This window comes from Paraburkholderia sp. (genome assembly GCF_049581445.1).
GTDB lineage: Bacteria > Pseudomonadota > Gammaproteobacteria > Burkholderiales > Burkholderiaceae > Paraburkholderia.
This window is the reverse complement of the sequence record NZ_JBAURZ010000056.1, coordinates 1-42,161: the sequence shown is the minus strand read 5'-3', so window position 1 is coordinate 42,161 and position 42,161 is coordinate 1. Positions and strand designations below refer to the sequence as shown.

General features: G+C 60.9%; 41 protein-coding genes and 1 tRNA gene. 11 read left to right on the top strand and 31 right to left on the bottom strand.

The features are described 5' to 3' along the window. Window positions 1–396: 396 nt before the first annotated feature. The 4 genes from WCA85_RS04155 to WCA85_RS04140 all read left to right on the top strand — a co-directional run bounded on the left by WCA85_RS04155 (window position 397) and on the right by WCA85_RS04140 (window position 4,491). Window positions 397–1,611, top strand: a complete 1,215-nt coding sequence (locus tag WCA85_RS04155) for a DUF2863 family protein (protein ID WP_424061904.1) — start codon at window positions 397–399, stop codon at window positions 1,609–1,611. Between the two features lie 391 nt (window positions 1,612–2,002). Continuing rightward, window positions 2,003–2,857 carry a LuxR C-terminal-related transcriptional regulator gene (locus WCA85_RS04150; RefSeq protein WP_424061903.1) on the top strand — a complete coding sequence of 285 codons (855 nt, stop codon included), beginning with the start codon at window positions 2,003–2,005 and terminating at the stop codon, window positions 2,855–2,857. Between the two features lie 91 nt (window positions 2,858–2,948). Continuing rightward, window positions 2,949–3,623 carry an energy-coupling factor ABC transporter permease gene (locus WCA85_RS04145; protein ID WP_424061902.1) on the top strand — a complete coding sequence of 225 codons (675 nt, stop codon included), beginning with the start codon at window positions 2,949–2,951 and terminating at the stop codon, window positions 3,621–3,623. A 211-nt stretch (window positions 3,624–3,834) separates the two neighbouring features. Then, on the top strand, window positions 3,835–4,491 hold the full coding sequence (locus tag WCA85_RS04140) for a BspC domain-containing protein (RefSeq protein ID WP_424061901.1): 657 nt from the start codon (window positions 3,835–3,837) through the stop codon (window positions 4,489–4,491). A gap of 92 nt (window positions 4,492–4,583) precedes the next feature. Here WCA85_RS04140 and WCA85_RS04135 read toward each other — a convergent pair whose 3' ends face one another. Both WCA85_RS04135 and yaaA read right to left on the bottom strand, forming a co-directional pair. Continuing rightward, a complete protein-coding gene (locus tag WCA85_RS04135) occupies window positions 4,584–5,738 on the bottom strand; it encodes a M14 family metallopeptidase (RefSeq protein WP_424061900.1) in 1,155 nt (384 codons plus the stop codon). A 44-nt stretch (window positions 5,739–5,782) separates the two neighbouring features. Next, complete coding sequence (gene yaaA / locus WCA85_RS04130; protein ID WP_424061899.1) at window positions 5,783–6,565, bottom strand: peroxide stress protein YaaA; 783 nt, start codon at window positions 6,563–6,565, stop codon at window positions 5,783–5,785. A 56-nt stretch (window positions 6,566–6,621) separates the two neighbouring features. Between yaaA and WCA85_RS04125 the strand changes: the two genes are divergently transcribed. Beyond that, window positions 6,622–7,116, top strand: coding sequence for a putative toxin-antitoxin system toxin component, PIN family (locus tag WCA85_RS04125; RefSeq protein ID WP_424061898.1), 495 nt, complete (start codon window positions 6,622–6,624; stop codon window positions 7,114–7,116). A gap of 79 nt (window positions 7,117–7,195) precedes the next feature. Further along, on the top strand, window positions 7,196–8,368 hold the full coding sequence (locus WCA85_RS04120; RefSeq protein WP_424061897.1) for a pyridoxal phosphate-dependent aminotransferase: 1,173 nt from the start codon (window positions 7,196–7,198) through the stop codon (window positions 8,366–8,368). Window positions 8,369–8,495: 127 nt separating this feature from the next. Here the strand turns inward: WCA85_RS04120 and WCA85_RS04115 are convergent, their stop codons facing one another. Then, the gene (locus WCA85_RS04115) at window positions 8,496–9,143 is read right to left on the bottom strand and encodes a glutathione S-transferase (protein WP_424061896.1); all 648 of its coding nucleotides are present in this window, start codon (window positions 9,141–9,143) and stop codon (window positions 8,496–8,498) included. A 125-nt stretch (window positions 9,144–9,268) separates the two neighbouring features. On the opposite strand from WCA85_RS04115, the gene WCA85_RS04110 reads away from it, so the two are divergent. Genes WCA85_RS04110 through WCA85_RS04090 form a run of 5 tightly spaced genes read left to right on the top strand, consistent with a single transcriptional unit; the run spans window position 9,269 to window position 14,789 of the window. Beyond that, window positions 9,269–10,825: a 3-hydroxyacyl-CoA dehydrogenase gene (locus WCA85_RS04110; RefSeq protein ID WP_424061895.1), complete on the top strand. Its 1,557-nt coding sequence runs from the start codon at window positions 9,269–9,271 to the stop codon at window positions 10,823–10,825. Further along, a complete protein-coding gene (locus tag WCA85_RS04105) occupies window positions 10,822–11,610 on the top strand; it encodes an oxepin-CoA hydrolase, alternative type (protein ID WP_424061894.1) in 789 nt (262 codons plus the stop codon). Before WCA85_RS04110 ends, WCA85_RS04105 begins: the two co-directional genes overlap by 4 nt. A gap of 39 nt (window positions 11,611–11,649) precedes the next feature. Next, complete coding sequence (locus tag WCA85_RS04100) at window positions 11,650–12,369, top strand: histidine phosphatase family protein (RefSeq protein WP_424061893.1); 720 nt, start codon at window positions 11,650–11,652, stop codon at window positions 12,367–12,369. A gap of 23 nt (window positions 12,370–12,392) precedes the next feature. After that, the gene (locus WCA85_RS04095) at window positions 12,393–13,499 is read left to right on the top strand and encodes a phosphotransferase (protein WP_424061892.1); all 1,107 of its coding nucleotides are present in this window, start codon (window positions 12,393–12,395) and stop codon (window positions 13,497–13,499) included. Between the two features lie 30 nt (window positions 13,500–13,529). Continuing rightward, window positions 13,530–14,789 carry an acyl-CoA dehydrogenase family protein gene (locus WCA85_RS04090; protein WP_424061891.1) on the top strand — a complete coding sequence of 420 codons (1,260 nt, stop codon included), beginning with the start codon at window positions 13,530–13,532 and terminating at the stop codon, window positions 14,787–14,789. A 58-nt stretch (window positions 14,790–14,847) separates the two neighbouring features. On the opposite strand, the gene WCA85_RS04085 is transcribed toward WCA85_RS04090, so the two are convergent. From WCA85_RS04085 to WCA85_RS03950, 28 genes are all read right to left on the bottom strand, one after another. Then, window positions 14,848–15,312, bottom strand: a complete 465-nt coding sequence (locus tag WCA85_RS04085) for a MaoC family dehydratase (RefSeq protein ID WP_424061890.1) — start codon at window positions 15,310–15,312, stop codon at window positions 14,848–14,850. Further along, entirely contained in the window at window positions 15,309–15,767 is a 459-nt protein-coding gene (locus tag WCA85_RS04080; protein ID WP_424061889.1) for a MaoC family dehydratase, read from the bottom strand. The genes WCA85_RS04085 and WCA85_RS04080 overlap by 4 nt, the downstream gene beginning before the upstream one ends. Before the next feature lie 33 nt (window positions 15,768–15,800). Beyond that, the gene (locus WCA85_RS04075; RefSeq protein WP_424061888.1) at window positions 15,801–16,955 is read right to left on the bottom strand and encodes an acyl-CoA dehydrogenase family protein; all 1,155 of its coding nucleotides are present in this window, start codon (window positions 16,953–16,955) and stop codon (window positions 15,801–15,803) included. Window positions 16,956–16,965: 10 nt separating this feature from the next. Then, window positions 16,966–18,162, bottom strand: coding sequence for an acyl-CoA dehydrogenase family protein (locus WCA85_RS04070; protein ID WP_424061887.1), 1,197 nt, complete (start codon window positions 18,160–18,162; stop codon window positions 16,966–16,968). Window positions 18,163–18,211: 49 nt separating this feature from the next. Beyond that, a complete protein-coding gene (locus WCA85_RS04065) occupies window positions 18,212–18,637 on the bottom strand; it encodes a DUF1178 family protein (protein WP_424061886.1) in 426 nt (141 codons plus the stop codon). Between the two features lie 282 nt (window positions 18,638–18,919). Next, window positions 18,920–19,510, bottom strand: coding sequence for an NUDIX domain-containing protein (locus tag WCA85_RS04060; protein WP_424061885.1), 591 nt, complete (start codon window positions 19,508–19,510; stop codon window positions 18,920–18,922). Window positions 19,511–19,551: 41 nt separating this feature from the next. After that, window positions 19,552–19,848: a DUF2818 family protein gene (locus tag WCA85_RS04055; protein WP_424061884.1), complete on the bottom strand. Its 297-nt coding sequence runs from the start codon at window positions 19,846–19,848 to the stop codon at window positions 19,552–19,554. Then, window positions 19,848–21,320, bottom strand: a complete 1,473-nt coding sequence (nuoN, locus tag WCA85_RS04050) for an NADH-quinone oxidoreductase subunit NuoN (protein WP_424061883.1) — start codon at window positions 21,318–21,320, stop codon at window positions 19,848–19,850. The genes WCA85_RS04055 and nuoN overlap by 1 nt, the downstream gene beginning before the upstream one ends. Window positions 21,321–21,345: 25 nt before the next feature. Beyond that, complete coding sequence (locus WCA85_RS04045; protein WP_424061882.1) at window positions 21,346–22,836, bottom strand: NADH-quinone oxidoreductase subunit M; 1,491 nt, start codon at window positions 22,834–22,836, stop codon at window positions 21,346–21,348. A 24-nt stretch (window positions 22,837–22,860) separates the two neighbouring features. Beyond that, complete coding sequence (gene nuoL, locus WCA85_RS04040) at window positions 22,861–24,927, bottom strand: NADH-quinone oxidoreductase subunit L (protein ID WP_424061881.1); 2,067 nt, start codon at window positions 24,925–24,927, stop codon at window positions 22,861–22,863. A gap of 17 nt (window positions 24,928–24,944) precedes the next feature. Further along, entirely contained in the window at window positions 24,945–25,250 is a 306-nt protein-coding gene (gene nuoK, locus WCA85_RS04035) for an NADH-quinone oxidoreductase subunit NuoK (RefSeq protein WP_013339863.1), read from the bottom strand. Between the two features lie 20 nt (window positions 25,251–25,270). Then, window positions 25,271–25,972 (bottom strand): NADH-quinone oxidoreductase subunit J, encoded by a 702-nt coding sequence (locus tag WCA85_RS04030; protein WP_424061880.1) that lies wholly within the window; start codon window positions 25,970–25,972, stop codon window positions 25,271–25,273. 131 nt (window positions 25,973–26,103) lie between these two features. Next, a complete protein-coding gene (gene nuoI / locus WCA85_RS04025; protein WP_007588142.1) occupies window positions 26,104–26,592 on the bottom strand; it encodes an NADH-quinone oxidoreductase subunit NuoI in 489 nt (162 codons plus the stop codon). Between the two features lie 15 nt (window positions 26,593–26,607). Next, entirely contained in the window at window positions 26,608–27,672 is a 1,065-nt protein-coding gene (nuoH, locus tag WCA85_RS04020; protein ID WP_424061879.1) for an NADH-quinone oxidoreductase subunit NuoH, read from the bottom strand. Further along, on the bottom strand, window positions 27,673–30,006 hold the full coding sequence (gene nuoG, locus WCA85_RS04015; RefSeq protein WP_424061878.1) for an NADH-quinone oxidoreductase subunit NuoG: 2,334 nt from the start codon (window positions 30,004–30,006) through the stop codon (window positions 27,673–27,675). It abuts the gene before it with no gap. Between the two features lie 96 nt (window positions 30,007–30,102). Beyond that, window positions 30,103–31,431, bottom strand: coding sequence for an NADH-quinone oxidoreductase subunit NuoF (gene nuoF / locus WCA85_RS04010; protein ID WP_424061877.1), 1,329 nt, complete (start codon window positions 31,429–31,431; stop codon window positions 30,103–30,105). After that, entirely contained in the window at window positions 31,428–31,913 is a 486-nt protein-coding gene (gene nuoE / locus WCA85_RS04005; RefSeq protein ID WP_424061876.1) for an NADH-quinone oxidoreductase subunit NuoE, read from the bottom strand. The genes nuoF and nuoE overlap by 4 nt, the downstream gene beginning before the upstream one ends. Window positions 31,914–32,047: 134 nt before the next feature. Beyond that, entirely contained in the window at window positions 32,048–33,301 is a 1,254-nt protein-coding gene (locus WCA85_RS04000) for an NADH-quinone oxidoreductase subunit D (RefSeq protein WP_424061875.1), read from the bottom strand. Window positions 33,302–33,310: 9 nt separating this feature from the next. Then, window positions 33,311–33,913 carry an NADH-quinone oxidoreductase subunit C gene (locus WCA85_RS03995; protein WP_424061874.1) on the bottom strand — a complete coding sequence of 201 codons (603 nt, stop codon included), beginning with the start codon at window positions 33,911–33,913 and terminating at the stop codon, window positions 33,311–33,313. Between the two features lie 20 nt (window positions 33,914–33,933). Next, window positions 33,934–34,413, bottom strand: coding sequence for a NuoB/complex I 20 kDa subunit family protein (locus WCA85_RS03990; RefSeq protein ID WP_006052903.1), 480 nt, complete (start codon window positions 34,411–34,413; stop codon window positions 33,934–33,936). Between the two features lie 63 nt (window positions 34,414–34,476). Next, the gene (locus tag WCA85_RS03985) at window positions 34,477–34,836 is read right to left on the bottom strand and encodes an NADH-quinone oxidoreductase subunit A (RefSeq protein ID WP_117338196.1); all 360 of its coding nucleotides are present in this window, start codon (window positions 34,834–34,836) and stop codon (window positions 34,477–34,479) included. A 160-nt stretch (window positions 34,837–34,996) separates the two neighbouring features. Next, window positions 34,997–35,081 (bottom strand) — tRNA-Leu (locus tag WCA85_RS03980). A 113-nt stretch (window positions 35,082–35,194) separates the two neighbouring features. After that, window positions 35,195–35,572: a preprotein translocase subunit SecG gene (gene secG / locus WCA85_RS03975; protein ID WP_424061873.1), complete on the bottom strand. Its 378-nt coding sequence runs from the start codon at window positions 35,570–35,572 to the stop codon at window positions 35,195–35,197. Between the two features lie 81 nt (window positions 35,573–35,653). Next, window positions 35,654–36,427 carry a triose-phosphate isomerase gene (gene tpiA / locus WCA85_RS03970; RefSeq protein WP_424061872.1) on the bottom strand — a complete coding sequence of 258 codons (774 nt, stop codon included), beginning with the start codon at window positions 36,425–36,427 and terminating at the stop codon, window positions 35,654–35,656. Between the two features lie 161 nt (window positions 36,428–36,588). Then, on the bottom strand, window positions 36,589–37,605 hold the full coding sequence (locus WCA85_RS03965; RefSeq protein ID WP_424061871.1) for an NAD(P)H-quinone oxidoreductase: 1,017 nt from the start codon (window positions 37,603–37,605) through the stop codon (window positions 36,589–36,591). A gap of 142 nt (window positions 37,606–37,747) precedes the next feature. After that, on the bottom strand, window positions 37,748–39,895 hold the full coding sequence (gene pnp, locus WCA85_RS03960) for a polyribonucleotide nucleotidyltransferase (RefSeq protein ID WP_424061870.1): 2,148 nt from the start codon (window positions 39,893–39,895) through the stop codon (window positions 37,748–37,750). 306 nt (window positions 39,896–40,201) lie between these two features. Next, window positions 40,202–40,474: a 30S ribosomal protein S15 gene (gene rpsO, locus WCA85_RS03955; RefSeq protein WP_117338206.1), complete on the bottom strand. Its 273-nt coding sequence runs from the start codon at window positions 40,472–40,474 to the stop codon at window positions 40,202–40,204. A 120-nt stretch (window positions 40,475–40,594) separates the two neighbouring features. After that, on the bottom strand, window positions 40,595–41,890 hold the full coding sequence (locus tag WCA85_RS03950) for a branched-chain amino acid ABC transporter substrate-binding protein (RefSeq protein ID WP_424061905.1): 1,296 nt from the start codon (window positions 41,888–41,890) through the stop codon (window positions 40,595–40,597). Window positions 41,891–42,161: the final 271 nt, after the last annotated feature.

Below are 42,161 nucleotides of genomic sequence, written 5' to 3'. Positions count from 1 at the left end.
CCTACCCGGCACCGCTTCGTTCTGCGTCGCTGCATCAGCAGCAGAGAAACGAGATTATGAAGAACTTTCGCTACGTCGTCAACAGGTTTTTTTAACTTCCTGAACCCGCCCGACCCGCTCAAACCCTTGCCATTGCTGGCTCTCCCGCCCCCCGCACCTCGTTGCCGAAGCGCGAAAGACCGAGATTCTAGCGAGCCATTCCATGCCTTGCAAGCGTTATCTGGAATAAATTTCAAAGCCCCTTTTCGACCGTCCTCGCTCGTCGATTGGGGCCATCTCGTCGCGCAATGAACAGCAAGCCGCACGCTGTCTGGCCGCACGACAATCTCGTTCAAATCATGTCGCGGGCGAGAAAAGACTAGAATGTACGGTTCTGTGCACCCAATTTCTGGATTTATGCGCTCGCGAATCGCCAAACGCCTCCCCCCCGACGCCGACAAGCTTGTCGGTCTCTCGCTCGCGCTATTCGCGTCGGGCAGTCGCACCGAAGACCGCTTCTGGGAGGCCAAGCTTGATGCGCTGCTGGCCAAGATCGTCCGCAACGCCAACCAGACCACGCTGGACGCCGCGCTCGATCATCTGCAGCAAAATCACCCGGATGCCTACGGCGCGCTCGCCGACATGGCAGAAACGCACAGCGAATCCTTTATCGTAGAGCACGAAGGCGTGCCATATGAAGCATTGCTGATCGCCGCGCCGGTGCTCGCGTGGACCCGCTATGCGATTCCGTCTGGCCCGCTCAAGAGCGACGCGGCCGACGCACTGCGCGTCCATCTGCAGGCTCACGTGCTTGCAGCCGGCACGCGTGTGGGCATGGCACCATTCCTGTACAGCATCGACCAGTTGCCGCGCCATCATGTCGAGACCTGGCGCATCGCGCAGCAACTCACGCAAGCTGCGTTGAGCGGCGGCAGCGCGAAAATCAATTTCGGCGAACTGCCGGAGACCTCGCCCATCCTGGCTGACCCGCGCTTCCTATTGGCCGTGGTCGCCGCACCGGTCAGCGAACCGGTGTTCCGCTGGCAGGAAGAAGAGCATGGCAATCGGATCGAACGCGGCCAATGCCTCGAACAATGGGCGACGCAGGGCGGCGCCAATCTTTCGCTGGCGTTGCCCGGCTGCGAATTCGAATGCCTGCTGCCCGACGCCTACTATTCGGCCTGCCGCGACGCCGACGAGCGCGTGCGCCCACACACGGTGCGCACCGCCGTGCGCTACCTGTTCGATACGATCAGTGCGGCGCCGGCCGATCTGCGGGCGGTTGTAGCGGGATTCGGCGAGCGCCGGATCGACGAATATCGCGTCGGCTTCACGCGCCGCGGCAGCAACGACGTGATCTACGGTGTTGTGTGGCCACTCTATGGCCGTGAAAACGGCGAAGCGGGGATTGACGAAGAACCGCAAGAAGCCGCCGCTTCCGACGGCCCGCTCGAGGAGATTGTCGCGCTGCTGAAGGAAACCGGAGTGTCCGACATCCGCCGTCATGCGGGCCGCTTCGAGCCGGAATATTGCGACGACTGCGGCGTGCCGCTCTACGCGGACCCGCTAGGCGAGATCGTGCATGCGGAGATGCCGGAGGACGCAGAACCCGCGCAGCCCCATTTCCACTGACGCGCACACCGTTTGCCGCTACCCGCTCGGTCACGAGTGGGGTAGATGATGCATCGGGTCCCCCAGAACGAAACGGCCCGACCGGCTAAAGCTGGTCGGGCCGTTCGCATTCTTGCGACGCATTTTCGGGACGCACGCATAGACAGAACCACAACCACGAGCCCTCAGGCAATAGCGACGGTTCGTTGTTGCTCAATCATTTGTTGCAGATCAACGAGCTGTCATTCAGGCTGACTACAGGTGCAAGTGTCTCTCATCCTATGCCATCCGGCCAGGCCGTCAGGATGCAAGGAATTTGTCATCATGAGGCCAATGGCGCATCGCACTGCGACCGGCTGAACCCAGTCCGCGAGCATCGCGCCATCAAGACCGATTCATCTGGAGGCATGGCATGCGATTCTCTGTTCTCAATTCGGACGCGGAACGACGCGACGGACTCAAGGCACTGTTGCGGCAAATCGACCGCACGGCGCGTTTCGACGAAGCACAGGACTGGCGTCAGGTCAGTCGCACGGTACGGCGCCAGCAGCCCGATCTGCTCGCCATCGACTGGCAGGACTGGATGGCCGTCAACGAAGTACGCCGATTACTGGAAGACGATCCGAACTTGCGCATCGCCGTGCTGAGCGACGATACCTCGCCAGGCTTCGTACGCAGTTTGCTGGACAAGGGCGTACTCGGCGTCATCCAAAGATCCACCGACCCGCGCCAGATCGTGCGGGCACTGGAAATTGTGCTGCTTGGCGGCCATTATGTGCCGGCGGGCGCCCTCGCCCTCACGCTACCGCCAGCGCCCGAACCCGTGCCGCGCGAACCCGCGGCAGCCACCAAGCCGCCACCTCGTCGTGCCCGACTCGCGAGCGGCCTGTCGCCGCGTCAAGAGCAGATCATGCGCTGCGTGCATATGGGCAGCACCAACAAGATGATCGCTCGCACACTTGGCATCAGCGAGGGCACCGTCAAGATTCATCTGGCCAGCATTTTCCAGCAACTCGGCGCTCCCAACCGGGCCGCCGCCGTGGCGCTCTACAACGGGTGGCTCTCCGCTAACCTCGAGGTCTTGCGCAGCGACCACGAAGCCACCCCTCGTCCTGTCATGGGACAGCCTGGAGCGGTCCCGCTACGCCGCCGCACCCAGCCAGCATTCAAGTACCCGTTGCCGGCTAACGACACCACCGAAGCCCTGCCAATGGCAGCCGAACCCACCGTTCCATTTGGAGATCCGGGCTCCGGCGAATCAAGCTGAGGCGACTCGCGGTCCTGCCAGCGATGCTTCATTGGCCGCTGGCACGGAATCCGCTCACACCTTTTTTCGCCTAACGAGTAATATTAGATTTATGGGTTTCCTCTACACACCGCTTCCGCTCTGGGTCGCTGCCGGTGGCTGGGTCGCCACCGCGCTGCTGCTCGCGCTCGCGCTGTGGAAAAATCCGTTCAAGCGCCTCCAGGATGCGACCCTTCAGCACGTCTGGCTGGCCATCATCGTCGCCGTTTCAGTGCTGTGGGCCAGCAACGCGTGGCTCGACGACGGCACCGTGATGCATCTGCTCGGTGCAACACTGGTCGTCACACTGTTCGACTGGGCACTGGCGCTCGTAGCCATGGCCGCAGTAACCGGCCTTGCAGCGGTCGTCTTCGATGCCTCCTGGCAAGGCATCGCGCTCACCTTCCTCATCTACGGTGCGTTGCCGGTCGGGATCTCCGCCCTGCTGCAGCGAGCCTGCATTGCATGGCTGCCACGCAACCTCTTCATGTTCATCTTTGGGCAAGGGTTCGTGTCGCCCGCTATCGCGGTTGCATTGACAGCGGGCGCCGCGCTAGGCACCCACGTCGCGATTGCTGGTGGATCAATGGCGGTCGTGCCCGTCGGCTACGCCTTCAGTATCTTTCTGCTTGCGACAGGCGAAGCCTGGTTCACCGGTATGTCCACCGCGCTGATCGCTGTCTATCGGCCCGCCTGGGTTACGACCTACGACGTACGACGCTACCGGCTAGGCGGTCCGCGCATCTGAGAAGATGCACTGACGTCACGGGCCACTCATCGCTGCGTTTCGTACAAAGCAGTGGACCAATGTCGCGCGCAGTGGCAATCCGTGGCTGCCGCATCGCCCCGTTCTGAGGAGCGGTACCACGACAAGCCAAAATATTTGTGTCAGGATTGAACTCCCACCGGTCGTCGGGCATCTTACGTGCCTGATGTCTCAATAGCGCCTACCGAACTAGATGGATCGCACCAACGTACCGCGCCGATTGCTGCGGGTGGTCGGCAAATTAGCGGCATGTGCAGCGAGTGTCTCGCTCATGTGTACCGCAACCGCATTCGCCGATCAGCTCGAACAGCACAACGAACTCGTCGATAAATTCGTCAATGAAATGCACGCCGATCCGCTTGTCGCGGATTGCGCCGCGCATGGGAATTTTGTCGCCAGCACCTCAACCGCTTTCGATCACGTCGAATTTCCACCCAGCTCCTTCGATACCGCGCATTCGTCGGTCACACCGTGGAACGATTCGTTCGACGAAGGCAAGCAGCGTGTCAAGGTCGACAACATTGTCACCGTCGAAGGGCTCGGTGTGCGCCAGGACAGCAGTGGTGACCCCGCCGACCTGAAATTCCGCTGCGGCTACGTCGGCAACCAGATGCTCGCGTTCAGCTGGAACGACCCGGTGCCGCCAGCCAGGCCGCGAGCCGAGCCGGGGTCTGGCAAGCACAAAGGCACGAAGGGCAAACACTCCAGCGGCAACAAATCTTCGACGAAAAAATCATCAGGTAAAAGTTCGAAGAAGGCGAGCTCGAGCAAGTCTGCATCCACGAAATCGAGCAGCAAAAAGAATGTCCGCCAACAAGCAGCATTAATAAGCCAGCGCGTCATCGCATAGGCTTGTAGCGAACACAAAAAAGCGAGGCGCACGCTCATCACGTGTGCCTCGCTTTGTTATTGCGACTCTCTCTTACGGGTGGACAAGAGGCGTCAGGCGAACGTCTCGACGTGTCGCAGAATGGCCTGCAGCATCGCGGCGCCCAACGAAGCGCTGCGCTCGCCATTCCAACCCACCCGCTCGTCCGGCAGATTCGCGTTGTCCTTGAACGGCATTTCCAGCGTCAGAGAGAGGCAACCGAACTCATTGCCGATGTACTTGGACGCGAGCTTCAGCGCATCCTCGCGGTACTTGCTCGCCGCATAGCCGTATTTGTCCTGGAAGTCAGGGCTTGCCTGCTTGAACGCTTCGATAAAAGCCTTCTGTTCCTGTCCTTGCCGCTCGGTGAAACCCGGCAACATTTCCGAGCCCGCCACGAACACATACGGCAGTGCCTCATCGCCGTGGATATCGAAGAACAGATCGCAACCGGTCGCGTGAATCGCGTCGCGAACGAGCAGCACTTCCGGGCTACGCGCGGCGTCCGGCTCCATCCATTCGCGATTCAGATTCGCGCCCGTCGCGTTGGTGCGCAGATTGCCGTGCACGCTGCCGTCGGGGTTCATGTTCGGCACGATATAAAACACCGCGTGCTCGTAAAGCTTGCGTGCCACCGGGTCGCCCGCCCAATCGCCCCAGCCGGCCAGCCGCTTGACCATGCCTTCGACAAACCACTCGGCCATGGTTTCGCCCGGATGCTGGCGCGCGATGATCCAGATTTTTTTCTTCGGGGTATCACTGGTCTGCGGCGTGCCCAGCGTCAGCAACGACATGGGACGACCCTCGACCGTCTGACCCAATTCGGTCAGCGTCGCCTGTGGCATTTGCTGGACCGCGCCGAGGAACTCCGAGTGACGCTCTTCGCCGTACGGCTCGAAGTACGCGTAGTAAATGCGGTCGAAGTCAGGCGTGTGGTCGATCGTCATTACCCGGCCGTCGTACGAAGTCGGCACGCGAAACCAGTTGACGCGGTCGTAGCTCGCCGCCGCCTGGTAATCGCGCCAGCCTTCCGCGAATGCGCACTCGGCGGCGTTCTCGAAGGTCATCACGCAACGTTCGCCCTGTGCGCCCGACAGGCGGAAGTAGAACCATTGCGCAAAGTCGGCCTTGCTGTCGCGCCGCACGCGCAGACGGATGTTATCGGCCTCTTCGCAGGACAGAACTTCAATCGCGCCTGCGTCGAAGTTACTCGTGATCGAAAGTGTCATGATGATTTTCCAGGCATCAGTTGCCAGTTGTCGCCGTCGCGGCCTTAGTCCGCAATGCGGCGACGAAATACGTAAGTCGAATCGTTCGATGCGTCAGCGTCGAATGCATAGCCTTCGGCATCGAAGCCTTGCAACGCTTCGGGTGTGTCGAGCCGGTTCTCGACCACATAGCGCGCCATCAGCCCGCGCGCGCGTTTCGCGTGGAAGCTGATGATTTTGTAGCGGCCGCCCTTCCAGTCTTCGAATACGGGCGTGATCACCGGCGCGTCGAGCAGCTTCGGCCTCACTGACTTGAAGTATTCGCCTGACGCGCAATTGACCAGCACCCGCGCCGCGCCCGCGTTCTTCTTCAACTGTGCATTCAGGGCATGGGTGATGCGCTCGCCCCAGAAGGCGTACAAATCCTTGCCGCGCGCGTTGGCAAAGCGCGTTCCCATTTCGAGCCGGTATGGCTGCAGCAGATCGAGCGGCCGCAGCAGCCCGTAGAGCCCCGACAGCACCCGCACATGCTTTTGCGCGTAGTCGAGATCGGCCGAGGACAGGGTCTTTGCGTCGAACCCTTCATACACGTCGCCATTAAACGCCAGCACGGCCTGCTTGGCGTTGTGCGTGCCGAATTCCGGCGACCACTCGGCGTACCGTTCAAAGTTCAGTTGCGCGAGCGGATCGGAAATGCTCATCAGCGTGGCGATCTGCTGCGGCGACAACCGGCGCAAACCGCCGATCAATTCAGAGGCGTCGTCGACAAAATCGGGGATCGTGTGCTTTTTGACGTGCGGAGGGGTTTCGTAGTCGAGCGATTTCGCCGGCGACAGAACGATTATCATAGAGGCTTGCAGGCACGCCGTGCCTGGCATTAATGACGAAAGCCAGATTGTAACGAATGCCCGCCTCCCCTGCCGCCCGCGCCCTGCGCGTCGTCCTCGATTCGAATGTATGGATCGACATTCTCGTGTTTGACGATCCGCACACCCGGCCGATTCGCGCCGCCCTTGAAAGCGGCGCGCTCGAAGCGCTGATTGACGCCCGCTGTCTGGCCGAACTGACCTGGGTGCTCGATTACCCGCAATTTGCCAAACGCGAAGTGGACAAGCCGGCTGTTCTGGCCACGCTCACCCGTCTGACGCAACTCGTCGAACCCGCGCCCACCCCGCTTGAAGATGCAGATGCGCGGCCGCTGCCGAAATGCAAAGACCGCGACGACCAGAAGTTTCTCGAACTGGCGCACACGGCGGGCGCCGACTGGCTGGTCTCGAAGGATCGCGCCGTACTGAAACTGGCGCGCCGTATCGCCCGCGATTTCGCTTTCCAGATTGCGCAACCGGCGCCGTTTGTCAGCGCCTGCGCCCTTGAGACCAATGAGCCCGCGGCGGCCTGACGCGCACGCCGCGCCCCAATTCCCTACAATCGACACTCAGCCCGTCACGACGGCCACCGTATCTGCACCAGACCGCGCCATGAATGCACCGCACGACACGCCTATGAATCCGTCGTTTCCGTCCCGTCTGCCGAACGTCGGCACCACCATTTTCACCGTGATGAGCGCGCTCGCCGCGGAAAAAGGCGCGGTCAACCTCGGCCAGGGTTTTCCGGACTTCAACTGCGACCCGCGTATCGTCGATTCGGTGGCCCAGGCCATGCGCGACGGGCACAACCAGTACCCGCCCATGGCTGGCGTCGCGCCGCTGCGCGAGGCGATCTCCGACAAGATCGCCGCTCTTTACGGCCACCGCTACGACGCCAACAGCGAGATCACCGTGACCGCGGGCGCGACCCAGGCGCTGCTGACGGCGATTCTGTGCGCGGTACATCCAGGCGATGAAGTCATCGTGGTCGAACCGACTTACGACAGCTATCTGCCGTCCATTGAACTGGCGGGCGGCAAGCCGGTGTTCGTGACGCTGGACGCGCCCGATTACGCGATCCCATTCGACAAGCTGGCCGCCGCGATCACGCCGAAAACCCGCCTGCTGCTGATCAATACGCCGCACAATCCAACCGGCACGGTGTGGCGCGCCGAGGACATGCGCAAGCTCGAAGCGATCGTACGTGGCACCAATGTGCTGATCCTGTCCGATGAAGTCTACGAACACATGGTGTACGACGGCGCGCCGCACGAGAGCGTCGCGCGTTATCCCGAACTCGCCCAGCGCAGCTTCGTGGTGTCGAGTTTTGGCAAGACCTATCACGTGACGGGCTGGAAGGTCGGCTACGTCGCTGCGCCCGCTGCCCTGATGGACGAATTCCGCAAGGTGCATCAGTTCAACGTGTTCACGGTGAACACGCCGATGCAGATCGGTCTGGCCGACTACATGCGCGATCCGAAGCCGTATCTGGAATTGCCCGCGTTCTATCAGAAGAAGCGCGATTTCTTCCGCGCCGGTCTCTCGAATAGCCGCTTCAAGCTGCTGCCCTGCACCGGTACCTACTTCCAGTGCGTCGACTACTCGGCCATCAGCGACCTGCCGGAGGCGGATTTCGCACAGTGGCTGACGAGCGAGATCGGTGTTGCTGCTATTCCAGTGTCGGCGTTCTATCATGAGCCGCATGAATCGGGCGTGGTGCGGTTCTGCTTCGCCAAGCAGGAAAGCACCCTCGCCACCGCGCTCGACCGGCTGGCGCGTCTCTAGGATGATGCGCGCGATGCTGCGAACGAACCCCTCACGTTCTTCGCCATCGCGTCGCGCAGCGCAGTGGGTGAGCGCGTCTCGGCCCGACGGCGCACCCTGCCCACGCAACCCAGGCCACGCACCCTCGTCACGCCGGTCTGGACGCTGCCACATAGGCCTTGCGGTCAGCCGTCACCCGCTGCGCCGCAGGCCGCTCGCCGACCGTCTTCACGTAACGTTTCCAGTCCACGCCCGCCTCGAGCAGGAAATCCCGTCCGTAGATGATCTGGGTGGTCATCCCCACGAGCGGCAGGTTCACGAACGCTGCCATGTCCGCCGCACCAAACGTCGCGCCACGCACATAAGGATCGAACTTCGCCAGCCGTTTGAAACCGGCGATATGCCGCGTCAGCAGTTTTTCGACACGGCCTTTAGTCGCATCGGTGACCTTGCCGCCAAAGAAGGCCTCTTTGTACAGATCGCGCACCACCAGTTCCAGATGCAGATCGAGAAACGTGATCAATTCGCGTTCCTTCGCAGCCTCCCAAGCATCAGCCGGGAAAATGCCTTTCTCGGGAAAACGCGCGTGCAAATACTCAATGATCGGCTGCGACTCGCACAGATCGCCGTGCTCAGTCTGGATGTACGGCACCTTGCCAAGCGGCGAGTGGACAAGCATCGCCTCTTGCTGGCTTGTCATTACAGGCACTTCCTCGAACGGAATGCCGTGTTCGAGCAGCACGAACTTGACCTTGTTGTAGTAGTTGGACAGTGCAAAACCGCACAGCTTGATCATCCGTTGTCTCCCTCGGACGGTTGTTGGAAGCGCCCGCCGCACTGATGCGAGCGACGTTTCAATCAATCATCCAGTAAATTGCACGATCGTGCTATTCTAAAAAAACCATGGAGTCGAGTAACCCAATGACCTCTCGCAATGACAGCATCGAGACTATCGGCATTGTTGGAACAGGCGCAATGGGCCGTGGCATCGCGCAGATTGCGGCGCTTGCCGGCCTGAGCGTCCGTTTATACGACACCAATCCGGCCGCCGTTGGCGCAGCGCGCGACTACCTCGCTGACACTTTCGCCAAACTCACCGCCAAAGGCAAGCTCGAGCAGGCGCGCTCGCTTGCGGCGCTAGCCTGCGTGAGCGGCGCGCAAGCGATCAGCGATCTCGCCGGCTGCGATCTCGTGATTGAAGCCATCGTCGAGAAACTCGATGTCAAGCGCGCCCTCTTCCGTGAGCTCGAGACCATCGTCAGCGGACGCTGTCTGCTGGCATCGAATACGTCGTCGCTTTCGATTACCGCCATCGCGGCAGGCTGTACGAACCCGGAGCGCGTGGTCGGCTATCACTTCTTTAACCCGGTACCGTTGATGAAAGTCGTCGAGGTGATCGACGGTCTGCGCAGCGATCCGGCCGCGGGCGACGCGCTAATGGATCTCGCGCGTCGCATGGGCCACACTCCCGTGCGCGCGAAGGACATGCCGGGCTTCATCGTCAATCACGCCGGCCGTGGCATGAATACCGAGGGCCTGCGGGTGGCGGGCGAAGGTGTGGCGGGGTTCGTCGAGATCGACCGCATCATGCGTGAGCAGGCCGGGTTTCGCCTCGGGCCGTTCGAACTGCTCGACCTCACCGCGCTCGACGTGTCGCATCCGGTGATGGAATCAATCTATCACCAGTTCTATGAGGAGCCGCGCTTTACGCCCTCGCCGATTACCGGCACGCGTCTGGCGGGTGGGCTGCTTGGCCGCAAGACCGGCGAAGGTTTTTATCGCTACGACGATGGCAAACAGCAGGTCAGCGCCGAAGCGCCGGCGCCGACGGTACTGCCCAAACGGGTATGGATCAGTCAACGCTATCCCGAAGCGCGCGAAGCCTTGCTGCAACTGGTTGCCAAGGCCGGCGTCCCGCTTGATGAAGGCACTACACCGGCAGCCGATTCGCTGCTGATCGTCACGCCGTTCGGCCACGACGCAACCACGGCAGCTGTCGACGAAGGGCTCGACGCAAGCCGCGTGGTCGCAGTCGACACACTGTTCCCGCTGGTCGCCGCGCAGCGCCGCACGCTGATGACGACGCCAGCTACCACGCGAGCCGCACGCGACGCCGCACACGCATTGCTCGCCGACGACGGCGTCCCCGTCACCGTGATCCGCGACTCGACTGGCTTCGTCGCGCAGCGTGTGGTGGCAACCATCGTCAATATTGGCTGCGAGATTGCGCAGAAGCAGATTGCCACGCCTGAAGATATTGATCTCGCCGTTACGCTGGGTCTCGGTTATCCGAGGGGCCCGCTTGCACTAGGTGACGCCCTCGGCGCGAATACCATCCTGACCATCTTGCGCAACATGTCGAGCGTGCTCGGCGACCCGCGTTATCGTCCGTCGCCATGGCTTGCGCGGCGTGCGCAACTGGGCCTCTCGCTCACCCAGCGCGATGCCGCTGACGCTCAAACGGAGAACCAGCAATGAGCGCCGAACTCCTTACCTCGCGCCCCGCTGAAAGCGAAGCCACACTCGTGCTCACGCTCTCCAATCCGGGCGCGCGCAATGCGTTGCATCCCGATATGTATGCGGCGGGCATCGAAGCGCTCGACAGCGCGGAGCGCGATCCATCGATCCGCGCCATCGTTCTGGCGGGTGCGGACGACTTCTTCTGCGCGGGCGGCAATCTGAACCGGCTGTTAGAGAATCGCGCGAAAGACCCCTCGGTGCAGGCGCAAAGCATCGACCTGCTCGCCGAATGGATCGCAGCGCTGCGTGCTTCGTCAAAGCCGGTGATTGCGGCAGTCGAAGGGGCTGCCGCGGGCGCGGGATTTTCGCTCGCGCTTGCCTGCGACCTGCTTGTCGCCGCCGACGACGCGAAGTTCGTGATGTCCTACGCCCGCGTCGGCCTCACACCCGATGGCGGCGGTTCATGGTTCCTCGCGCAGGCATTGCCGCGTCAACTGGCCACTGAAGTTTTGCTGGAAGGCAAACCGATCGGCGCCGCACGCCTTCACGAACTCGGTGTCGTGAACCGGCTCACGAAGCCGCATGCCGCGCGCGACAGCGCGATTGCGTGGGCCGAAGAGCTCGGCAAAATCTCGCCGAATTCGATTGCCCGCATCAAGAACCTGGTCGGCGCAGCCGGCACACAAACGCTCGCTGATCACCTGGTCGCGGAGCGCGACAATTTCGTCGCGTCGTTGCATCACCGGGATGGGCTGGAAGGCATCACCGCGTTCCTCGAAAAGCGCGCCCCGGTCTACAAATGAGCCGACCTTTGTGTGAGTGAATCAGTGAGCGAATCCGTCATGTCTGAATTCCAATTGCCGAAGCGGCGGCGCATTTACCTGATGCGACATGGCGACGTGACGTATTTCGACGCCACGGGTCGCGCCATCGATCCGGAAACGGTGCCGCTGAATGCCGCTGGCCGCGAACAGGCCAGCGCCGCCGGCCGCGTTTTCGCTGAACAGCAGATCGGTTTTGACCGCGTGATCGTCAGCGGTTTGCCGCGCACGGTCGAAACCGCCCAGCGCGTGCTGACCGAAACAGGCCAGCACATCGAACTGGAGATCGAACCCGCGCTGCAGGAAATTCGTGGCGGAAAACTGACCAACATCCCGCCTGCCGATATCGAAGCCGCGTTCCTCAGCGTGTTCGACGGTATCGTGCCCGAAAGCACGCGGTTTCTAGATGGCGAAACCATCGGCGCGCTGTTCGACCGCGTGTTGCCGGCCGTTGCCGCGCTGCGTGAAGACAGTTCGTGGGACACCGTGTTGCTCGTGCTGCACGGCGGCGTGAACCGCGCCATTCTTTCGCACGCCATTACTGCGGGTGGCCGCACGTTTTTCGGGCATCTGTCGCAGGCAACCGGTTGCATCAACGCGTTAGATGTGGGCGCGGCGCCGCGCGACTGGGTGCTGCGAACGCTCAACTACTCGCCGCCATCGCCGCTGCACCGCGATGTGCGCAATACCACGATGGAAATGCTCTACGCGCAATTCATTCAATACAAGCGCCCGGCATAGCCAACACTGCACTGGAGGAGACAATGGGCGAAGTCACCCAGACTGGCGGACCTGAACACAATCCGGACTACTCGGCATTCGAAGGCACCCGGCCGGTCACCGAGCGTCAACGTTTCGACACTGACGCGCTGGCCGCATGGCTATCCCAGCACGTCGACGGTTTTGCTGGGCCGCTCACCCTCGAGCAATTCGCCGGCGGCCAGTCGAATCCGACTTTCAAGCTGATCACGCCGTCGCGCACCTATGTGATGCGCGCGAAGCCCGGACCTTCGGCGAAACTGCTGCCGTCCGCACATGCCGTCGAGCGCGAATACCGCGTGATGCATGCGCTCGCCGATACCGACGTGCCCGTCGCAAAGATGCTAGCGCTGTGCGAGGACGAAAGCGTGATCGGCCGCGCCTTCTACGTGATGGAATTCGTCGAAGGCCGCGTTCTATGGGATCAGTCGCTGCCCGGCATGACACCGGCCGAACGCACCGCCATCTACGACGAAATGAATCGCGTGATCGCGGCGCTGCATAGCGTGGATGTCACAGCCGTCGGTCTTGTTGACTATGGCAAGCCCGGCAACTACTTCGCGCGGCAGATCGGCCGCTGGAGCAAGCAGTACGTCGCCTCCGAAACCGAACCGATCGACTCGATGCATCGCCTGATCGAATGGTTGCCGCAGCACATGCCAGCTGAAACGAACGAGCGCGTCTCGATCGTCCACGGCGACTACCGGCTCGACAACCTGATCTTTCATCCACACGAACCGCGCGTGCTTGCCGTGCTCGACTGGGAACTGTCGACGCTGGGCGATCCGCTCGCTGACTTCGCCTATCACTGCATGGCGTGGCACGTCGATCCGGCGCAGTTTCGCGGGATCGCAGGACTCGACTGGGCCGCGCTCGGCATCCCCGACGAAGCGCAATACGTCAAACGCTATTGCGAGCGCACCGGCCTCGAGATTCACGGCGACTGGAACTTCTATCTGGCCTACAACATGTTCCGGATTGCCGCGATTCTGCAAGGCATCATGAAACGCGTCGTCGACGGCACGGCGGCAAGCGCGCAAGCGCTCGACGCAGGCCGGCGCGCAAAGCCCATGGCGGAACTCGCCTGGCGCTACGCGCAAAAAGTGCGCTAACCGACACCCCTGTTATCCACGAGGTCATACATGAATTTCGATTACACCCCGAAGGTTCAGGCGCTGCGCGAGAAATTGCTCGCCTTCTTCGATGCTCACATCTACCCCAAAGAACGTGCCTTCGCCGATGAAATCGCCCGCAACCGCCAGAACGGCAATGCGTGGTTGCCGACCGAACTGATCGAGCAACTGAAGGAAAAAGCACGCGAAGCTGGTCTGTGGAATCTGTTCTTGCCCGACTCGGAACGTGGTGCCGGGTTGACCAACCTCGAATATGCACCGTTGTGCGAAATCATGGGACGGGTGCCCTGGGCGCCGGAGGTGTTCAACTGCAACGCGCCCGACACCGGCAACATGGAAACCATTGAGCGCTATGGCAGCCCGGGCAACAAGCGCCAATGGCTCGAACCGCTCCTGCGCGGCCAGATCCGTTCTGCATTCCTGATGACTGAGCCGGAGGTGGCGTCGTCGGATGCCACCAATATCCAGACCAGAATCGTGCGCGACGGCGACGACTATGTGATCAACGGCCGCAAGTGGTGGTCCTCAGGCGCAGGCGACCCGCGCTGCGCGGTGTACATCGTGATGGGCAAGACCGATCCCGATGCACCGCGCCATGCGCAGCAATCGATGATCCTCGTTCCCGCCGACGCGACCGGCATCACCGTGCACCGCCCGCTCACCGTGTTCGGCTACGACGACGCACCGCACGGCCATATGGAGATCTCGCTAGAGAACGTTCGCGTGCCGGCGTCAAACATGCTGCTCGGTGAAGGGCGCGGTTTCGAGATCGCACAAGGACGCCTCGGACCGGGCCGGATTCACCATTGCATGCGGCTGATCGGACTTGCCGAACGCGCGCTCGAACTGATGTCGAAGCGTTCGCTGCAACGTGTGGCGTTCGGCAAACCGGTGGCGGCGCAAGGCGTCACGCTGGAGCGTATCGCCGAGGCCCGCTGCATGATCGAACAGGCGCGCCTGCTCACGCTCAAAACCGCTTACATGATGGACACGGTGGGCAACAAGGGCGCGCGGGGCGAGATTGCGATGATCAAGGTCGTCGCGCCGAATATGGCGTGCCAGGTGATCGACTGGGCCATCCAGGCGCACGGCGCGGCTGGGCTCAGCGAAGACTTCCCGCTCGCGTATGCCTATACGTCGGCGCGCACGCTGCGCTTTGCTGATGGCCCGGACGAAGTGCACCGGAATGCGATCGCCAAGCTTGAACTGGCCAAGCATATGGATGCGGGTGCGGCGGCGCGAGTGGAAACGCCGATTACGCGGTCGTGATTTGAACTTGCGTGGGGATGTGGCCGCGTAGGCGCTTTACGCGGCCACGAAGCATGAACTAGAAATAGTGCCGCGTGATGAATTCCGCCACGCATACCGGCCGCTCACTACCCTGCCGTTCCAGCGTGACGTTCCACATCACCTGCACGCCCGCATCATCCACGTCGTTCACGCTCGCCACTGCGAAACTGGCGCGTACCAGCGAATCAACCGGCAACGGTGACGTGAATCGCACCCGGTTCAGCCCATAATTGACGCCCATTCGCTGCTTGAGCTTCACAGTCTGCTCCAGCAGGCTCGGGATCAGCGACAGGGTCAGAAAACCATGCGCAATCGGGCCACCAAATGGCGATTCACGCCGCGCCCGATCCGGGTCCACGTGGATCCACTGATGGTCCCCCGTAGCCTTAGCGAACTCGTTGACGCGCGCCTGATCCACGGTGAACCATTCACTGACGAGCGGCATGCCGCCCACCAGCGAACGCAAGCCGTGGACATCAAGCCCTACCGCATCGCGCTTCATGCGGGCGCCCCAGGATTGCGCAAACCAAACAGCCCCTTCGAGCGCACGGTGATCACCGTCTCGCCATGCTGGTTGATGCCCTCCCACTGCGTCTCGACGATGCCGCGATCCGGCTTGCTCGCCGACACGCGTTTGTCGAGAACCGCATTGCGCATGCGGATCGTGTCGCCCACGCGCACGGGCTTCAACCAGCGAATCTCATCGATCCCCGGCGAGCCCATCGACGTCGAGTCTTTGAACGCGTTGCGCACCAGCAGCCCCATCATCACCGAACAGGTATGCCAGCCACTCGCAATCATTCCACCGAACGGCGAAGCAGCGGCTGCCGCGTCGTCGACGTGAAACGGTTGTGGATCGAACTTCTCGGCAAATTCCACGATCTCTTCACGCGTGAACGTATGTTCGCCGCATTCGATGACCGAGCCGACTTCCATATCTTCGAAACTCAAACCCATCGCACACCTCTCTCGTTCTGATCAGACAGCGGTTCAAACTTCGACACTAGCGAACCCAGGCAGCGCCGCGAAACGCGCCAGGTGGTGATCGACGTCGCCTAGCGTGGTTTCAATGATAGCCAGTCGCTTGAACAGATGAGCCGCTGCGACTTCGTTGGTCACGCCCATGCCGCCGTGCAACTGCACCGCCTGCTGACCGACAAAGCGCGCCGCCTGCCCCACCCGTACCTTCGCTGCGGAGACCGCGCGGCGACGTTCGTCGGCATCAGTGCTGGCGTATCGCACAGCGGCCAGATAGGTTGCCGAACGCGCCTGCTCGGCGTGAATCAACATCTCCACCATACGGTGCTGCAAAGCCTGGAAACGGGCGATTGGCTGGCCGAACTGCTGGCGTGTCTTCGCGTAGTCGACTGTGGCGTGATTGAGCGCATCGAGCGCACCCACCGCCTCGGCACATAGCAGCAGCGTGCCATAGTCGGCGATATGCTCGAGCGTCGCCGCACCCGTCTCGTCACCACCGAGGCGCCGCGCCGGCGTGCCTTCAAACGACAGGGTCGCGGCGCGCTGGCCGTCGATCGTGCGATAGTCCGTCACCTGCACGCCTGCTGCATCGCGCGCCACGACGAACAACGCAATCTCGCCGTTCAGACGCGCGGGCACGATCCAGTAATGCGCCTGCGCACCATGCAGCACGACCGATTTCGTGCCGCTCAGTGCGTACTGCCCGCCTTGCCGCGTCGCTGCGGTTTCGACCGAAAACAGATCGTAGCGAGCATGCGGTTCATGAAACGCCACCGCCAGCTTGATCTCGCCTTGCGCCGCGCGTTCGAGCAACGCGGCGTCTTCATCCAGGCCCGAACCTGCGGAACCTGACGCACCTGCCAAACGTACCAGCCGCAACGCCTCAATGCCAACCGCAGTCGCCCAATACGGTTCCACCACCAGCGCGCGACCCAGTTCCTGCATCACGACCAGCAGATCCACAGGCGTGCCGTTGAAACCACCCTGATCTTCCGGCACCGGCAATGCCGTCAATCCCAGTTCCGTGAAGGCATTCCAGTGCGTGTCCGACACGCCCGCATCCGAATACACGATCGCCTGACGCGCCTCGAAACCGTAGTTCTTGTCCAGATAGCGGCGCAATGCATCGGCGAATTGCTGTTGTTCGTCGGTAAAAGTGAAGTCCATGCGCCGCTCCTCAGAGTCCGAGAATCATCTGCGCGATGATGTTCTTTTGAATTTCGTTTGAGCCACCGTAGATCGACGTCTTGCGGTAGTTGAAGTAGTACGCAGCGAGCGGCGCAGCGTCATCATCGCCGGCAATGCTGTGGGCACGCTCGCCTTCGAGGAAGGCCACGTCAAACGGCGCGGCGAGCGGGCCGACCGCTTCCATCATCAGCTCAGTCAGACCCTGCTGAATCTCCGTCCCCTTGATCTTCAACATGGATGCTTCAGGCCCGGGGCCGCGTCCGCCGCTCTCGCTCGCCACGACGCGCTGCACCGTGACTTCGAGCGCCATCAGTTCAATCTCCAGGCTCGCCACCTTGGCGCCGAAAACCGGATCAAGCAGGAGCGGTTTGCCGTTCTTCTTCTGCTCAAGCGCGAGGCGTTTGAGGAACACCAGTTCGCGCTTTGATGCGCCGACGCGCGCAATACCGGTGCGCTCGTGACCCAGCAAGTACTTGGCATAGGTCCAGCCGCGATTTTCTTCGCCGACCAGATTCTCCACCGGCACCTTCACGTCCTCTAAGAACACTTCGTTGACTTCGTGATCTTCGTCAAGCGTGATGATGGGGCGGACGGTGATACCGGGCGTCTTCATGTCGATCAGCAGGAACGAGATGCCCTCCTGCTTTTTCGCGCCGCTGTCGGTACGCACAAGACAAAACATCATGTCGGCGTACTGGCCGAGCGTCGTCCAAGTCTTCTGGCCATTGACCACGTAGTGATCGCCGACGCGCTCAGCGCGTGTACGCAACGACGCCAGATCCGAACCCGAGCCCGGCTCGGAGTAGCCCTGGCACCACCAGTCAGTGCCATCCAGAATGCGCGGCAAATAGTGGCGCTTTTGCGCCTCACTGCCGTATTTCATCAGCACGGGCGCGACCATCGAGACGCCGAACGGCAGCACCGAGGGTGCGCCGATACGGGCACATTCTTCGTCCCAGATATGGCGTTGGGTTGCGTTCCAGCCCGGGCCGCCGTATTCGGTTGGCCAAGCGACCACTGACCAGCCGCGCGTGCCAAGCAGCTTGTGCCAGTTCGCGAAGTCTTCGCGATTCAGACGCTTGTGGTTGAGTACCTTGTCACCGAGCTCTTGCGGCAGATTCGCTTCGAGCCAGGCGCGGATGTCGGCGCGGCACGCGTCGTCAGCGGGGGAATAGTCAAGATTCATGCGCAGTGTCTCCTGGCCGGGGTCGACCCGCCGCCAGTGAGCCACTGCGTTATTGCAGCGGTTCCTTCAGAGCGGCCGGGATCGGCAACGGCATCACTTCAATGCCTTCTTCGACCAAGGCTTTCGCGTCTTCCGGTGTCGTAACACCGCGAATGTTGCGCGCAGGCGCTTCGTTGTAGTGAATGCGCCGTGCTTCCTCGGCGAAGCGGTCGCCCACGTTCTCAGTCTTTTCCAGTACCTCGCGCAGCGCACGCATCACGCGCGCCTGCATTTCCCCATTGCCCGCAGGGGCTTGCACCTCAGACGCACCGGACAGATTGAGCCGGGGCGCCGACGGCAGACGGCTGACTTCGGTCGCGCTGCAGATCGGGCATGCCACGAGCTGGCGGGACAATTGCGACTCAAAGTCTTCGGCTGAAGCAAACCAGCCTTCAAACCGATGGCCGTGCGGACACTGTAAATCGAGGACCTTCATGTGGAATCAGGGCTTGCGTATGAGTTTAGCGCAAAATAGAAATTTGTGAACGGTCGTTCGTAAATTTTGATTTTGGGTGATTTCGAAGCGCTTTTCTTGTCCGGGAACAATCGAGCCTGCGTTCGCGATTCTAACCCGTTGCGCTGATGCCCGCCGACGCGCCATAAAGCGGAGTGGACTTCTTCGTTTGTTTGGTCCTCACCCAGCGCTAACCGCCGCTGCAATGCAAACGGCAGCCTTGGAGGCTGCCGCTGGTAGTTTGCTACGCAGTCGTCGCTTGTCTTACGCAGGTTCCGGCTCCGCCGCCGGCCACGCGCCCGACAATATCTTCTCCAACCAGAACGTGCCGATGATGGTTTTGACATCGGTGATCTTGCCGGTACGCACCCACTCCGAAACCTCCGGAACGCTCGCCGTAAACAGCTCCAGAAACTCGCCGTCGTCGAGCTTGCGCTCGCCTGCGGTCAAACCGCGCGCCAAATAGATGTCGATAAACTCGGTCGAGTACGAAATGATCGGGTGAATGCGCGTCACGTAGACATACTCGCGCGCCGTATAACCCGTTTCCTCGTGCAGTTCGCGCTTGGCACACGCGAGCGCCCCTTCGTTTGGATCCAGTTTGCCGGCGGGATACTCGTACATGACCTTGCCCATCGGATAACGATACTGGCACTCCAGCAGCACCCGCCCATCATCGAACAGCGGAATTACCATCACGGCGCCCGGATGCTTGACGTATTCGCGTGTCGCACTCTTGCCGTCCGGTAGACGAACCGTGTCGCACTTAACCGTCAAGAATGGGCCCTGATGGAGCGTTTTGCTCTCGATGCAGGTCTCGGTGAGCGCAGCGTCGTGATCGGGAAGTTCAGCCATGTGCGACCTCAGGACAGCGTGGGGCGCGACGGCTTGAGCCGTCAGCGCCGTTTGACGAGATACTGGAAGGTGAAACCGGGAAACGCAAACACGAGAAACAGGCTAAACGTGACTGCGTAGAACTGCCAGCCTTGCTCGAAGCGGTTGCCCGCCCGCGCCTCCAGCATGAAGCCGAGCGCGCCGACCACAAAATACAGCACGATCAGCTCGGCAATCCGTAGCCACGCGCTCTTCCTTTCCGCCTTCAATGGAGCGACGGCGAAGAGGCGTTGATTCAGGAACGGCAGGTTGGCGCACACGAGCGCCAACAACACGATAAACCACCCCGCTGCCGACATCAGAACGGCAGCGTATGGGTGATCGCTTGCAGACAAGCACTCAACAGATGGCCCGGGACGATACCGAGCACCAGCACGGCGACGCCGTTGATCGCGAGTAGCGCACGGTTGGTCGTGTCCGCCTTGATCGGGTTGGTGTCGAGCGGATCGTCAAAGTACATCAGCTTGACGATACGCAAGTAGTAGAACGCGCCGAACAGCGAGGTAATCACGGCCAGCACGGCCAGCCAGGTGAGGCCTGCGTTCATCGTCGCTTCCAGCACAGCAAGCTTGGCGTAGAAGCCAACTGCCGGCGGGACGCCTGCGAGTGAGAACATCATGATCATCATCACAAACGCGAACACCGGGCTGCGCTGATTCAGACCCTTGAAGTCGTCGAGCGTCTCCGCTTCGAAGTCGCGGCGAGCCAGCAACATCACGATGCCGAAGGTGCCGAGCGTCGTCACCAGATAGATGATGCTGTAGAACATCGCCGAACCGTAAGCGTTCGCCGCCGTAGCCGTCTTGCCGTCCACCACGCCGGCCAGCAGGCCGAGCAGCACGAAGCCCATGTTGGAGATGGCCGAGTACGCCAGCATCCGCTTGACGTTACGTTGCACGATACCCGTGATGTTGCCGACGATCAGCGACAGCGCCGCAAGAATCACCAGCATCTCCTGCCAATCCACCGCCAGCGGCAGCAGGCCCATCACCAGGAAACGCAGGCCCCACGCGAAGGCCGCAACCTTCGGACCACCGCCCGTCAACAGCGTCATGGCGGTTGGTGCGCCCTGATAGACGTCCGGCACCCACATATGGAACGGCACCGCGCCCATCTTGAACGCCACACCCGCCACAATGAAGATCACGCCGAACAGCAGCACCACGTCGTTGATGCGACCCGATGCAACTGCCTTGAACACTTCATTGAGATCCAGCGAGCCCGTCGCACCGTAGAGCATCGAAATACCGTACAGCAGGAACCCCGACGCCATTGCACCCAGCACGTAGTACTTCATCGCCGCTTCGTTCGACTGGGCCGCATCACGACGCAGTGCGATCACCGCGTACAACGACAGCGACATCAATTCCAGACCGAGGTACAGCGTCAGGAAGTTGTTGCCGGAGATCATCACCAATTGGCCGAGCAGCGAGAACATCCCGAGCAGGAAGAAGTCGCCGCGGAACAGGTCGCGGTCTTCGAGGTACCTGCGCGAGTAGACGATCGACACGGCATAACCGAGCGACACCACCGCCTTCATCATGCTGGCAAACGGGTCGACCACGTACATGTGCGCAAAGAAGTAGTGCACTTGCGGGTCGAAAGCGTTCACGGCAAACCAGACGCCGGCAACCAGCGACGAGAGCAGCGCGATGAGATACGTCGTGCGTCGACCAGCCTGGCCGAAAAACGTGTCGTTGAGCCACGCGACAACTACGGCGAGCATCAACAGGCCGTCGGGCAACAGGGCAGTCATAGGGGCGTTTTGCATGGTCTTTATATTCCTCCGCTCTGCGTTACTGTGGCAACGGCAGTTTCGATTGCGCAACGTGGGAGAGGAGGTTTTCCACGGATACGTGCATCACATCAGTAAAAGGCTTGGGATACAGGCCCATGAAAAGCGTCAGTGCGGCCAGCACGAGCAACATGAAGAACTCGCGATTGTTGATATCGAGCAGTTTCTTCACGTGGTCGTTTGCCACCGCGCCGAAGTACACGCGTTTGTACATCCACAGCGTGTAGGCCGCGCCGAGAATCAGCGTGACCGCGGCACCGACTGCAATCCAGAAGTTGAACTGGACGGCAGCCAGAATCACCATGAATTCGCCGACGAACCCGGAGGTACCCGGGAGGCCGCAATTGGCCATCGCAAACAGCATCACCAGCGCCGCGAACTTCGGCATCACATTGACGACACCGCCGTAATCGGAGATCTGGCGCGAGTGCATACGGTCGTACAGCACGCCGATACACAGGAACATCGCGCCTGAGACGAAACCGTGCGAAATCATCTGCACGATCGCGCCTTCGGCGCCAAGCTGGTTGAAGATAAAGAAGCCGAGCGTCACGAAACCCATGTGCGCGATCGACGAATACGCGACCAGCTTCTTCATGTCGACCTGGACCATCGCGACCAGACCGATATAGATCACCGCGATCAGCGACAGCGTAATGACAACTGGCGCCAGGAAGTGGCTTGCGTCCGGCGTCACCGGCAGCGAAAAGCGCAGGAAACCATACGCACCCAGCTTCAGCATGATGGCCGCCAGTACGACCGAGCCGCCCGTCGGTGCTTCCACGTGCGCGTCAGGCAACCAGGTGTGGACCGGCCACATTGGCACCTTCACCGCAAACGCAAGGAAGAACGCTATAAACAGCAATATCTGCGGCGTCATGCCGATCTTCGCCACCTGCCACGTTGCCAGATCGAAGGTGCCCGTCTGCGTGTAGAGGTACAGCAGCGCGACCAGCATCAGCAGCGAGCCCATCAGCGTGTACAGGAAGAACTTGAACGCGGCATACACCCGGTTCGGACCACCCCACACACCGATGATGATGTACATCGGGATCAGCGTCGCTTCGAAGAACACATAAAACAGCATCCCGTCGGCCGCGCTGAACACGCCGACCATGATGCCCGACAGGATCAGGAACGAAGCGAAGTATTGCGCCACGTTCTTGGTAATGACCTGCCACCCGGCGATCACCACGATCACCGTAATCAATGCCGTCAGCACCACGAACCACATGGAGATGCCGTCGACACCAAGGTGGTACGAAATGTTGAAACGCTCAATCCACGTAAACTTCTCGACAAACTGCAGATCCGCCGTGCTCGAGTCGAAACTCGTGAACAGCGGAATCGTCACGATAAAGCTGAGAACCGAACCGATCAGCGCAATCCATCGCGCAGGACCCGGGTTCTGGTCAGAACCGATAGCAAGAACCAGGAGGCCGAACAGAATCGGCAACCAGATGGCGATACTTAAAATCGGATACGTGTGCATTGTGTGGTGTCCCCTCGCCTTCTCTTATTTGCCGCCGAGCGTTACAAACAGGGTCAGGAGCCCCAGCATGCCAATGATCATGGCAAACGCGTAGTGGTAGATGTAGCCCGACTGGAGGAAGCGGATCACGGTGGCAAACCAGCCGATAAAGCGCGCGCTGCCGTTGACAATACCGTCGATGACCACCACGTCACCTTCTTTCCAGAGGCCACGACCAATCGCCACAGCGCCACGCGCGAACACGACTTCGTTGATCTTGTCCAGGTAATACTTGTTTTCCAGCAGCGTGTAGATCGGGCCAAACGCACGGCGGATAACCGGCGGCAGATCCGGACGCTTCAGGTACAGGAACCACGACACCACGATGCCCAGCAACGCCAGCCAGACCGGCAGGCCCGACACCGAGTGCAGACCCATCGCAAGCCAGCCGGTGAAGTCGTCGGCCAGACCCGCCATGACCGGGTGGTTCGCGCCGATGTAGATCACCTTGTCGTACACCACGCCGTGCGAGAAGAAGTCGCCGAACAGCAGCGGACCCACCGCGATCGCGCCAATGATGACCGACGGAATGGCCAGCAGCACCAGTGGCACCCACACTACCCACGGGCTTTCATGCGGCTCGTGAGCGTGACCGTGATCGTCGTGACCATGACCGTGGTCGTCGTGACCGTGCGCAGCCTGCTCAGCGGCTGCGATGCCCATCGGAGAATCCGGATGCTTCGGCTTGCGGAAGCGCTCTTCACCGTGGAACACCAGGAAATACATGCGGAACGAGTACAGCGCCGTGACCAGCACGCTCGCCACCACTGCGAAATACGCGAAACCCGAACCCGGCAGATGCGACAGCTTCACTGCGTCGATGATCGAGTCTTTCGAGTAGAAGCCCGAGAAGAACGGCGTACCGATCAGCGCCAGCGAACCGATCAGCGACGTGATCCACGTGATCGGCATGTACTTGCGCAGGCCGCCCATGTTGCGCATGTCCTGATCGTGGTGCATGCCGATGATCACGGAACCCGCGCCAAGGAACAGCAGTGCCTTGAAGAACGCGTGCGTCATCAGGTGGAACATGGCGACCGGGTAAGCCGACACGCCGAGCGCGACCGTCATGTAGCCGAGTTGCGACAGCGTGGAGTAAGCCACCACCCGTTTGATGTCGTTCTGGACGATCCCGAGGAAGCCCATGAACAAGGCGGTAATCGCGCCGATAACCGTCACGAACGACAGCGCCGAATCCGACAGTTCGAACAGCGGCGACATACGCGTCACCATGAAGATACCGGCCGTCACCATGGTTGCCGCGTGAATCAGCGCGGAGATCGGCGTCGGGCCTTCCATTGAATCCGGCAACCAGACGTGCAGCGGGAACTGCGCCGACTTACCCATTGCGCCGATGAAGAGGCAAATACACGCAACCGTCAGCAGGCCCCAGCTCGTGCCCGGGAAATTCATCGCCGCGAGTTCGTGGCTCTTCGCGAACACGTCACCGTAGTTCAGCGAGCCGCCGTACGCGAGCAGCAGACCGATGCCCAGCAGGAAACCCAGGTCACCCACCCGGTTCACGATGAACGCTTTCATGTTCGCGTAGATCGCGCTTTCGCGGGTGAAGTAGAAGCCGATCAGCAGATACGACACCAGGCCCACCGCTTCCCAGCCGAAGAACAGCTGCAGCATGTTGTTGGCCATCACGAGCATCAACATCGAGAACGTGAACAGCGCGATGTACGAGAAGAAGCGCTGGTAGCCGTCGTCGTCAGCCATGTAGCCGATCGTGTAGATGTGCACCATTAGCGACACGAAGGTCACCACGCACATCATCAGCGCCGTGAGCGAGTCGACGAGGAAACCCACCTCGAACTTCAGCTTGCCGACCTCCATCCACTCATAGATCGTCGCGTTGAAGCTCGCGCCGTTCATCACGTCGAAGAAGACGATGGCCGAAAGAATGAAGGAGATCGCGACGCCAAGGATCGTGACCGTGTGGGCGCCTGCACGCCCTACCGCCTTGCCGAACAGACCGGCGATCAGAGAGCCGGCCAGCGGTGCAAGCGGAACCGCCAGCAACAGGTTTTCATTGAGTGTCGTTGACATAACAGTCTTGCCTGAAATTAACCTTTAAGCTGATCGAGATCCTCGACATTGATCGTGTCGAGGCTACGGAACAGGGTCACCAGAATCGCCAGCCCGATTGCCGCTTCCGCTGCCGCAACCGTCAGCACGAAGAAGACGAAAATCTGGCCATGCACGTCGCCAAGGTAATGAGAAAACGCGACGAAATTGGTGTTCACCGCCAGCAGCATCAGTTCGATCGCCATCAAGATGATGATGACGTTGCGGCGGTTCAGGAAAATGCCGACGACGCTGATCGCAAACAGGATCGCGCCGAGCACAAGGTAGTGAGCAAGGGTCAACATAATTTTTCTCCTGTCTCCTCTCAGCTATTTTTGACAGGCGCCGCAGCCGCGGCTTCTGCTGCAGCCGCTGCCTTTGCGGCCGCTTCTTCCGCGGCAATGGTCGCCGCGGTTTTTTCCGACTGCATCTTCACGACACGCACGCGGTCTTGCGCCCGGACCTTGACCTGGTCGCTCACGCGCTGGCGCTTGCTGTCCTTCGCATGGCGCGTGGTCAGCGCGACGGCGGCGATGATGGCCACCAGCAGCACCAGACCGGCCACTTCGAAGGCGAAGATGTAGTCGGTGTAAATGACTTTACCGATCAGACGCGTATTCGACCAACCCGCCATCGCGCCGCCGGCCGCTACCGTCGTGTCGCGCAGCGGCGTCACGGTAGCGCCAAAGCCGTGCCACAGGACCAGCGCGGTTTCGACCACGATGATCGCGCCCACCAGAGTGGCCATCGGCACGAAGCGTTTGAAGTCTTTGCGCAGCACGTCGAGATTGATGTCCAGCATCATCACGACGAACAGGAACAGCACCATCACCGCGCCCACATACACCAGCACCAGCAGGATCGCGAGAAACTCGGCCTGCAGCAGCATCCAGATCGCCGCGGCGTTGAAGAACGCGAGCACGAGAAACAGTGCCGACGCCACCGGGTTGCGTGAGGTGATCACCTTCAGCCCTGACACCACCAGGAGCAGAGCAAAGATGTAGAACAGTACGGTCGTGAATTCCATGATTACCGGTTCATCGTTAGGCCATCGTCAGGCATTGTTCTTTGGCACAAGTGCGCCGCGCTACAGCGTCAAGCAGCAGCCTACGGCCCGAGTGCAGGCCGGTGCAACGTGATACGTCAAACAAAAGCGCTTTAACGGTACGGCGCATCGGCTGCCTTGTTCGCAGCGATCTCCGTTTCATAGCGGTCGCCCACTGCCAGCAGCATGTCCTTCGTGAAGTACAGGTCGCCGCGCTTTTCGCCGTGATACTCGAGGATGTGCGTCTCGACGATCGAATCGACGGGGCAGCTTTCTTCGCAGAAACCGCAGAAGATGCACTTGGTCAGATCGATGTCGTAACGCGTCGTACGGCGGGTGTTATCCGCGCGCGTTTCCGATTCGATCGTGATGGCGAGTGCCGGACACACCGCTTCGCAAAGCTTGCAGGCAATGCAGCGCTCTTCGCCGTTCTCATAGCGGCGCAGCGCGTGCAGCCCGCGAAAGCGCGGCGAAATCGGGGTCTTCTCTTCCGGGAATTGCACGGTGATCTTGCGCTGGAACGTGTAACGTCCGGTCAGCGCGAGGCCCTTGAGCAACTCCGTCAGGAAGAAGGTCTTGAAGAAGTTTTGAATTGCGGTCATGGTTTCATCCGCCCTTTATTTCCAGATATTCAACGGCGACATGATCCAGAAGCCGACTACGATCAGCCACACCACGCTGACTGGAATGAACACCTTCCAGCCCAGACGCATGATCTGGTCATATCGGTAGCGCGGGAATGTGGCGCGTGCCCAGATGAATATCGACAACAACATGAAAACTTTCAGCACGAGCCAGAACACGCCCGGGATGAAGGACAGGAAACCGAACGGTGCGCTCCAGCCGCCGAGGAACAGCGTGGCTGCCAGCGCCGAGATCACGATCATGTTGATGTACTCGGCGAGGAAGAACAGCGCGAACGCCATACCCGAGTAATCGATCATGTGACCCGCGACGATTTCCGACTCCCCTTCCACCACGTCGAACGGGTGGCGGTTCGTTTCCGCGATGCCCGAGATGAAGTAGACGACGAACATCGGCAAGAGCGGCAGCCAGTTCCACGACAGGAAGTTCAGGCCGTAGCCGGCAAAGATGCCGCGCTCCTGCGAATTGACGATGTCCGACAGGTTCAGGCTGCCCGACGTCATCAGCACGACGACGAGCGCGAAGCCCATCGAAATTTCGTACGACACCATCTGTGCCGCGGCGCGCATGGCGCCAAGAAACGCGTACTTCGAGTTCGAGGCCCAGCCGGCGAGAATCACGCCGTACACGCCGATCGACGAAATCGCCATCGCATACAGCAGACCGGCGTTGATGTCGCCGAGCACCGCGCCCGCCTGGAACGGAATCACCGCCCAGACCGCGAAAGCCGGCACCACCACCATGATCGGCGCGATCAGGTAGATCCAGCGGCTCGCCTGGGCGGGCTGAATCACTTCCTTGAGCAACAGTTTCAGCACGTCGGCGATAGGCTGCAGCAAACCCGCCGGGCCGACGCGGTTCGGACCGATACGCACGTGCATCCAGCCGATCAGCTTACGCTCCCAGAGGATCAGATAAGCCACGCACAGCAGGATCACGACGGCCACCACCAGGATGCGCACCAGTGCCCACACCGTGGGCCATGCCACACCGAGAAGCTGGGTGCCGCCCGAGTTGATCGAATCGAACAAGCTCATTTACGCCTTCTCCACCAGCAGTTCACCGAACAGGCTGCCCAGCGCTGCACCGGCAGGCGTGGCCGCCGATACGCGGACGACTGTCTCCGCAAGATTCGCATCGCGCACGGCCGGCAATTGCACCGAGCGCTCGCCCTGACGGACACGCACCGCGTCGCCGTCTTTCAGACCCAGCTTGTCAAACAGCCCAGCCGGCAAACCGACTGCGTTCGCCGCACGCGCGGCTGCCGTCAGATGCAGCGATTCCGCACGACGAACCAGCGCGTCGGCGTGGTAGATCGGTACATCAGCGATGCGTTCGAAGGCACCTTCAGCGGCCTTCGCTGCAACACCGTGCGCCACCACGACGCCTGTTTCGTTCGACAGACGCGAGATGATTTCGCCGTCGCCCAACGCAGCCGAACGCACTTCTTCAGCGGTATCGAATTCAAAGCCCGGCAGGCCCAGCAGGCTGCCTAGCACGCGCAACACCTTCCAGGCCGGACGCGTGTCACCAAGCGGACGCACCACACCGTTGAAAGTCTGCACCGTGCCTTCTGCACTCACAAACGTGCCGGCTGTTTCCGTGAACGGCGCAATCGGCAGCAGCACGTCAGCGTATTCCGCGCCCGTCTGGAACGGCGACATCACCACGACCATTTCGGCCTGATTCAGCGCCGCCAGTGCCTGCGCCGGATTCGCCGTATCGAACTCAGGTTCGACGTTGAGCAGCACATAACCCTTGCGCGGCTGCTCGAATACTTCGCGAGCGTTCAGACCGCCTTCGCCCGGCAGCGCGCCGACGAGGTGAGCGCCCACCGTGTTCGCGCCTTCGGTCAGGAAGCCCAGCGTGGCGTCCGTAGTGTCCGCGATCCATTGAGCCGCTGCGTGGATACGTGCAAAGTCCGGATGGCGCACAGCGCCATTGCCGAGCAGCACGACGCGGTTTTCGCCTGCAGCCAACGATGCGGCGACTTGCTTGTGTGCGTCGCTCGGCTGCGTGCCGGCAAACGCTTCCGGCAGGGCTGCACCGCGCGCTTCAGAAACTGCGCCGGCGATACCGGCGATTTCGGCAAGCCACGCAGACGGCGCGGCTACGACACGTTGTGCTTGCGGGATCAGCGCGTCGTCGTTCGTGGCCTGCACGAGCGTGAGCTTCGTGCCGCTCTTGGCCGCTTGACGCAGACGTGCGGCGAACAGCGGATGATCGCGACGCAGATCCGAACCGATCACCACGGCGGCATCGACGTTCGACAGATCGGCGATCTTCGTGCCAAGCCACGGAGCGCCGTTCACCGGCGCCGAGAAATCCGACTGGCGCAGACGGAAGTCGACGTTAGGCGTGCCGACCGCTTGCGCGAGTTGCTTCAACAGGAACAGTTCTTCGACCGTGCTATGAACGCTACCGAGTGCGGCCAGCGCATCGGCGCCATGGTCGGCCTTGATGCCCTTCAGACCCTTAACGACGTAGTCGAGCGCGCTCTGCCAGTCGGTTTCGATCCACTTGCCGTCTTGCTTCAGCATCGGCTTCGTAAGACGTTCCGGGCTATTCAGGGCTTCGTACGAGAAACGATCCTTGTCCGAAATCCAGCATTCGTTGATGGCTTCGTTTTCGAACGGCAGCACGCGCATCACGCGGTTGTTCTTGACCTGCACCACCAGGTTCGCGCCGACGGAATCGTGCGGGCTCACCGACTTACGGCGCGACAGTTCCCACGTACGGGCGCTGTAACGGAACGGCTTGCTGGTCAGCGCGCCGACCGGGCACAGATCGATCATGTTGCCCGACAGTTCGGAGTCCACCGTCTTGCCGACGAACGAAGTAATTTCCGAATGCTCGCCACGGCCCAGCATGCCCAGTTCCATCACACCGGCCACTTCCTGGCCAAAGCGGACGCAACGCGTGCAGTGGATGCAACGCGACATTTCTTCCATCGAGATCAGCGGGCCGACGTTCTTGTGGAACACGACGCGCTTTTCTTCGCTATAGCGCGAGGCCGACTTGCCGTAGCCCACCGCCAGATCCTGCAACTGGCATTCGCCGCCCTGATCGCAGATCGGGCAATCCAGCGGATGGTTGATCAGCAGGAATTCCATCACGGCTTGCTGACCCTGCACCGCCTTGTCGGACTTGGTGCGCACAATCATGCCTGCGGACACCGGCGTGGCACATGCGGGGACAGCCTTCGGCATCTTTTCGACGTCGACCAGACACATCCGGCAGTTGGCCGCAATCGACAGCTTCTTGTGATAGCAGAAGTGGGGGATATACGTGTCGACCTTATGCGCAGCCTGGATCACCATGCTGCCTTCAGGCACCTCTACTTTCTTGCCGTCTATTTCAAGTTCAACCATGATGGTCAATCTTCCTTAACCTGTTGCCGCTCAATCGTTCGCCCGTTCATCGCCACACGGCGATGATCCCCGCGGTTGACGCTTCTGTTGGCTGGCCTACGCCGCCACCGTTTCCGAAGCTGTTGCTGCGCCGGCATGATCGCCCACGAGGCAGTGCTTGTGAGTGACGTGATATTCGAATTCGTCCCAATAATGCTTGAGCATGCCGCGCACCGGCATGGCTGCTGCATCGCCAAGCGCGCATATCGTGCGGCCCATGATGTTGCCGGCCACCGAGTTCAGCAGATCCAGATCTTCCTGGCGGCCGAGGCCGTGCTCGATACGATGCACGACGCGATACAGCCAGCCCGTGCCTTCACGACACGGCGTGCACTGACCGCAGGACTCTTCGTAATAGAAGTACGACAGACGCAGCAGCGAACGCACCATGCAACGCGTCTCGTCCATCACGATCACCGCGCCCGAACCGAGCATCGACCCCGCCTTGGCGATCGAGTCATAGTCCATGTCGGTATGCATCATCATCTCGCCCGGAATCACCGGCGCGGACGAGCCGCCAGGAATCACGGCCTTGATCTTCTTGCCGCCGCGCATGCCGCCCGCGAGATCCAGCAGCGTCGCGAACGGCGTACCGAGCGGAACTTCATAGTTGCCCGGACGCTCGACGTCGCCCGAAACCGAGAAGATCTTCGTGCCACCGTTATTCGGCTTACCCAATTCAAGGTACGTCTGCGGGCCGACCGTCAACAGGAACGGCACCGCCGCGAACGTCTCGGTGTTATTGATCGTGGTTGGCTTACCGTACACGCCGAAGCTCGCCGGGAACGGCGGCTTGAAGCGCGGCTGGCCCTTCTTGCCTTCCAGCGACTCGAGCAACGCTGTTTCTTCGCCGCAGATGTACGCGCCGTAACCATGGTGCGCGTGCAACTGGAACGAGAAGCCCGAGCCCATGATGTTGTCGCCGAGGTAACCGGCGCGGCGCGCTTCTTCCAGCGCTTCTTCGAAACGGCGGTACTCGGCGAAAATCTCGCCGTGAATATAGTTGTAGCCGACCGTGATGCCCATCGCGTACGCACCGATGGCCATGCCTTCGATCAACGCATGCGGATTCCAGCGCAGGATGTCGCGATCCTTGAACGTGCCCGGTTCGCCTTCGTCCGAATTGCAGACGAGGTACTTCTGCCCCGGGAACTGACGCGGCATGAAGCTCCACTTCAGGCCGGTCGGGAAGCCTGCACCGCCGCGGCCACGCAGGCCCGACGCCTTTACGTCGGCGATCACCTGCTCCGGCGGAATCTTCTCTTCCAGAATACGGCGCAGCTGGACGTAACCGCCGCGCGCCACGTAGTCTTCGAGATGCCAGTTGTCACCATTCAGGCCGGCGAGAATCAGCGGTTTAATGTGACGATCATGGAGAGACGTCATTTCGAAAGCTCCTCGAGCAGCTGGTCGATCTTCGCGCGGCTCATGAAGCTGCACATGCGATGGTTGTTCACCAGCATCACCGGTGCATCGCCGCACGACCCCATGCACTCACCTTCTTTCAAGGTGAACTTGCCGTCTGCCGTGGTTTCGCCGAAGTCGATACCGAGCTTCTGCTTCAGGTATTCGGCGGCGTTCTCCGAGCCACCGTCCGGACCCAACTGGCACGGCAGGTTCGTGCAGAGCGTGATCTTGTGCTTGCCGACCGGCGAGGTCTCGTACATCGTGTAGAAGGTCGCAACCTCCTGCACGGCGACGGCGGGCATGCCGAGATAGTTCGCGACGAACTGCATCAGATCGGGCGACAGCCAGCCATGCTCTTCCTGAGCAACGGCCAACGCCGCCATGACGGCGGACTGTTGCAGACCGGCGGGATACTTCGCGATCGCACGATCGATTTCTTTCAGGCCTTCAGCTGAGATCATTTTCAGACACGACTCTTTCAATTCCTACCGAACGAAAACCTGTCGCTTGCTACCTGTTGCGACAGACCCGGCGTTCCTTTGCTTGACGTGCGCCTGCTGCGACTTCGACGCACACGCCACGATGAAAACCGCTCTTAACGATCGATTTCGCCAAACACGATGTCTTGCGTACCGATGATCGTCACGGCGTCGGCGATCATGTGACCGCGCGCCATTTCGTCGAGCGCGGCCAGATGCGCATAACCCGGCGCGCGAATCTTCAGGCGATAAGGCTTGTTCGCGCCATCGGAGATCAGATAGATGCCGAACTCGCCCTTCGGATGTTCGACAGCGGCATACGCCTCGCCTTCGGGCACATGGAAGCCTTCCGTAAAGAGCTTGAAATGGTGAATCAGCTCTTCCATGTTCGACTTCATGCCGACACGCGACGGCGGCGCAATCTTATGATTGTCGATCATTACGGGGCCTGGATTCTTGCGCAACCACTCAACGCACTGTTTCGCAATGCGAGTAGATTGACGCATTTCTTCGACGCGCACCAGGTACCGGTCGTAACAATCGCCATTCACGCCAACCGGAATGTCGAAATCCATCTTGTCATAGACTTCATACGGCTGCTTCTTGCGCAGATCCCACTCGATGCCCGAACCGCGCAGCATCGCGCCGGTCATGCCCAGTTGCAGAGCACGCTCCGGGCTGACCACACCAATGCCAACCAGACGTTGCTTCCAGATCCGGTTGTCGGTGAGGAGGGTTTCGTATTCGTCTACGCAATGCGGGAAACGGGTGAAGAAGTCGTCAATGAAGTCGAGCAACGAACCCTGCCGGGTCTCGTTCATCTTCGACAGCGCCTTCGCGTTGCGAATCTTCGAAGCCTTGTACTGCGGCATGGCTTCAGGCAGATCGCGGTACACGCCACCCGGACGGTAGTAAGCAGCGTGCATCCGGGCTCCGGACACCGCTTCGTACACGTCCATCAAATCTTCGCGTTCGCGGAACGCATACAGAAACACCGCCATCGCGCCGACGTCGAGTGCGTGCGAGCCGATCCACATCAAGTGGTTCAGCACGCGCGTGATTTCGTCGAACAGCACGCGGATGTACTGCGCGCGGATCGGCACGTCGATGCCCAGCAGCTTTTCGATGGCCATCACGTAGCCGTGCTCGTTGACCATCATCGACACGTAGTCGAGACGGTCCATGTACGGCACGGACTGGATGAACGTCTTCGTTTCCGCCAGCTTTTCAGTAGCGCGATGCAGGAGGCCGATGTGCGGATCGGCGCGCTGGATCACTTCGCCGTCCAGTTCGAGCACAAGGCGCAGCACACCGTGCGCGGCCGGGTGCTGAGGGCCGAAGTTGAGCGTGTAGTTTTTGATCTCTGCCATGGCGTTCTCTTAGTGTTTCAGACCGCCATAGCGATCCTCGCGGATCACGCGCGGCGTGATTTCCCGCGGCTCGATCGTCACCGGCTGATAGACGACGCGCTTCTCTTCCGGGTCGTAACGCATTTCGACGTAACCGGAGACTGGGAAATCCTTGCGGAACGGGTGACCGATGAAACCATAGTCGGTCAAGATGCGGCGCAGGTCAGGGTGTCCTTCGAAGACGATGCCGTAAAGGTCGAAGGCTTCGCGCTCGTACCAGTTGGCCGAACTCCAGACATCCACGACCGAGGGAATCAGCGGCACTTCGTCGTCCGGTGCGAACACGCGGACACGCACACGCCAGTTGTTCGATACCGACAGCAGATGCAGTACCGCCGCGAAACGCGGACCGTCGTATGCACCATCGCCGTAGGTCTGGTAGTCGACGCCACACAGGTCGACCAGTTGTTCGAAGTGCAGCGATGCGTCGTCGCGCAGATGCGTGACCACGTCGAGATATTCGCTTGTCTTTACGACGATCGTCAGCTCACCGATTGCTTCGGTGACGCTCAGCAGGCGGCCGCCAAAGGCCGCCTCGAGGTTCGCTTTCAGGGTCTCGAGTTTGCTTGCCATATAGTGGGGAGGCTTTGGCCTTATTGACGGGCGATGGTGTTGGTACGACGGATCTTCGCCTGCAACTGGATCACGCCGTAGACCAGCGCTTCGGCGGTCGGCGGACAACCCGGTACATAGACGTCGACCGGCACGATCCGGTCACAGCCACGCACCACCGAATACGAGTAGTGGTAGTAGCCGCCGCCGTTCGCGCACGAGCCCATCGAAATCACCCAGCGCGGCTCGGCCATCTGGTCGTACACCTTGCGCAGAGCGGGCGCCATCTTGTTGCACAGCGTGCCGGCGACGATCATCACGTCCGACTGCCGCGGACTCGGACGAAACACAACGCCAAAACGGTCGAGGTCATAACGGGCTGCACCCGCATGCATCATCTCGACCGCGCAACACGCAAGACCGAACGTCATCGGCCACAGCGAGCCGGTGCGCGTCCAGTTGATCAGCTTGTCAGCCGTGGTGGTGACAAACCCTTCCTTCAAGACCCCTTCGATACTCATTTGCTTTCCACTCCAGACGGGGCGGCTAGCGTTGGCCACCCACGCAAACCGGCGATTAATCCATCATTCCCAGTCGAGGCCGCCCTTCTTCCAAATGTAGGCAAAACCTAACAGGAACTCGAGCAGGAAAATCATCATTGCCATGAAGCCCGGCCAGCCGATGTCACGCAGAGCTACGCCCCACGGAAACAGGAACGCGGTTTCAAGATCGAAGATGATGAAGAGAATGGCGACAAGATAGTAGCGCACGTCAAACTTCATGCGCGCATCTTCGAATGCCTCGAAGCCGCACTCGTACGGTGCGTTCTTCTCGGTATCGGGCTTGTTCGGACCGAGGATCTTACCGATACTGACCAGTGCTACGCCTAAACCGGTACCCACCAGGAGGAACAACAAGACGGGGTAATAGGCTGCGAGGTTCAAGACTATCCTCAATCGGTTGGTTGTGAATGCCGCCGGGGAGGGGACTCACCCGACGCGAAACCACTTCGGCGTGCTTGACGTTGCAAGCTAAACGCAAACACCAAGCCAGAAGCGAAAATGCCAGCCGAGAGCGAAGCAAGCGGCTGGCATTAGATAACATTGGTGCCGACGGCGAGACTCGAACTCGCACAGCTTACGCCACTACCCCCTCAAGATAGCGTGTCTACCAATTTCACCACGTCGGCACTGTATGCAATCCGGGAAATAAACTTATAAAACCCGCGAATCGCTTCAAGACTTGAATTGTAACTGGTTTAAACAGTTTGTTCAACGCACAAGAGCACACTTGTACGAAAATTTATTTCGGCACGTCCTGGCCCGGGGTCGACGCTGCCGCTGCCGGCGCAGCAGCAGAAGCACCACCCGGCATGGCTGCAGATGAAGCCGCAACCGGAGCCGTCGCCACCGTGCCGAGCAAGCCAGCAGAAGGCTTGGCGTGATATGCGCCAAGATATGTGAGCGTCAATGTGGTAATAAAAAAGATTGCTGCCAGAACCGCGGTAGTGCGCGAGAGGAAGTTCGCCGAACCCGTCGCACCGAACAGACTACCCGACGCACCGCTGCCAAAAGCAGCGCCCATGTCGGCGCCTTTGCCGTGCTGCAGCAACACGAGGCCAATGACCCCAAGCGCCGACAACAACTGAACGACGATAATCAAAGTTTTCAAATACAGCATCACACTCACCTGAGTCTTTATTAATCGCACGGCACAAGGTATGCCATACGCAATGGGGTCTTCCTCGCCCCAACAATCCGCTTATTGCGTGACGCTGACCGCGCCTGCCGCCTCGCAAATTGCCAGGAAATCCTTGTACTTCAACGACGCACCGCCAATCAGGCCACCGTCGATATCCGGCTGACGGAATAATTCTTCCGCATTTTCCGGTTTCACGCTGCCGCCATACAACAACGGCACATCGGGAGCACCCTTTGCCACAAGACGTCCACGCAGAAACGCATGCACTTCCTGCGCCTGTTGCGACGTGGCGCTCTCGCCAGTGCCGATCGCCCAGATGGGCTCATACGCAACCACAATGCGGACCGCCTCTTGCGGCGACAACTTTGCCAGCACGGCATCGAGTTGCGTACCCACTACCTGGCTCGTTTCACCCGCGTCACGCTGTTCCAGCGTTTCGCCTACGCAGACGATTGGCGTCAACCCCGCTTCCAACACACGTTGAGTCTTGACGGCCACCAATTCCACGCTTTCGCCGTGGTAATTCCTGCGCTCCGAGTGCCCGACAATCGCGAGCGAGGCACCGTAGTCAACGACCATGGGCGCGGCCACTTCGCCAGTGTAGGCACCCTCTGTATGCGCAGAGACGTCCTGCGCGCCCCAGACAACCCGGCTGTCCGCTAGCAACGCCTGCGCTTGCGCCAGGTATGGAAACGGTACACAGACACCAACCAGCACGTTCTCCGGCAAATCGGCCGCGCCTTGCGCCACCGCCTTGAGCAGGACCGCGTTATCAGCGAGCCGTCCGTGCATCTTCCAGTTACCGACTACCACTTTCGCTCGTTGTTTCGGCATCGTCTCGTCTTGTCGTGGCGGTGGACCCGGTTTGCGCCGAATTTACACCGCGGATTGGTACCGTACTGCCCGCCCATTCGGACCACGCAGCGCACGCAAAACACGCAATTTTACTTCGACCAGGCGGACCGGGTCAAACCGCCCCCGTCCGCGCCACCCTGTCAAGCATCGGCACCCCAGCTCAACATGATCTTGCCGACGTGCGTGCTGCTCTCCATCAGCGCATGCGCGTCGGCAGCTTGCGCGGCCGGAAACACCTTGTAAATCACCGGCTTGATGCTGCCATCTTCAAGGTGCGGCCATACCGTGGCCTTGAGCTGGGCCGCGATCTTCGCCTTGAACTCAACTGGCCGCGGCCGCAGCGTCGAACCCGTGATGGTCAAACGCCGCCGCAAGATTTCGTGCAGATTCAACTCGGCCTTCGCGCCGCCAAGCGTCGCGATCACCACAATCCGGCCGCCATCGGCGAGCGCGGTCAGTTCGCGCGGTACGTAGTTGCCGGCCACCATGTCGAGAATCACGTCGACGCCGCGGTCATTCGTCAGCGACTTAATGACTTCGACGAAATCTTCGGTTTTATAGTTGATCGCACGCTCCGTGCCGAGCGCCTCGCAAGCTCGGCATTTGTCGTCCGACCCCGCCGTGGCGAAGACTCGAAAGCCGAGCGCGTGCGCAATCTGGATCGCCGTCACGCCAATACCACTCGAGCCACCCTGCACCAGCAGCGTTTCGTTCGCACCGCCCTCGCCCGCGCCCAGATGCGCGCGCTCGAATACGTTGCTCCACACCGTGAAGAACGTTTCCGGCAGCGACGCGGCCTCGATATCCGAGAATCCCGCAGGCACCGGCAAGCATTGCGTAAGCGGCGCGGCCGCCAATTCTGCGTAGCCGCCGCCAGCCAGCAATGCGCACACCCGGTCACCCATCTTCAGGCCGAACGGATTGTGCTTTTCATCAATCGTACCGCCGACAATTTCACCTGCCACCTCCAGCCCCGGAAGATCCGACGCGCCCGGCGGCGGCGCGTAGCCGCCCTTGCGCTGGAACACGTCCGGACGATTCACGCCGGAGGCTGCCACCTTGATCAGTACCTCACCCGCTTTCAGTTGCGGCGTGGGCCGCTCCGCGAGCTTCAAGACTTCCGGCGCACCGAATTCGGTAATTTCGATCGCTTTCATCTAAGTCACCTCCAAGGTTTGGATTGCGCTGCAAACCTGATACTGAGCCAATTCAATGTCCCGTGAGTTTGCAATGCAATCCACCCTGCATGAAAAACGGCCGGCGCGCATTCGCGCTGCCGGCCGTCACCCTGCTACCGCATTACTGCGGCGTGGGTTCGCCTTGCGGCGCGCCGTTCGCGGCGTCGTTCAGCAACGCCTTGGCCGACAAACGCACACGACCCTTCTCGTCCGTCTGGATGACCTTGACCTTAACTTGCTGGCCGTCCTTCAGGTAGTCGTTGATGTCCTTGATACGCTCGTTGGCGATCTCGGAGATGTGCAGCAGACCGTCCTTGCCCGGCAGGATGTTCACGATCGCGCCGAAGTCCAGCAGCTTGAGCACGGTGCCTTCGTAGACCTGGCCCACTTCGACTTCCAGCGTGATGTTCTCAATACGCTTCTTCGCTTCGGCCATCCCTTCGCTGCTCGTGCTGGCGATGGTGACGACGCCGTCGTCCGAAATATCGATCGTCGTGCCGGTTTCTTCGGTCAGCGCGCGGATCACCGAACCACCCTTGCCGATCACGTCGCGGATCTTTTCCGGGTTGATCTTGATGGTGATCATGCGCGGTGCGTAGTCCGACAGCACAGTGTTCGCGCCCGACACCGCCGAGGTCATCTTGCCGAGGATGTGCATGCGGCCTTCCTTCGCTTGCGCGAGAGCGACCTGCATGATTTCCTTGGTGATGCCCTGGATCTTGATGTCCATCTGCAGCGCGGTCACGCCTTGCTCGGTACCCGCTACCTTGAAGTCCATGTCGCCGAGGTGATCTTCGTCGCCGAGGATGTCCGACAGGACAGCAAACTTGTTACCTTCGAGGATCAGGCCCATTGCGATGCCAGCGACGTGCGCCTTCATCGGCACGCCAGCGTCCATCAATGCGAGGCAGCCGCCGCACACCGAAGCCATCGACGACGAACCATTCGATTCCGTGATTTCCGACACCACGCGGATCGAGTAGCCGAATTCGTCGGCGCTCGGCAGGCAAGCTGCCAGTGCGCGCTTGGCCAGACGGCCGTGACCGATTTCACGGCGCTTCGGCGAACCGACGCGACCCGTTTCGCCGGTTGCGAACGGAGGCATGTTGTAGTGGAGCATGAAGCGTTCGCGGTACTCGCCTTCAAGCGCGTCGATGTTTTGCTCGTCGCCCTTCGTACCCAGCGTTGCAACCACCAGCGCCTGCGTTTCGCCACGCGTGAAGAGTGCCGAACCGTGCGTACGCGGCAACACGCCGGTACGGATTTCGATCGGGCGCACAGTGCGCGTGTCGCGGCCGTCGATACGCGGCTCGCCGTCGAGGATCTGCGTACGGACGATCTTCGCTTCGATGTCGAACAGCACGTTGCCGACGGTAGCCTTATCAGCCGCAACCGTACCGGCTGCCGCAGCATCTTCTTCCAGCTTCGCCGACGTCGCTGCGTAGACTTCCTTCAGCTTGGCCGAACGGGCTTGCTTGTCGCGGATCTGGTAAGCAGCGAGCAGGTCGGCTTGCGCCAGTTCCGTCACGCGCGCGATCAGCGGTTCGTTCTTCGCTGCCGGCTTCCAGTCCCATTCCGGCTTGCCGCCTTCGCGGACCAGTTCATGAATCGCGTCGATCGCGATCTGCATCTGCTCATGACCAAAGACCACGCCGCCCAGCATCACTTCTTCGCTCAGTTGCTGCGCTTCCGATTCCACCATCAGCACCGCGCGTTCCGTACCGGCGACGATCAGGTCGAGCGCCGATTCCTTCATTTGCGGACGCGTCGGGTTCAACACGTATTCGTTGTTGATGTAGGCCACGCGTGCTGCGCCGACCGGGCCGTTGAACGGCAGACCGGAAATGGCGAGCGCCGCCGACGCGCCGATCAGCGCGGGAATGTCAGCGGGAATTTCCGGGTTCAGCGACAGGACGTGGATCACGACCTGGACTTCGTTGTAGAAGCCTTCCGGGAACAGGGGGCGCAGCGGACGGTCGATCAGGCGCGAGGTCAGCGTTTCACCTTCCGACGGACGGCCTTCGCGGCGGAAGAATCCACCCGGGATCTTGCCGGCTGCGTAGGTCTTTTCGAGGTAGTCGACGGTCAGCGGGAAGAAATCCTGACCCGGCTTGGCGGTCTTGGCGCCGACCACGGTTGCCAGCACAACGGTATCTTCGATGTCGACGATAACGGCGCCGCTCGCCTGACGAGCGACTTCACCGGTTTCGAGGCGAACGTTATGTTGTCCCCACTTAAATTCTTTGACGATCTTATTGAACATAGTCATTTCTTTTCCTCTTCGTAATGCCGCGCGGACCAGAAGCGGCGCGGCAACGCCAGGACCGGCGCCGCATGGGAAGAGTAGTGTTATGCCATTCCAGAGAACCACGCCCTAGCGCGCGAACCGCTGGAATGACACAAAGCTCTGCCCCTGAAGCCCGGCCATGTTTCATATTGCCCGCCGCATGAACCGGCACGCTACCGCGGACAATGATCAGTGCACCTCACATGAAGCGCACCGTGCAAAAACAAAATGCCTGTATCAGTGAACTGACACAGGCATCTTGCTGAGAGCGCCTAATCGCGCGCCCGATTACTTACGCAGACCCAGCTTCTCGATCAGCGAGCGGTAACGATCCGCATCCTTACCCTTCAGGTAGTCGAGCAGCTTACGACGGCGGCTCACCATGCGCAGCAGACCGCGGCGGCTGTGGTGATCCTTCGTGTGGGCCTTGAAGTGAACGGTCAGTTCGTTGATGCGGGTCGTCAGCAGAGCGACCTGCACTTCGGGGGATCCGGTATCGTTTGCAGCGCGTGCGAATTGCGCAACGACTTCGGACTTCTTGCTTGTTTCAACTGCGGACATATCAATTTCCTTAGAAACTAGACAGGCGGTCACGGAAGAAAGGCCGTGCCGTGGATTACAACGAGGGGCGTATTGTAGCACAAGCCAAACACCCCGCGAGTCCTGCTGTTACAGGCGGATTCAAGGCCGCGTCATGTGGCATGTCGTGGCCGGCACCGTGCGCTCGGGTGGCAGCGCCAGCACCGTGCGGAAGCCGTAGCCGGAGCCTTCGTTATCGAAGCGCACGCCCGGCGTACCGGCCTTGTCCATCTCCATGACATAAAGGGGCTGGATCAACTGATGGTCGTCGGCGCGCATCCACGACGGGTGGAAGCCGTTATCGAACTTCATCCCTTCCAGCGCTTTCGCCACCGCTTCGGGCTGGGCGCTGCCGGCCTTGTCCATCGCCGTGGCGAGCATCTGGACCATCAGTACCATACGCAACACCGGGTAGTCGTCCTGAGCGGCTGGGAAACGGGTGCGGAACGCCTTGTACCACGCGTCCGAGTCCGCCCCGCCGGCGTTCGGGTGCCAATCGGCCACTGCCATCACCCGTTTCACGCCCGCGTCACCGAGTGCCGCCGGGGCGCCCAGACTGTTGCCGTAGAACGTGTAGAACCGGGTGTCGAGCCCCTGCTCGCGCGCCGCCTTGACGAGCAGCGTCAGATCGTTGCCCCAATTGCCCGTGATGACCGCATCCGCGCCGCTCGCACGGATTTTCGCGACATACGGCGCGAAGTCCTTCACGCGGCCAATCGGGTGAAACTCGTCGCCGACAATCGTGATATCAGGCCGCTTTGTGGCCAGCGCCGAGCGCGCCAGGTTGCTCACGTCGTGGCCGAAGCTGTAGTCCTGGTTCAGCAGGTACACCTTCTTCACCGACTGATCACGCTGGATCACGTCCACGAGCGCGTCCATTCGCATGCCCGCGTGTGCGTCGAAGCGGAAATGCCAGAAGCTGCAGTTTGCGTTGGTGAGCGCGGGGTCGTCCGCGGAATAGTTGAGGAAGAGTTCGCGGTTGTCGGGTTCGCGGCTGTTCTGCTTCTCAACGGCGCTAATCAACGCCGCCGCGACCGCTGAACTGTTGCCTTGCAGGATGTAGCCAATATGCTGGTCCGCCGCCGCTCGCAACTGCACCAGCGCCTCTTCCGTGCTGCCCTTGCTGTCCAGCACGACGAGTTCGAGCGGATGCGCGCCGTCGGCCAGTTTCACGCCGCCTTGTGCGTTCACCTGCTCGACGCCAAAGCGCAGATTGCGCTCCACCGCCGCCCCGGCGTTCGCAAACGGGCCCGACATGCCTTCGATCAGGGCCAACTGGATCGGTTTGCCGCCTGGCACCTGATTCGCCGCTGGAGCCGCCGCGTGCGCGGCCACCTGCGCTGCCGTCAACACCACCGCTGTCAGCGCCGCGATAGCGCGCCCCCACTTCGCCGCCATGCGCAGCTCCTCTGATTCGTCCGAAGCGCGGATCATAGGATGCGTCGCCTGGAATAAGCAAGCGCGGTGGCACGTTATTCACCTTGTATGCAGCTCGCGCAGTGCACACCTTGTCGGATCCGCACAATCTTTTGCCGCCCCGCGTGTCAAAATATTGCGTCTCGATGATAAAAACCACCATCACATGCCATCGGAGGAATTCATGCTGACCCGCCTCTCATCCGCGCTCGCGTCGACGCTCGCTGCGGCACGGCGGCGCGTGCATCTGCGG

Coding starts and splice junctions, on each gene's coding strand:
- WCA85_RS04110 (WP_424061895.1), top strand. CDS start 9,269: ATGACCTCTCGCAATGACAGCATCGAGACTATCGGCATTGTTGGAACA.
- WCA85_RS04145 (WP_424061902.1), top strand. CDS start 2,949: ATGGGTTTCCTCTACACACCGCTTCCGCTCTGGGTCGCTGCCGGTGGC.
- nuoG (WP_424061878.1), bottom strand. CDS start 30,006: ATGGTTGAACTTGAAATAGACGGCAAGAAAGTAGAGGTGCCTGAAGGC.
- WCA85_RS03965 (WP_424061871.1), bottom strand. CDS start 37,605: ATGAAAGCGATCGAAATTACCGAATTCGGTGCGCCGGAAGTCTTGAAG.
- rpsO (WP_117338206.1), bottom strand. CDS start 40,474: ATGTCCGCAGTTGAAACAAGCAAGAAGTCCGAAGTCGTTGCGCAATTC.
- WCA85_RS03950 (WP_424061905.1), bottom strand. CDS start 41,890: ATGGCGGCGAAGTGGGGGCGCGCTATCGCGGCGCTGACAGCGGTGGTG.
- WCA85_RS04070 (WP_424061887.1), bottom strand. CDS start 18,162: ATGAATCTTGACTATTCCCCCGCTGACGACGCGTGCCGCGCCGACATC.
- WCA85_RS04085 (WP_424061890.1), bottom strand. CDS start 15,312: ATGAAGCGCGATGCGGTAGGGCTTGATGTCCACGGCTTGCGTTCGCTG.
- secG (WP_424061873.1), bottom strand. CDS start 35,572: ATGCTGTATTTGAAAACTTTGATTATCGTCGTTCAGTTGTTGTCGGCG.
- nuoK (WP_013339863.1), bottom strand. CDS start 25,250: ATGTTGACCCTTGCTCACTACCTTGTGCTCGGCGCGATCCTGTTTGCG.
- nuoI (WP_007588142.1), bottom strand. CDS start 26,592: ATGACCGCAATTCAAAACTTCTTCAAGACCTTCTTCCTGACGGAGTTG.
- WCA85_RS04045 (WP_424061882.1), bottom strand. CDS start 22,836: ATGCACACGTATCCGATTTTAAGTATCGCCATCTGGTTGCCGATTCTG.
- nuoL (WP_424061881.1), bottom strand. CDS start 24,927: ATGTCAACGACACTCAATGAAAACCTGTTGCTGGCGGTTCCGCTTGCA.
- WCA85_RS04125 (WP_424061898.1), top strand. CDS start 6,622: ATGCCCGCCTCCCCTGCCGCCCGCGCCCTGCGCGTCGTCCTCGATTCG.
- WCA85_RS04135 (WP_424061900.1), bottom strand. CDS start 5,738: ATGACACTTTCGATCACGAGTAACTTCGACGCAGGCGCGATTGAAGTT.
- WCA85_RS04095 (WP_424061892.1), top strand. CDS start 12,393: ATGGGCGAAGTCACCCAGACTGGCGGACCTGAACACAATCCGGACTAC.
- nuoN (WP_424061883.1), bottom strand. CDS start 21,320: ATGCAAAACGCCCCTATGACTGCCCTGTTGCCCGACGGCCTGTTGATG.
- WCA85_RS04055 (WP_424061884.1), bottom strand. CDS start 19,848: ATGTCGGCAGCGGGGTGGTTTATCGTGTTGTTGGCGCTCGTGTGCGCC.
- WCA85_RS03990 (WP_006052903.1), bottom strand. CDS start 34,413: ATGAGTATCGAAGGGGTCTTGAAGGAAGGGTTTGTCACCACCACGGCT.
- WCA85_RS04065 (WP_424061886.1), bottom strand. CDS start 18,637: ATGAAGGTCCTCGATTTACAGTGTCCGCACGGCCATCGGTTTGAAGGC.
- tpiA (WP_424061872.1), bottom strand. CDS start 36,427: ATGCCGAAACAACGAGCGAAAGTGGTAGTCGGTAACTGGAAGATGCAC.
- nuoF (WP_424061877.1), bottom strand. CDS start 31,431: ATGACGTCTCTCCATGATCGTCACATTAAACCGCTGATTCTCGCCGGC.
- WCA85_RS04075 (WP_424061888.1), bottom strand. CDS start 16,955: ATGGACTTCACTTTTACCGACGAACAACAGCAATTCGCCGATGCATTG.
- yaaA (WP_424061899.1), bottom strand. CDS start 6,565: ATGATAATCGTTCTGTCGCCGGCGAAATCGCTCGACTACGAAACCCCT.
- WCA85_RS04120 (WP_424061897.1), top strand. CDS start 7,196: ATGAATGCACCGCACGACACGCCTATGAATCCGTCGTTTCCGTCCCGT.
- WCA85_RS04140 (WP_424061901.1), top strand. CDS start 3,835: ATGGATCGCACCAACGTACCGCGCCGATTGCTGCGGGTGGTCGGCAAA.
- WCA85_RS04000 (WP_424061875.1), bottom strand. CDS start 33,301: ATGGCAGAGATCAAAAACTACACGCTCAACTTCGGCCCTCAGCACCCG.
- WCA85_RS04100 (WP_424061893.1), top strand. CDS start 11,650: ATGTCTGAATTCCAATTGCCGAAGCGGCGGCGCATTTACCTGATGCGA.
- WCA85_RS04155 (WP_424061904.1), top strand. CDS start 397: ATGCGCTCGCGAATCGCCAAACGCCTCCCCCCCGACGCCGACAAGCTT.
- WCA85_RS04080 (WP_424061889.1), bottom strand. CDS start 15,767: ATGGGTTTGAGTTTCGAAGATATGGAAGTCGGCTCGGTCATCGAATGC.
- WCA85_RS04060 (WP_424061885.1), bottom strand. CDS start 19,510: ATGGCTGAACTTCCCGATCACGACGCTGCGCTCACCGAGACCTGCATC.
- WCA85_RS04030 (WP_424061880.1), bottom strand. CDS start 25,972: ATGGAATTCACGACCGTACTGTTCTACATCTTTGCTCTGCTCCTGGTG.
- WCA85_RS03995 (WP_424061874.1), bottom strand. CDS start 33,913: ATGGCAAGCAAACTCGAGACCCTGAAAGCGAACCTCGAGGCGGCCTTT.
- WCA85_RS04150 (WP_424061903.1), top strand. CDS start 2,003: ATGCGATTCTCTGTTCTCAATTCGGACGCGGAACGACGCGACGGACTC.
- WCA85_RS04090 (WP_424061891.1), top strand. CDS start 13,530: ATGAATTTCGATTACACCCCGAAGGTTCAGGCGCTGCGCGAGAAATTG.
- nuoE (WP_424061876.1), bottom strand. CDS start 31,913: ATGATCTCAGCTGAAGGCCTGAAAGAAATCGATCGTGCGATCGCGAAG.
- pnp (WP_424061870.1), bottom strand. CDS start 39,895: ATGACTATGTTCAATAAGATCGTCAAAGAATTTAAGTGGGGACAACAT.
- nuoH (WP_424061879.1), bottom strand. CDS start 27,672: ATGAGCTTGTTCGATTCGATCAACTCGGGCGGCACCCAGCTTCTCGGT.
- WCA85_RS04115 (WP_424061896.1), bottom strand. CDS start 9,143: ATGATCAAGCTGTGCGGTTTTGCACTGTCCAACTACTACAACAAGGTC.
- WCA85_RS04105 (WP_424061894.1), top strand. CDS start 10,822: ATGAGCGCCGAACTCCTTACCTCGCGCCCCGCTGAAAGCGAAGCCACA.